Source organism: Pseudoalteromonas sp. DY56-GL79, from assembly GCF_041414765.1.
GTDB lineage: Bacteria > Pseudomonadota > Gammaproteobacteria > Enterobacterales > Alteromonadaceae > Pseudoalteromonas > Pseudoalteromonas piscicida.
In genome coordinates, this window is the sequence record NZ_JANHZS010000015.1 from 57,672 (window position 1) to 115,342 (window position 57,671).

Annotated in this window: 55 protein-coding genes and 1 tRNA gene (2 of these 56 cut by a window edge); 31 read left to right on the forward strand and 25 right to left on the reverse strand. The window is 43.7% G+C overall.

Features of this window, described 5'->3' with window-relative positions; genetic code table 11:
• The 5 genes from NO992_RS12270 to NO992_RS12290 form a co-directional block, all read right to left on the reverse strand.
• A protein-coding gene (locus NO992_RS12270) for a hypothetical protein (RefSeq protein ID WP_236596530.1) crosses the window boundary here: on the reverse strand, positions 1-137 show its 5' portion. 484 nt of this gene lie to the left of the window's left edge; 137 of the gene's 621 nt are visible here — the first part of the coding sequence; the start codon lies at positions 135-137; its stop codon lies beyond the left edge, outside the window.
• 9 nt (positions 138-146) lie between these two features.
• Entirely contained in the window at positions 147-272 is a 126-nt protein-coding gene (locus NO992_RS12275; RefSeq protein WP_019647436.1) for a hypothetical protein, read from the reverse strand.
• A 246-nt stretch (positions 273-518) separates the two neighbouring features.
• Positions 519-2,177, reverse strand: a complete 1,659-nt coding sequence (locus NO992_RS12280) for a methyl-accepting chemotaxis protein (RefSeq protein ID WP_371377505.1) — start codon at positions 2,175-2,177, stop codon at positions 519-521.
• A gap of 99 nt (positions 2,178-2,276) precedes the next feature.
• Complete coding sequence (rsuA, locus tag NO992_RS12285) at positions 2,277-2,987, reverse strand: 16S rRNA pseudouridine(516) synthase RsuA (RefSeq protein ID WP_026345592.1); 711 nt, start codon at positions 2,985-2,987, stop codon at positions 2,277-2,279.
• A 23-nt stretch (positions 2,988-3,010) separates the two neighbouring features.
• Positions 3,011-3,340 (reverse strand): 5-carboxymethyl-2-hydroxymuconate Delta-isomerase, encoded by a 330-nt coding sequence (locus tag NO992_RS12290; RefSeq protein WP_010374147.1) that lies wholly within the window; start codon positions 3,338-3,340, stop codon positions 3,011-3,013.
• Positions 3,341-3,421: 81 nt separating this feature from the next.
• Here NO992_RS12290 and NO992_RS12295 point away from each other — a divergent pair, with 81 nt between their 5' ends.
• The 5 genes from NO992_RS12295 (at position 3,422) to NO992_RS12315 (ending at position 8,183) form a co-directional block, all read left to right on the forward strand.
• Positions 3,422-4,213 (forward strand): hypothetical protein, encoded by a 792-nt coding sequence (locus tag NO992_RS12295; protein WP_371377509.1) that lies wholly within the window; start codon positions 3,422-3,424, stop codon positions 4,211-4,213.
• On the forward strand, positions 4,197-4,820 hold the full coding sequence (locus NO992_RS12300) for a LysE family transporter (protein ID WP_010374142.1): 624 nt from the start codon (positions 4,197-4,199) through the stop codon (positions 4,818-4,820). The genes NO992_RS12295 and NO992_RS12300 overlap by 17 nt, the downstream gene beginning before the upstream one ends.
• The gene (locus NO992_RS12305; RefSeq protein ID WP_010374140.1) at positions 4,820-5,350 is read left to right on the forward strand and encodes a gamma-glutamylcyclotransferase family protein; all 531 of its coding nucleotides are present in this window, start codon (positions 4,820-4,822) and stop codon (positions 5,348-5,350) included. Before NO992_RS12300 ends, NO992_RS12305 begins: the two co-directional genes overlap by 1 nt.
• Before the next feature lie 45 nt (positions 5,351-5,395).
• Positions 5,396-6,958 (forward strand): serine hydrolase, encoded by a 1,563-nt coding sequence (locus tag NO992_RS12310; RefSeq protein ID WP_253106031.1) that lies wholly within the window; start codon positions 5,396-5,398, stop codon positions 6,956-6,958.
• 304 nt (positions 6,959-7,262) lie between these two features.
• On the forward strand, positions 7,263-8,183 hold the full coding sequence (locus NO992_RS12315) for a histone deacetylase family protein (protein WP_010374136.1): 921 nt from the start codon (positions 7,263-7,265) through the stop codon (positions 8,181-8,183).
• Here the strand turns inward: NO992_RS12315 and NO992_RS12320 are convergent.
• Positions 8,180-8,479 (reverse strand): DUF4144 family protein, encoded by a 300-nt coding sequence (locus NO992_RS12320; protein WP_010374135.1) that lies wholly within the window; start codon positions 8,477-8,479, stop codon positions 8,180-8,182. The genes NO992_RS12315 and NO992_RS12320 overlap by 4 nt on opposite strands.
• A 76-nt stretch (positions 8,480-8,555) precedes the next feature.
• Between NO992_RS12320 and NO992_RS12325 the strand changes: the two genes are divergently transcribed.
• Positions 8,556-11,072 carry an EAL domain-containing protein gene (locus NO992_RS12325; protein WP_371377514.1) on the forward strand — a complete coding sequence of 839 codons (2,517 nt, stop codon included), beginning with the start codon at positions 8,556-8,558 and terminating at the stop codon, positions 11,070-11,072.
• Here the strand turns inward: NO992_RS12325 and NO992_RS12330 are convergent.
• From NO992_RS12330 to rsmD, 12 genes are all read right to left on the reverse strand, one after another.
• On the reverse strand, positions 11,045-11,866 hold the full coding sequence (locus tag NO992_RS12330) for a DUF2797 domain-containing protein (RefSeq protein WP_010374130.1): 822 nt from the start codon (positions 11,864-11,866) through the stop codon (positions 11,045-11,047). The two genes, NO992_RS12325 and NO992_RS12330, sit on opposite strands and share 28 nt — an antisense overlap.
• A gap of 114 nt (positions 11,867-11,980) precedes the next feature.
• Positions 11,981-13,264, reverse strand: coding sequence for a phosphoribosylamine--glycine ligase (purD, locus tag NO992_RS12335; RefSeq protein ID WP_010374128.1), 1,284 nt, complete (start codon positions 13,262-13,264; stop codon positions 11,981-11,983).
• Between the two features lie 15 nt (positions 13,265-13,279).
• Positions 13,280-14,116 (reverse strand): class I SAM-dependent methyltransferase, encoded by an 837-nt coding sequence (locus tag NO992_RS12340; RefSeq protein ID WP_010374126.1) that lies wholly within the window; start codon positions 14,114-14,116, stop codon positions 13,280-13,282.
• A 100-nt stretch (positions 14,117-14,216) separates the two neighbouring features.
• A complete protein-coding gene (gene purH / locus NO992_RS12345; protein ID WP_010374124.1) occupies positions 14,217-15,803 on the reverse strand; it encodes a bifunctional phosphoribosylaminoimidazolecarboxamide formyltransferase/IMP cyclohydrolase in 1,587 nt (528 codons plus the stop codon).
• Between the two features lie 211 nt (positions 15,804-16,014).
• Entirely contained in the window at positions 16,015-16,305 is a 291-nt protein-coding gene (gene fis / locus NO992_RS12350; RefSeq protein WP_010374122.1) for a DNA-binding transcriptional regulator Fis, read from the reverse strand.
• Between the two features lie 45 nt (positions 16,306-16,350).
• Complete coding sequence (gene dusB, locus NO992_RS12355; RefSeq protein WP_045962649.1) at positions 16,351-17,316, reverse strand: tRNA dihydrouridine synthase DusB; 966 nt, start codon at positions 17,314-17,316, stop codon at positions 16,351-16,353.
• A gap of 303 nt (positions 17,317-17,619) precedes the next feature.
• Positions 17,620-18,492 (reverse strand): 50S ribosomal protein L11 methyltransferase, encoded by an 873-nt coding sequence (prmA, locus tag NO992_RS12360; RefSeq protein ID WP_045962651.1) that lies wholly within the window; start codon positions 18,490-18,492, stop codon positions 17,620-17,622.
• A 74-nt stretch (positions 18,493-18,566) separates the two neighbouring features.
• On the reverse strand, positions 18,567-20,417 hold the full coding sequence (gene rpoD / locus NO992_RS12365; RefSeq protein ID WP_010374116.1) for an RNA polymerase sigma factor RpoD: 1,851 nt from the start codon (positions 20,415-20,417) through the stop codon (positions 18,567-18,569).
• A gap of 121 nt (positions 20,418-20,538) precedes the next feature.
• A complete protein-coding gene (dnaG, locus tag NO992_RS12370) occupies positions 20,539-22,278 on the reverse strand; it encodes a DNA primase (RefSeq protein ID WP_017218469.1) in 1,740 nt (579 codons plus the stop codon).
• Positions 22,279-22,455: 177 nt separating this feature from the next.
• On the reverse strand, positions 22,456-22,902 hold the full coding sequence (locus NO992_RS12375) for a GatB/YqeY domain-containing protein (RefSeq protein ID WP_371377521.1): 447 nt from the start codon (positions 22,900-22,902) through the stop codon (positions 22,456-22,458).
• A 20-nt stretch (positions 22,903-22,922) separates the two neighbouring features.
• Positions 22,923-23,138, reverse strand: coding sequence for a 30S ribosomal protein S21 (gene rpsU / locus NO992_RS12380; RefSeq protein WP_010362466.1), 216 nt, complete (start codon positions 23,136-23,138; stop codon positions 22,923-22,925).
• A gap of 186 nt (positions 23,139-23,324) precedes the next feature.
• A complete protein-coding gene (gene rsmD / locus NO992_RS12385; protein WP_010374109.1) occupies positions 23,325-23,909 on the reverse strand; it encodes a 16S rRNA (guanine(966)-N(2))-methyltransferase RsmD in 585 nt (194 codons plus the stop codon).
• A gap of 262 nt (positions 23,910-24,171) precedes the next feature.
• On the opposite strand from rsmD, the gene ftsY reads away from it, so the two are divergent.
• From ftsY to NO992_RS12420, 7 genes are all read left to right on the forward strand, one after another.
• Entirely contained in the window at positions 24,172-26,355 is a 2,184-nt protein-coding gene (gene ftsY / locus NO992_RS12390) for a signal recognition particle-docking protein FtsY (RefSeq protein WP_371377525.1), read from the forward strand.
• A gap of 113 nt (positions 26,356-26,468) precedes the next feature.
• Positions 26,469-27,146: a cell division ATP-binding protein FtsE gene (gene ftsE, locus NO992_RS12395; RefSeq protein ID WP_371377528.1), complete on the forward strand. Its 678-nt coding sequence runs from the start codon at positions 26,469-26,471 to the stop codon at positions 27,144-27,146.
• Positions 27,143-28,129: a permease-like cell division protein FtsX gene (gene ftsX / locus NO992_RS12400; RefSeq protein WP_010374104.1), complete on the forward strand. Its 987-nt coding sequence runs from the start codon at positions 27,143-27,145 to the stop codon at positions 28,127-28,129. The genes ftsE and ftsX overlap by 4 nt, the downstream gene beginning before the upstream one ends.
• A gap of 298 nt (positions 28,130-28,427) precedes the next feature.
• A complete protein-coding gene (gene rpoH, locus NO992_RS12405; RefSeq protein WP_010374102.1) occupies positions 28,428-29,285 on the forward strand; it encodes an RNA polymerase sigma factor RpoH in 858 nt (285 codons plus the stop codon).
• A 194-nt stretch (positions 29,286-29,479) separates the two neighbouring features.
• Complete coding sequence (locus tag NO992_RS12410) at positions 29,480-30,193, forward strand: 1-acylglycerol-3-phosphate O-acyltransferase (protein WP_010374100.1); 714 nt, start codon at positions 29,480-29,482, stop codon at positions 30,191-30,193.
• Positions 30,193-30,528 (forward strand): ribonuclease E inhibitor RraB, encoded by a 336-nt coding sequence (rraB, locus tag NO992_RS12415; protein ID WP_010374098.1) that lies wholly within the window; start codon positions 30,193-30,195, stop codon positions 30,526-30,528. The genes NO992_RS12410 and rraB overlap by 1 nt, the downstream gene beginning before the upstream one ends.
• A gap of 225 nt (positions 30,529-30,753) precedes the next feature.
• The gene (locus tag NO992_RS12420; RefSeq protein ID WP_371377532.1) at positions 30,754-32,028 is read left to right on the forward strand and encodes an HD-GYP domain-containing protein; all 1,275 of its coding nucleotides are present in this window, start codon (positions 30,754-30,756) and stop codon (positions 32,026-32,028) included.
• Here NO992_RS12420 and NO992_RS12425 read toward each other — a convergent pair.
• Positions 32,025-32,342 carry a hypothetical protein gene (locus tag NO992_RS12425; RefSeq protein ID WP_010374094.1) on the reverse strand — a complete coding sequence of 106 codons (318 nt, stop codon included), beginning with the start codon at positions 32,340-32,342 and terminating at the stop codon, positions 32,025-32,027. The two genes, NO992_RS12420 and NO992_RS12425, sit on opposite strands and share 4 nt — an antisense overlap.
• Positions 32,343-32,715: 373 nt before the next feature.
• Here NO992_RS12425 and NO992_RS12430 point away from each other — a divergent pair, with 373 nt between their 5' ends.
• Positions 32,716-33,972 (forward strand): outer membrane protein transport protein, encoded by a 1,257-nt coding sequence (locus NO992_RS12430; protein WP_371377535.1) that lies wholly within the window; start codon positions 32,716-32,718, stop codon positions 33,970-33,972.
• Between the two features lie 61 nt (positions 33,973-34,033).
• On the opposite strand, the gene mutS is transcribed toward NO992_RS12430, so the two are convergent.
• Positions 34,034-36,625, reverse strand: coding sequence for a DNA mismatch repair protein MutS (mutS, locus tag NO992_RS12435; RefSeq protein ID WP_371377538.1), 2,592 nt, complete (start codon positions 36,623-36,625; stop codon positions 34,034-34,036).
• Between the two features lie 24 nt (positions 36,626-36,649).
• Between mutS and NO992_RS12440 the strand changes: the two genes are divergently transcribed.
• The 4 genes from NO992_RS12440 to NO992_RS12455 all read left to right on the forward strand — a co-directional run bounded on the left by NO992_RS12440 (position 36,650) and on the right by NO992_RS12455 (position 40,800).
• Complete coding sequence (locus NO992_RS12440) at positions 36,650-37,141, forward strand: CinA family protein (RefSeq protein WP_371377541.1); 492 nt, start codon at positions 36,650-36,652, stop codon at positions 37,139-37,141.
• A gap of 66 nt (positions 37,142-37,207) precedes the next feature.
• A complete protein-coding gene (gene recA, locus NO992_RS12445) occupies positions 37,208-38,263 on the forward strand; it encodes a recombinase RecA (RefSeq protein ID WP_017218478.1) in 1,056 nt (351 codons plus the stop codon).
• A 339-nt stretch (positions 38,264-38,602) separates the two neighbouring features.
• A complete protein-coding gene (locus tag NO992_RS12450; protein ID WP_010378944.1) occupies positions 38,603-39,919 on the forward strand; it encodes an adenylosuccinate synthase in 1,317 nt (438 codons plus the stop codon).
• A 242-nt stretch (positions 39,920-40,161) separates the two neighbouring features.
• Positions 40,162-40,800: a tetratricopeptide repeat protein gene (locus NO992_RS12455; RefSeq protein ID WP_010378945.1), complete on the forward strand. Its 639-nt coding sequence runs from the start codon at positions 40,162-40,164 to the stop codon at positions 40,798-40,800.
• Positions 40,801-41,149: 349 nt separating this feature from the next.
• Here the strand turns inward: NO992_RS12455 and NO992_RS12460 are convergent, their stop codons facing one another.
• Complete coding sequence (locus NO992_RS12460) at positions 41,150-43,021, reverse strand: sodium:proton antiporter (protein WP_017218480.1); 1,872 nt, start codon at positions 43,019-43,021, stop codon at positions 41,150-41,152.
• Positions 43,022-43,586: 565 nt separating this feature from the next.
• Here NO992_RS12460 and proB point away from each other — a divergent pair.
• Positions 43,587-44,693, forward strand: coding sequence for a glutamate 5-kinase (gene proB, locus NO992_RS12465; RefSeq protein WP_026345645.1), 1,107 nt, complete (start codon positions 43,587-43,589; stop codon positions 44,691-44,693).
• 3 nt (positions 44,694-44,696) lie between these two features.
• Positions 44,697-45,944, forward strand: a complete 1,248-nt coding sequence (locus NO992_RS12470; protein WP_371377547.1) for a glutamate-5-semialdehyde dehydrogenase — start codon at positions 44,697-44,699, stop codon at positions 45,942-45,944.
• Positions 45,945-46,130: 186 nt separating this feature from the next.
• Here the strand turns inward: NO992_RS12470 and NO992_RS12475 are convergent.
• A tRNA-Ala gene (locus tag NO992_RS12475) sits at positions 46,131-46,206 on the reverse strand.
• Between the two features lie 129 nt (positions 46,207-46,335).
• Between NO992_RS12475 and NO992_RS12480 the strand changes: the two genes are divergently transcribed.
• On the forward strand, positions 46,336-46,731 hold the full coding sequence (locus tag NO992_RS12480; RefSeq protein ID WP_371377550.1) for a hypothetical protein: 396 nt from the start codon (positions 46,336-46,338) through the stop codon (positions 46,729-46,731).
• Positions 46,728-47,240 carry a prolyl-tRNA synthetase associated domain-containing protein gene (locus NO992_RS12485; protein WP_017218484.1) on the forward strand — a complete coding sequence of 171 codons (513 nt, stop codon included), beginning with the start codon at positions 46,728-46,730 and terminating at the stop codon, positions 47,238-47,240. The genes NO992_RS12480 and NO992_RS12485 overlap by 4 nt, the downstream gene beginning before the upstream one ends.
• On the opposite strand, the gene NO992_RS12490 is transcribed toward NO992_RS12485, so the two are convergent.
• Positions 47,199-48,332, reverse strand: a complete 1,134-nt coding sequence (locus tag NO992_RS12490) for an MFS transporter (RefSeq protein ID WP_017218485.1) — start codon at positions 48,330-48,332, stop codon at positions 47,199-47,201. The two genes, NO992_RS12485 and NO992_RS12490, sit on opposite strands and share 42 nt — an antisense overlap.
• A 188-nt stretch (positions 48,333-48,520) precedes the next feature.
• Between NO992_RS12490 and NO992_RS12495 the strand changes: the two genes are divergently transcribed.
• From NO992_RS12495 to NO992_RS12510, 4 genes are all read left to right on the forward strand, one after another.
• Positions 48,521-49,057, forward strand: a complete 537-nt coding sequence (locus tag NO992_RS12495) for a DUF2058 domain-containing protein (RefSeq protein ID WP_010378951.1) — start codon at positions 48,521-48,523, stop codon at positions 49,055-49,057.
• A gap of 72 nt (positions 49,058-49,129) precedes the next feature.
• The gene (locus tag NO992_RS12500) at positions 49,130-49,453 is read left to right on the forward strand and encodes a c-type cytochrome (protein WP_017218486.1); all 324 of its coding nucleotides are present in this window, start codon (positions 49,130-49,132) and stop codon (positions 49,451-49,453) included.
• Between the two features lie 120 nt (positions 49,454-49,573).
• The gene (locus NO992_RS12505; RefSeq protein ID WP_010607214.1) at positions 49,574-50,341 is read left to right on the forward strand and encodes a class II aldolase/adducin family protein; all 768 of its coding nucleotides are present in this window, start codon (positions 49,574-49,576) and stop codon (positions 50,339-50,341) included.
• 8 nt (positions 50,342-50,349) lie between these two features.
• The gene (locus NO992_RS12510; RefSeq protein WP_039493039.1) at positions 50,350-51,525 is read left to right on the forward strand and encodes a mandelate racemase/muconate lactonizing enzyme family protein; all 1,176 of its coding nucleotides are present in this window, start codon (positions 50,350-50,352) and stop codon (positions 51,523-51,525) included.
• 83 nt (positions 51,526-51,608) lie between these two features.
• On the opposite strand, the gene NO992_RS12515 is transcribed toward NO992_RS12510, so the two are convergent.
• Both NO992_RS12515 and suhB read right to left on the reverse strand, forming a co-directional pair.
• Entirely contained in the window at positions 51,609-53,156 is a 1,548-nt protein-coding gene (locus tag NO992_RS12515; protein WP_371377557.1) for a hypothetical protein, read from the reverse strand.
• 239 nt (positions 53,157-53,395) lie between these two features.
• Entirely contained in the window at positions 53,396-54,199 is an 804-nt protein-coding gene (suhB, locus tag NO992_RS12520) for an inositol-1-monophosphatase (RefSeq protein WP_045988903.1), read from the reverse strand.
• Between the two features lie 215 nt (positions 54,200-54,414).
• On the opposite strand from suhB, the gene trmJ reads away from it, so the two are divergent.
• The 5 genes from trmJ to iscA form a co-directional block, all read left to right on the forward strand.
• Positions 54,415-55,143, forward strand: coding sequence for a tRNA (cytosine(32)/uridine(32)-2'-O)-methyltransferase TrmJ (gene trmJ, locus NO992_RS12525; protein ID WP_017218490.1), 729 nt, complete (start codon positions 54,415-54,417; stop codon positions 55,141-55,143).
• Positions 55,144-55,434: 291 nt separating this feature from the next.
• Positions 55,435-55,926 (forward strand): Fe-S cluster assembly transcriptional regulator IscR, encoded by a 492-nt coding sequence (gene iscR, locus NO992_RS12530; protein WP_010378960.1) that lies wholly within the window; start codon positions 55,435-55,437, stop codon positions 55,924-55,926.
• Positions 55,927-55,949: 23 nt separating this feature from the next.
• Complete coding sequence (locus NO992_RS12535; protein WP_010378962.1) at positions 55,950-57,164, forward strand: IscS subfamily cysteine desulfurase; 1,215 nt, start codon at positions 55,950-55,952, stop codon at positions 57,162-57,164.
• A gap of 60 nt (positions 57,165-57,224) precedes the next feature.
• On the forward strand, positions 57,225-57,608 hold the full coding sequence (gene iscU / locus NO992_RS12540) for a Fe-S cluster assembly scaffold IscU (protein ID WP_010378965.1): 384 nt from the start codon (positions 57,225-57,227) through the stop codon (positions 57,606-57,608).
• Between the two features lie 9 nt (positions 57,609-57,617).
• A protein-coding gene (gene iscA, locus NO992_RS12545; RefSeq protein ID WP_010378967.1) for an iron-sulfur cluster assembly protein IscA crosses the window boundary here: on the forward strand, positions 57,618-57,671 show its start. The gene runs 270 nt beyond the window's last position; the window shows 54 of its 324 coding nt (coding positions 1-54); its start codon is at positions 57,618-57,620; its stop codon lies beyond the right edge, outside the window.

The window sequence follows — 57,671 nt, forward strand, 5'->3', positions numbered from 1 at the left end:
CCCAAAATAAAGACCGTTAAAACGATTAACAGGTAAATGAGATAGAAATGAAACCTAATATCGTACAGAACTAGGAGACCTACTGCCACAATGGCGTATGGAATGAGTAAGTCTCCTAATGAAAAGTTTTTCTTCATAGGTGAGTGCTAATCTTTTTTGCTAGCTTCATTTTTTGCTGTTGGTGTTTCGCTCTTTGCGGCTTTGGGATCGTTTGGCTCGTAAATATTACCACCAGAAACCTTTTTGCATTCTTTCAAATTTAGCTTTTGCATTATCATAGTCCTTATTGAACTCACTTGAATTCCAAGTGATCAAATAGTATTGGGTTTATCTTTTATTGTGATTATCACAACTTCAGGAGGGCCGTGCCAGACTACTCAACCGACACTCCCGACAGGTACAAACTTAACACCAAATAAACACAAGGTGAATGAAAAATTAAAGAAAATTTTCAAATAATAGTTTAGATATATTTACACTATTCTAATGGTATGAAAAGTAAAGATAAAATTAGTTTTTTACACCTTAAATTTAGCCATCTCAAGCTCCAGATTTCCGGATAATGATTTAATCGTATCTGTCGCTTTATGCGCTTTTTCTGAGACGCTAGCCGTTTGCGATGCGGTATCAGAAATAATAACAACACGTTTGGCTGTATCTTCACCTGCATCCAATTGCTCTTTGGCTGCTTGAGCTATTTGATGACTCATCTGTGATATAGATTTTAAAGAGTCGGCGACTTGCACAAGCGCTTGGGAAGCTTTAGATGACATACTCACCGTCTTTTCACTTGTTGCAATACTCAAACTTACCGAAGCCTTCGCATCTTGAGTCGCACTTTGCAGCTTAGTGATCATGGTACGGATCTCTTCTGTACTGGTTTGAGTGCGCTGAGCAAGCTGTCTGACCTCGTCCGCTACGACAGCAAAGCCTCGTCCTTGCTCTCCAGCTCGTGCTGCTTCTATCGCAGCATTGAGTGCCAGTAAGTTGGTTTGCTCGGCGATAGATTGGATAACGGTAAGTACATTGGCTATGTTAGATACTTCTTCATCTAGCACTTGAATGTTATTACCAGCGCTGTCAATTTGTTGCTCTAATAATGCAATTTCAGTCGCTGCCTGGGCGGTCAGTTTGTCGGCTGCATTACCTTGCTTTTCAGCCTCTTGAACTGAATCTGCAGCTTGCTCGGCATGTTCGACGACGGTTTGTGCTGATGCTGTGAGTTCGGTAATTGCTGAAGCCACCATCTGAGTTTCTGCATTTAAACTACGAGTTAGATTCTCAAGTTCTACTGAGCGTACCTCGCTGTCTGATGTTTGGTTTTGTAGCGCCTTGGTTGCTTCCTTAAGTCCTTCAACTACACCTCTTAGTCCGCCTTGCATATAGGCCATGGCTGCGAGAATACTATAATCTTGGCATTCATCAGTATTGATTGGTGTAGTCAGGTTTCCTCTTGAAACATGTTTTACGATTTCGAGTACATCATTGATTTCAGCACCAAGTTTGTTATTCAAAGACAGTCCAAACCGCGCAAGTGCGGTGGTTAATGCAACGGCAACCACTAAAGAAAGTGCAACTAACCAGATTGCGGTGTCCCAATAGCGCTCATTCACTTCTTTATAACTAATACCTGTGCCGACGTACCAGCCAAATCCTGGGGTTTTTTGAACCACTGAGGTCAGGTCGACAACTTCTCCATCTCGTAGTGAGGTCCAATTGTAGGTAATGATCTGATCAAATTGGTTACCGACTAAGCGCTTCACCATGCTGCCTATGCTTTTGCCGTCAGCATCTTCAAAGTCATTAAAGCTGGTGTTATGTAGTTGGGGGTCATGAGGTGTTGCTACGAAGTCCATTTTATCATTAACAACATACACATACTCAGAGTCATGGTATTTATTTTCTCTTAAAACCTGAATTGCCATCTCTTTTGCTTGTTGCTCAGTCAGTTTTCCTTGCTCTGCAAAGTGCTCAAACTGTTTAACAATATTAATGGTGCTTTTCATTAATTGGTTGATACGTGCAATATTATCGCTTTCACTGGCATGGCGCAGAGCTTGAAGACCTACAAAGGCAACGGCAAGTAATGAAACAAATATTGCGGCGGCAAAGGTAATTATTTTTGCTTTTAATGTGAAACTAGAAAACACAGGATCGCCCCCTAAAAATACTCTCATTACATGATTTAGCATGTTTAGGGGGAGTTTGTAAGTAGGTTAATGCCCTATGCGGGTTATTTTGAGATGATATTTACTCATACTACTTAAGGGTGAAGACTAATTTGCATTAATTATGCTTATTTCTTCATCAGTTAACGGGCGATATTCTCCCTCAGCAAGGGTTGGATCAAGTTCGATCCCTGCAATGTTTTCTCTATGAAGTTCAACTACTTGGTTGCCAACTGCGGCAAGCATGCGCTTTACTTGATGATATTTTCCTTCGCAAATAGATAAGCGTAGTGCAAATTTATCAATAAGCTCGGCTTTTGCTGGTAAGGTTGCTTGTCTTTCACCATGTAACTCAACGCCTTGCTCAAGCTGTGTTAGCGCTTCTTCAGTGAGTTCATCGCGACTTTCTAGTACATAAGTTTTAAACTTTTGTTTCTTTGGCGAGGTGATTTGATGAGACCAATCACCATCGTTCGTGAGCAGAACCAAGCCCGTCGTATCGATGTCCAGTCTACCTGCAACATGAAAATCTTTTAAGTTAGGTTCTTCGATTAAATCGAATACTGTAGGGTGTAATTCATCACTATTTGCACATACATAACCTTGTGGTTTGTTTAGCATATAGTAGCGTAAACCCAAATACTCTAGGCGTTTGCCATCGAAAGTAATATGGTCTGCTTGGGTGACTTGAATATCGCCTTTTTTGACGACATTGCCATTGACGGTAACTAGACCTTTTTTAATATTAATTTTGACCTTGCTGCGCGGCATCTCTGCAACGTGGCTCAAAAATTTCTCCAATCTACATGGAAATTTCATAGCTAAATAACTCGAATAATAAATTAGTTTTTGCGGTAAATATCGGATAATAAATCATAACAATGGACACTGAGAGCAAAATGCTCCCCGACCTTTGCGAGCAAAAGCTTTAGAGCACCTTCCGTGAGCATTTGTTTTTGCTCTAATGTTCTACCAGCCATCATATGGATTTGTAGGTGAATAAATCCTTGTTTGCCATCACCTAACTGAAAATGCTCAAAAGCAACAGCACGGGTTTTGACGGAAGTTGGATCAAACAAGCCACTTGCACAGGCAAATTGCTGCACCTGTGATACTAATGCCTCGGTGTCAATTGGCAAATTAGCTGAGTGTTCGAGAATAAAGTGTGGCATGTGAAACTCCATGTTTTTGCATTAGGCTCAGAGTTTATGCTATTTATCAGGGGTTATTCCAGAAAAGAGTGAATTATTAGCATGCTGTCCTTATTTAAAGTCTCACCTTTGCTTAGCGATGAAGAAACCCAATGGTTAATTGATACCTTTGTCTGGGCATTTGAGCATTTTGATGGCGAGTACTTTTTAAATGAAACGCAGATCATTACTCCGACTCTCAGTTGTTTTCCTGAGCCGGTATCCAGTATTGAAGAGATGGCGGCAGTGGTTTTCTCCCGAGTAAAGTCCTATGCGGGATTACAACGGTGGCCAATCACTTTGGTTGCGCCTGAACGCATGCTCGCGTCGACCAGCATGACTAAGTTAAACATTGCAGGGCGTTGGCGCGGTGAGCAAGCGGTTATCGCTGAACCGGCTGCGCCTATTTTGATTTCTTATAATCCCAATCAAATAAATCAGCCTCAAGATCTGATCGCCAGTTATGCAGGTGTTATGGCAAAAGTTTTAATTTTACAGCGTGGCGTGTTACCTCCAGGTGGGGAAGCGCAATTAGACGCGGCTTGTGATGTGCTGGCGAGCTTTTTTGGCTTTGGGGTCATGGTGTCTAATACCGTATATCACTTTAGGGGAGGATGTGGTTCTTGCTACAACCAATATGCCAACCGAAAAGCTGCACTGACGGAGCAGCAGAGTGTTTTTGTGCATGCCCTAGTATGCCATTTTAAAGGGGTGAAAGATGGTCATAAGCATCTTAAGTCACACCTTGTGAGTCAGTATAAAAAGGCGAAAAAGCAAATTAATACCTTAATGGATAACTCAGAGCGAGGTGATTTACTGGCCTTACAGGAGCATGCACATGCTCGTTTATCTTGATGAGTTTATCTTAATTGCGCTGGCACATTTTTTTGCTGTCGCAAGTCCCGGTCCTGATTTTGCGATAGTGCTTAAACAAAGTGTACAGCAGGGTAGAGCAAACGCCCTTTGGACAAGTTTTGGCGTTGGCCTTGGTATTTTAGTACATGTCAGTTATTGCTTATTGGGGGTTGCGTTACTGCTATCTCAATCTGAAACCTTGTTCACAGCAGTAAAATACTTAGCCGCGCTTTACCTCGCTTACCTTGGTGTTCAAGCGTTGCGGTATGCAAAACCCAATTCAGAGCAAGAAAATATCACTGAACACGCTGTTACTGAGTCTAATTGGACTGCGTTAAAGCGAGGCTTTTTAGTCAATGCCTTAAATCCCAAAGCAACGTTGTTTTTCTTATCGCTTTTTACCTTAGTGATTGAGCCAACCACACCAAGCAGTGTGCAGTTGTTTTACGGTGTTTATATGGCGTTGGCTACCTGGGCTTGGTTTTCGTTTTTATCTTTAGTTTTATCAAAAACAAGGGTAAGACAATTTTTTCGTCGTGCAGGACATTGGTTTGATCGCGGGATCGGTGTGATCATGTTATTGCTTGCAGTAAGATTGGTGGTCTAATGTGTGACAAAAACATTATTAACTTTAGCTTTGGTTCAAATATGTCGACTGCACGTTTGCTTGCTCGCTTACCACAAGCGAAGCTACTTGGAGTGGGGAAATTGCATGGCTATCGGCTGACTTTTGATATGTTGAGCACCGATGGTTCAGCCAAGTGCAGTATTACGCCGAGCACTGAAGTAAATAGCCATGTTTATGGCGTTTTGTATGCGTTGGATGAGCAAGAAAAGGCGCGATTGGACGACATTGAAGGGGAGCGCTACAGCTGTCATTGCTTGCCAGTTGAAAGACAAGATGGCGGTATCGTGGACGCCTGGTGCTATATTGCTAACACTTTTGTGGAACAACAATTACCTTTCGATTGGTACTTACATCATGTGTTCGCTGGGGCAAAGGAGCATCAGTTTCCAACCAGCTATTTACAGGCAATTTCGGCGCAACCACACGTTACAGATAATAATAGTGACAGACAACAACAAGAATTAGCCATCTACCACTGTGATGCTACAAAGTTAAACCTTAAGGCCTAACTCGTAACATCATGATTAGTTGTGGCAAAAATCCAAGGAAAAATAATGAAAATAAAACAATGGCTATTAACCTCCGGCCTAGTTGCAGCAAGTTTTCTTAGTGCGCAGGCAAGTGCGGCAGTAAACCAACAAGATGTTGAAACTGCGGTAAAAAGCGCAATGGCAAAATTTAATATTCCAGGTTTGGCAATCGGTATCGTAGAAGATGGCAAGGTTGTGATGACCAAGGGTTTTGGGGTGACGCACTTAAATAAGCCAGCCAAGGTCAATGCGGATACCTTGTTTGGTATTGCATCCAACACCAAAGCATTCACGGCAGCAGCGCTGGCGATGTTGATAGATCAAGGCAAACTGAATTGGGATGACAAAGTCACCAAACACATTCCAGAATTTAAGCTTTACGATAGTTATGTTACTCAAGAGATGACGATCCGAGATTTATTAAGTCATCGAAGTGGGTTGGGTCTTGGGGCGGGCGATCTTATGATCTGGCCTGATACTGATAAAACCATGCCAGAATTGCTAGCAGGTATTTCACATCTCAAACCTGATTCAAGTTTCCGTAGCCATTACGCTTATAACAATTTGATGTTTGTGGTTGCAGGAGAAGTCGTAAGCCGAGTCAGTGGTAAAGATTGGCGCGATTTTGTTGAGCAGGAAATGTTTACCAAGCTGGATATGGATGATTCAAAGGCTGGATTCTCTCGGATCCCAGCTAACAATAGTAATTGGGCGACTGGCCATATTCCGATGGATGGCAAACTTACACCGTTCTTTGTTAACTACCTAGAAGATTTCCGTGGTGCTGGCGCCATTGCGTCTAACGTGGATGACATGACCAAGTGGTTACAAACTCAGCTTGAAGGTGGTCGCTTACCTTCTGGCGAGCAGCTATTTAGCCAAGAGCAACAAGTGCAAATGTGGCATCCACACATTACACGTATTCCCGCAGCAAAAGCCGCAGAAGTATACCACCAGCAGTTTAGAGGGTACGGCCTTGGCTGGGCAGTGGAGGACTACTTTGGTTATAAAAAGGTAGGTCACGGCGGCGGGATTTTAGGTATGGTGTCGCAAGTTGCGATGATCCCAGAGAAAAAATTGGGTGTGGTGGTCTTATCAAACCAACAAAAATACCCCGCACTTTCAGCGATTATCAATGAAGTGTTTGAAGATGCACTTGGCCTAGAAGATAAAGACTGGGTGCAGATCATCGCCGATGACTACTTTAAGGCGCAACAAGAAAAATACGCTAAAGCTGGGATAATCGAAGTTGCAAAACCACAACCTGCTTTACCATTAAACCACTACACGGGGACACTAACTAGCGCTTGGTATGGCGATGTGGTAGTGGAAAAGCTCGGTAAGGAACTGCGCATTGATTTTACGCATACTAAGCGCTTAAAAGGGAAACTTGAGCACCTAACCGGTAACACCTTTGTGGTACGGTGGGATGAGCCATTACTTGAAGCAGATGCTTACATCAATTTTGTGATGGATAAATCTCAACGGGTTGAGTCTGCTGCGATGGAATTTGTTAATCCGGAAATAACCGACTTTAGTTTCGATTTCCATAACTTGGATTTAAAGGCGAAAGAAATCCAGCATTAGGATATACCAAAGTATCAAAGCCACAATTATGTGGCTTTGATATAGTGAAAGGATAGCTATTTAACCTGAGGTTTGGATAAGGAATGTTCCAACTCATTGTTGCTAAAGCACAACTTAGTTTTTTCCTTGTCTAGCCAGCAAGTTTTAGGGAAAACAAGGCGAATTTACGCACCAATAGCTGGCTATTGGAAGTGAATTCAACGCAGTTAGCGCTAAAACTGGCTGCTAGAAAGGCATTAATTATCCGCAGCTCAGGTTATTTAAATCAACCACGTCGCAAACTAACATAGGATGTATATTCGTTATGCGTACTGCAATTATTACTCATCCATATTGCCGCAAGCATAAAATGACCGAGGAACATCCTGAGTGTCCTGCGAGGTTAGATGCGATATCAGACAGGTTGCTAGCGTCTGGACTTGATATCGCCATTGAGCACAAAACGGCGCTGAAAGCCGATACCTCACACTATGCATTGGTTCATGATCAAGCCATGATCAAAGAAGTAATGGATAAAATCCCTAATGAAGGGTTAACCGAGTTAGACGGCGACACTTGGCTTTGTCCTGATTCTATGAAAGCGATTGAACGCGCTGTCGGCGCAGGAATACTTGCGGTGGACGAAGTGGTTGCAGGTAAACTTGATGCTGCATTTTGTTCTGTTAGACCTCCTGGGCACCACGCCAATCAAAGTACTTCATCGGGGTTTTGTGTCTTTAATAATGTTGCCATTGCTGCCGCTTATGCCAAGACAAAGGGCGTAGAGCGGGTGGCTATATTAGACATCGATGTACATCATGGTAATGGCACACAAGATATTTTCAAAGACGATCATAGCGTGTTACTTTGCTCTTTGTTTCAACACCCTTTTTATCCAAATACCGCGATTGAGAATCATCAAACACTTATCAATTCCCCGTTGAGTGCGGGAGCGGATGGCACAGACTTAAAAGCCTTGGTGGAGCAGCAATGGTTACCTAAGCTGCAATCATTTAAACCTCAGCTCATTTTTATCAGTGCAGGGTTTGATGGTCATTTAGAAGATGATATGGGTGGGCTCAAGTTTGTTGAACAAGATTACCAGTGGTTTACTGAGCAAGTGGTTGAGTTTGCAAACTCATCGGACTGTTTGGGGATTATTTCCTACTTAGAAGGGGGCTATGATCTTTCTTCTTTAGGCCGCAGCGCCGTGACACATATCAAAGCGCTGGTTGAAGCCGGTTAGCTTAGACTTAATAAATCAAAAGCCTGCTGAGTATTTCTCAGTTGGATTTTGCTCACACAACACTGGCCTTCGTCAACGAGATATTGTTGCACTAATTCGGTTAAATATTTCAACTCAATACATTGCACAGGTGCACCTTGTACGTTGCTACAGCAATCGTTTGTGTATACTAGAATTACACGTTTGAGTGACGCATCATCGAGCAGATGCGTTGCATCTCTTAGTGCTTTTTCATCTTCGATAAACTCTATACTTTGGTCCAATACCAGCAATAAAGGATAGGTTTTTATCGCCATAATTTGTTCTTGGTCAAGTTATCAAAAGTGTCGCCCAGTATACTTCAAATTGGAATAATATTGCGAGAGTGTGCTTATGGTTGGTGATTCACGTCAGTTACAGATCAAAGAAGTATTTACCAATAGCTTGTTATGTTGCGATGAGCAAACCAGTCTATATGATGCGGTTGCGCAAATGCGAGCGAGCAGAGTGAGCTCGATCTTTATTACCCGTGCCGATGACATTATTGGTATCTGGACTGAGTCGGATTGCGTTAAGCTCAACTTTAACGATCCTGATTTTTCCCAGGTGCCGATCCGGGAAGTGATGACTACACCGGTGCAAAAAATTCAAATAGATAAAACCTTGAGTGAGGCGACGGTCAAGTTCCACCAACTAGGGATCCGTCACTTACTTGTGGTGGACCAGGATAATCTGCCTTGTGGTGTGGTCTCTTTATCCGATATTGTGCGCAGCCAAGGGCTCGACCATTATTTGCATTTTAGACCAATTGAGCAACACTTTGACTCGAGCATTGTGATTTTAGACAGTGAAGACTGCGTCTCTGATGTTATCAATAATATGCGTGAGCTTAAGCTTACCGCTGTGCTGGTGTATAACCGTGAATTAAATGAGTATGGCATTATTACTCAGCGTGATATTGCGTACATTATTCTCAACCCTGATTGGCGTCAGCCTTGCTGGCAATTAGCTAGCTATCCAATGCTTTCCATGACGCCAAAAGACAGCCTATTCGATGCTTACCGGCTGATGACGGTAAACTCCATTCGTCATTTGGTGGTGACTTCTCCAGACTCGCAACAAGTGATAGGGCTATTAGCGCTCAAAAATGTCCTGACTGAAATCGAAACTGCGTATTGTAGCGAGCTGGAAAAAGTCCTAGTACAACGTGATATTGCACTGCAAAAATCGGAGAAGAATCTTTATCTAGCAAACCGCATCATTGATGCTTCTCTCGATGGTATCATGATCACCAAAAGTTCAGGTGAAATAATCCAGATCAACCCCGCGTTTAGTGCGCTTACTGGCTACAAAGATTATGAAGTACTAGGGAAAAACCCCAGCATATTGAGCTCTGGGCTACATGATGAATGCTATTATCAGAGCATGTGGAAAACGCTCAGAGAAACTGGTGTGTGGCAGGGTGAGATCTGCAACCGCAAAAAGAGCGGTGAGATTTATGTTGAATGGCTCACGATTATTGAGATCAGAGAGCCGTACAGTGACGACATGCTCTACGCGGCCATTTTTAGTGACATTACGGAGCGCAAAAATGCTGAAGAAAAAATTGCTCGCTTAGCTTATTTTGATGAATTGACTGGGCTGCCTAATCGCCGCTTATTTTACGACAGACTCTCTATGGCATTGGCATCAGCGCACCGCTATAAACAAAAACTCAGTGTGATGTTTATAGATTTAGACCGCTTTAAGGAAGTGAATGACTCTCTTGGTCACAGCGCCGGAGATGAGTTATTGGTACAGGTTAGTGAGCGGATAAAGTCTATTCTGAACGAAGGTGACACGCTAGCGCGACTTGGGGGCGACGAATTTGTTGTGCTTCTGAGCGAAGTGAATGGTATGTCGGAGGTCATTGAGTTTGCTGACCAAATGTTGATGGCACTATCGAGCCCCTTTCAACTTGGTGATATGCAGGTGGCAGCGACGGCCTCGATGGGGGCTGCTATTTATCCCGAAGATGGTCATGACACGGAAACATTGCTTAAACACGCCGATGTTGCGATGTATCGCTCCAAAGAAGTAGGGCGCAACTCCTTCCAATTATTCGAAGCTTCGATGAATGCACGCTCATTTGAGCGCTTATCCATGCTAAGCCGTTTTCAGAATGCCTTAGAAAATGATGAATTTGAACTGCATTTTCAACCCTTGCAGTGCTTAACCAGCAGTCGTATTTCCAGTGTTGAGTGTTTGCTGCGATGGCGCGACCCAAATCTTGGGATGATCTCGCCGGCTCAATTTATTCCATTAGCAGAGGAGCTTGGGCTTATTATTCGTTTAGATCAGTGGGTAATAGATAAAGCCTGTCAGCACTTGGCTAAATGGCAACGCGCCGGTGTTGATATTAGGCGCTTGGCGATTAATATCTCGGCGTCTCATGTCACTCAAGGCGACCTTTATCAATGTGTTGCGCAGGCATTAAAGAAGCACAACGTCGACGGCAAATATCTTGAGCTTGAGCTTACCGAAAATAGCTTTATCGGTAATCTGCTTGAGGCTAAGTACACCTTGAAAAAACTCAAGGAGCTGGGTGTAAAACTGGCGATTGATGACTTTGGTACAGGGTATTCTGCGCTCAGTTACTTGGCTAAACTGCCCATCGATATCCTAAAAATAGATGCTAGTTTTATTGCTAAAGTGCCCGATGAATATGGCAACAGCGAAATTGTTTCGGCAATTGTGGCGATGGCTAAGGCATTAAACCTGCAAGTTGTAGCTGAGGGCGTTGAAAAGCCTGTACAGAAACGTTACCTGCGCAAGCTAGGTTGTCATACAATCCAAGGTTACGTCTTCTGTAAGCCACTTACAGAAGACGATTGGCATGCATTTTATTCGTCAGAGAAGGTAATTTCGTAAGAAGTAAACTTACGAATATTGATCACGCCATTATCAAAAATAAGATATTGGCCTTTGATCCCTTCAAGCACGCCTGATACTACAGGGTCTTTATCAAAGTTAAACGAGCTGATTTTACTCGGGTGCTGCTCTACAGGGAAAGTGAGATCAACTACTTCCTCGTCCAGCACTTCAATGGCGGTTGCACCAAAGAGTTCAGCAAGTTCGTCGAGCTTTGTTTGGATCTCGGGAATAAGCTTAGCGGCTTCTGCTTTGAGGTCAATTTCAGGATTGATGCCTTTGAGCATATTGCGCCAGTTAGTCTTATCGGCAATAAACTGAGCCAGTGCCACTTCCACTAATCCTGACTGGTGACGGGTCTGCACCTTAAAAATCGGCAGTGCTTGCGTTGCGCCTTGATCTACCCAACGCGTTGGGATCTGCGTGTGACGAGTGATCCCAACTTTAAGACCTGAGGTATTGGCCAAATACACATAGTGCGGGATCATACAGTTCTCTTCGCCCCATTGGGGTTCACGACAGGTGCCTTGATCATAGTGGCAGGTCTCTGGCTTCATAATGCACATGTCGCAGCTAGCGAGTTTTCTCATACACACGAAACAGTGGCCTTGCGAATAGCTCTTTTTGGTTTTTTTACCACAGCTACTGCAAAATATATTGCCGGTGAAGGTAAGGGTAACTGGTTTTCCAAAGTAATCGTTGAGCGATACTAAGTTATCACCCACGGGTAATTGATATTGAATAGGTTCAACAAGCGCTGACTTTAACTTGCTGAGTGTACCTTGTACTTGCATCTTTGCCCCTAAAAATGCTCATAAAAGGGTAGGATACCATTACAAACTTAGAAACGCAGTGTGTAAAAATGAAAAAGGCCAGCGTCGGGCTGGCCTTGCAAAGCTTAACGTGAATTAGCTTTCGCGTGCGATTGCACGATATGCGATATCTGTGCGGTATTCTACGCCATCCCAGTGAATGTCTTTCACTAGAGAGTAGGCGCGTTTTTGCGCTTCCGTTACTGTGTGGCCAAGGGCCGTCGCACACAATACTCGACCACCAGCAGTGACTACATGCTCGCCATCTTGCTTAGTACCAGCATGGAACACTTTTTCACCTTCAGGATAGTTCACTTGAAGACCTGAAATAGCGTCACCCTTAGGGTAGTTCCCTGGGTAGCCACTAGCTGCAAGCACAACACCAACAGCCGCTCGCGGATCAAATTCAATCGATGTTTGATCAAGCTCTTCACGGTTTGCCGCTTCAATCAGCTCAACTAAATCAGATTGGAGACGTAACATGATAGGTTGTGTTTCTGGGTCACCAAAGCGGCAGTTATACTCGATAACTTTTGGTGTGCCGTCTGCTGTGATCATCAAACCAGCGTATAGGAAACCTGTATAAGGGTGACCTTCTTTCGCCATACCGTCAACCGTTGGATTGATCACTTCGGCCATGATGCGATCATGAATGTCTGGCGTGACTACAGGAGCTGGAGAGTATGCACCCATACCACCTGTATTTGGGCCTTTATCACCATCGTATGCACGTTTGTGATCTTGGCTGGTGGCAAAAGGAAGTACATTTTTGCCGTCAACCATGACGATGAAAGAGGCTTCTTCACCCTCTAAAAACTCTTCGATAACCACACGGCTGCCCGCTTCGCCAAAAGCATTACCTGCAAGCATATCGCGGATAGCTTCTTCCGCTTCCGCTTCGGTCATTGCCACGATGACCCCTTTACCAGCAGCAAGACCATCAGCCTTAACGACGATAGGTGCACCTTGCGCTTTCAAGTAGGCAAGCGCAGGCTCAATTTCTTCAAACGTTTGATAAGCCGCTGTTGGAATATCGTGACGTGCTAAAAAGTCTTTAGTAAACGACTTTGAACCTTCCAACTGTGCTGCCGCTTGAGTAGGTCCAAAAATAGCTAAGCCTTCGTCACGGAAACGGTCAACTACACCGATAACTAGTGGCGCTTCAGGGCCAACAATGGTTAATTGCACATTGTTTTCTTTAGCGAAGACGACTAAGGCATCGATATCTTCAACGCCGATAGCCACGTTTTCGAGTTTAGGCTCAAGCGCAGTACCAGCGTTACCAGGTGCTACAAAAACTGTTTTTACAGATGGGTTTTGTGCGGCTTTGAACGCAAGCGCATGCTCACGTCCACCGCTGCCAATGACTAGTACATTCATGGCGAAATTTTCCTATTAAAGCTTTTTGAATTTTAAGGTCATGCGGTCGCTTTCCCCAATCGCTTTATATTGCGCTGCTTTTTCATCACCCAGCGCTAAGCGAGGTGGCAGAGTCCAGACGCCTTTTGGATGATTGGCGCTGTCTAGCGGGTTGGCGTTAATGTCGCTGCTTGCAACTAATTCAAACCCAGCTTGCTTGGCGATATCAACAACATAACTTTGCTTCATATAACCTGACGACTTTTGATCTTCAAGTTGGCGGTGCTCAGGCAGACGGTGTTCAACCACACCTAAAATGCCACCAGGTTTCAGTGCCTTATTAAACGCGTTGAACGCGCTAAGTACACCTTCATCCCCTTTACCCATGTACCAGTTATGCACGTTACGGAAGGTAAGTACCACGTCTGCACTGCCTTGTGGCGCAATATTACTGTGTGTCACTGGTGCAAATTCGGTGATCTTTACTTCACTATAGTCTGGGTTGGTTGCTACTTTGTCTTTGTAGCCTTTTAATGAGCGTTGATAGTAGCCAACATCTGAATCAGCAGGGAAGTGCGCTGCATAATAGGTGCCTTGACCTTTAACCAGCGGCGCTAAAATCTCGCTATACCAACCACCACCAGGTGCAATTTCTACCACGGTCATTGATGGCTCAATGCCAAAAAAAGCAAGCGTTTCACTTGGGTGGCGATATTGGTCTCGGGCTCTGTTTTTCTCAGCTCGATTGTCGCTAGCAACGGCTTTTGCAATCGCGCTTGGTACAGCTTGGCTGGAGTTGGATTCTGTCGCGTTACAGCCCACTAAAGTGGTAAATACTGCCGCAGCGATAAGAGATTTCATACCTAGATTCATCGTTAGCTTCCTTCATTCTGTTATGATTATGCTGTAGCCAGAATACTGGAAATTAGCTGAAACAAAAAGCGCGAAACTCATAAGTTTCGCGCTTTATTGATTAATGGCGGAAGTGGCGCATGCCGGTAAACACCATTGCCATTCCTGCTTCATCAGCGGCGGCAATCACCTCTTCATCACGCATTGAACCACCCGGCTGGATAACTGCGGTAATACCCGCAGCTGCAGCTGCGTCAATGCCATCACGGAATGGGAAGAACGCATCAGATGCCATCACAGAACCTGGTACTTCTAGGTTTTCATCGGCGGCTTTGATCCCCGCGATTTTTGCAGAGTATACGCGGCTCATTTGGCCTGCGCCTACACCAATAGTCATCCCATCACGGGCGTAAACAATCGCGTTAGACTTAACAAATTTAGCGACTTTCCAGCAGAACAGTAGATCTTTTAGTTCTTGTTCTGTAGGTTGACGTTTCGAAACCACCTTAAGGTCGTCCAAACCAACCATACCTTGGTCACGATCTTGTACTAAGATACCGCCATTAACACGCTTAATATCAGTACCAGTGGTTTTGTTTGACCACTGGCCACATTCTAGTAAACGTACATTTTGCTTCGCAGCAACGATTTGTGCGGCTTCTTCTGATACGCTCGGTGCGATGATAACTTCAACAAACTGACGTGCTACAATGGCTTCCGCCGTGTCGCCGTCTAGCTCTCGGTTAAAGGCGATGATACCACCGAAGGCAGAAGTTGGGTCGGTCTTAAATGCGCGGTCATAGGCGGCAAGAATATTGTCATCAACAGCAACACCACAAGGGTTTGCGTGTTTTACGATAACACAAGCCGGCTTATCAAATTCTTTAACACACTCAAGTGCTGCATCGGTATCAGCGATATTGTTATAAGACAGCGCTTTACCTTGAAGTTGTTTAGCCGTCGCGACGGATGCTTCTTCAATGTTGTTTTCAACATAGAAAGCAGCGTCTTGATGCGAGTTTTCACCGTAGCGCATATCTTGCTTCTTAGTGAATTGCATATTGATAGTGCGAGGAAATTTGGTTTCCTCTGCTGCTTCTTCCGTATAATCCGGAACCATTTTACCGAAGTAGTTGGCAATCATGCCGTCATACTGTGCGGTATGCTCGTAGGCCGCAATAGCTAGGTCGAAACGTGTCTTGTATGTTGTAGAGCCAGAGTTCGCCTTCATTTCTTCAATAACACGGCTGTAGTCACTCGCATTTACAATAATGGTCACGTCTTTGTGGTTCTTAGCCGCAGCACGAACCATTGTTGGACCACCAATATCGATATTTTCGATTGCATCTTCTAGGCTACAGTCAGCTTTCGCAACAGTTTGTGCGAAGGGGTATAAGTTGACTACTACCATATCGATTGCTGAAATATTGTTTTCAGTCATGACGTCTTCGTCTTGACCGCGACGTCCTAAGATACCGCCGTGCACTTTTGGGTGAAGCGTTTTAACGCGACCATCCATGATTTCTGGGTGGCCAGTGTAATCAGATACTTCTGTTACTTTAATGCCGTTGTCTGCAAGTAGTTTGCAAGTACCGCCAGTTGATAAAATTTCTACGCCTTGAGCTGCAAGTGCTGTGGCGAATTCAACGATACCGGTTTTATCTGACACGCTTAGTAGGGCGCGACGAATTGGACGATGTATATCCATGATGGTTCAGGTTTCCTCAATGATTAGTTAAGGGCTAGCTTAGAAAGCCGGTATTTTAGCGCATTATTGTTAAGATGACGATGTTAAAAGGCGAGATAAACATGAGAAAAGTGCGATATGAAAAGGATAAATGTCCGCTAGCTGCTGAATTTTAAACAATAAAAAAGCACCCGGAGGTGCTTTTTTATCAACTAAATTTTACCAGCAGTGCTTAGTTCATGCCGTATTTTTTTAGCTTCTTGCGAAGTGTGCCACGGTTGATACCTAAAAGGATCGCTGCACGAGTCTGGTTACCACGAGTATAAGTCATAACCTCTTCTAGTAGAGGCGCTTCAAGCTCAGAAAGAACTAACTCATAAACGTCTTGTACGTCTTGACCATTAAGCTGCTTTAGGTAGTGATGTACAGCTTTTTTAACTGCATCGCGCAAAGGTTGCGGTTTCTCTTGTGACTGAACATGAGCGTTAGTAATAAATGGAGAAGTCACATTTTGTTCGAACATCGTTATGTCTCTTTCTTAGTTAGCCTGAAGGATGAATAAATTCATTCACCCTAATGTTTCAAAATAGTCTTCTAATGCCTCGATTTGCGCTTCTGGCGTCTCCAAGGCATTGAATACTCGCCTAAATTGACCTTCTTGGTCATGGGCCTGCAAATACCAAGATACATGCTTGCGTGCGATGCGCGCTCCCATTGGCTCACCATAGAATTGATGAAGGTTTACTAAGTGCTCCATCAATATTGCTCGAACCTCTGCTATTTCAGGTTCTGGCAAATGTTCACCGGTTCGCAAATAGTGGTCTATTTCTCGGAAAATCCAAGGACGACCTTGGGCGGCTCGACCAATCATAATGGCATCTGCGCCCGTGTATTCCAGCACCTGCTTCGCTTTTTCAGGAGACGTAATGTCACCGTTTGCTACCACAGGAATAGATACTGAACGTTTAATTTCTCTGATCGTGGCATATTCAGCTTCGCCTTTATACATACATGCTCTTGTACGGCCATGCACGGCTAGCGAAGCAATGCCTCGACGTTCAGCTATGCGAGCAATCTCAACACCGTTACGATTGTCTGTGTCCCATCCTGTACGGATTTTTAACGACACAGGTACGTCAACGGCAGCAACCACAGCGGTTACGATTTCGTCAACCAACTCTGGATATTGCAACAATGCTGAGCCTGCAAGCTTCTTGTTCACTTTCTTAGCGGGGCAGCCCATATTGATATCTATGATCTGCGCACCGTTTGCGACATTAAATTGTGCTGCTTGCGCCATCAACTCAGGATCTGCTCCTGCGATTTGTACCGAGCGAATGCCCGATTCACCGCTGTGATCCATGCGATTTTGCGACTTATCGGTTTTCCACACTTTTGGATTTGAAGACAACATTTCTGATACCGCAAGCCCAGCACCTAGACGTCGACACAGTTGTCGAAACGGTCTGTCGGTGATCCCAGCCATTGGTGCTACGATAAGATTGTTTTCAAGTTGGTATGGACCAATACGCACTACAGTTTAATCCGCCTTACCTCAAGGGGCGCTAAGTTTACGGTTTTTTTCGCAAAAATCAAAGGTTATAAATTGAACATAATTGCTTTTTTTTTGAACTTTATGGGTTGACATTTGATAACAACCTGAGAGCCCAGATAATTTGCACGAAATTTATGCAAAAACAATTTTAAAGGTACAATTTGAGCCGAAAATTTAAGCTGTGAAAAATGCGTAAAGCCTGTTAATTACAGGCTTTACCAGTTAAAACTTACTAACTTTCATTGACTCGCTGATACTTTTGTCAGCGTTACGTTAGCAGCCTTATTTTTTCACACCGCTGACGCGCGTCCATTCACCCTGTTGGGCAATGTTGTCTAGCTTTAAAAATGGTGCGTAAACATCCGCAACGGATTGCGCTTGCTCTTCTAAAATACCAGACATAGCGATGGCGCCTTTGTCGCCCAAGAAGCCGAGAATGATTTCGTGTAGCTCTCTCAGCGGCTGTGCAAGAATATTAGCAACAACGATATCAGCACTGAATTGCGGCTGGTTTTCAGGTAAATACACTTCTAGTTTATCTGCGACGCCATTACGCTCGGCATTATCGCGGCTTGCGATCAGCGCTTGTGGATCGATATCAATACCAATCACACGCTCAGCGCCTAATTTGATTGCTGCAATGCCTAAAATCCCAGAGCCACAGCCAAAATCAACGACCGTTTTGCCACTGAGGTCTTGTTGTTCTAGCCATTGCAGGCAAAGTGCGGTTGTCGCATGAGTACCAGTACCAAATGCAAGGCCTGGATCTAGTAACACATTGACGGCATTGGGATCTGGCACATCACGCCAGCTTGGGCAGATCCATAATCTCTCGCCAAACTTAATTGGGTGGAAATTATCCATCCACTCGCGTTCCCAGTCTTTGTCTTCTAGCTGTTCAAGCTTGTAGTTTAACGGCTTGTCATAATGTGACTGGACAAAGTCAACGACTGCTTGCATATCATGGTTTGCTTCAAATAAACCGATCACGGTTGTCTCAGGCCATAAGATGACTTCGCCAGGTTTTGGTTCGTAAACGGGATTGTTTTTACTATCCATGAATGTGACAGACGGACAACCGACATCCATAAGCATATCGCTTAAAGTATCGGCATCGGCTTTATCTGAATAAATTCGGATTTGGATCCAAGCCATGTGTGTATACCTATTTAATCCAATTAATATAAAAAAGGCCGCTGAATAGCGGCCTTAATCTTATTTGCTACTTTTTAGCCCTTAACGTCTAAAAAGCTCTTTAATAGATCTGAGCGAGAAGGGTGGCGCAGCTTACGTAGCGCTTTAGCTTCAATCTGACGAATACGCTCACGTGTTACATCAAACTGTTTACCCACTTCCTCTAATGTGTGGTCTGTATTCATATCGATACCGAAACGCATACGTAGTACTTTAGCCTCACGAGCGGTAAGACCTGCCAGCACTTCGTTGGTCGCGCCACGAAGACTTTCCATCGTTGCTGAATCAATCGGCGACTCGATAGTAGTGTCTTCGATAAAGTCACCAAGATGTGAATCTTCATCATCACCAATAGGCGTCTCCATTGAGATCGGCTCTTTGGCGATTTTTAACACTTTGCGGATCTTGTCTTCAGGCATCATCATACGTTCTGCCAATTCTTCAGGACTTGGCTCACGGCCCATTTCCTGCAGCATTTGACGAGAAATACGATTCAGCTTGTTGATTGTTTCAATCATATGTACTGGAATACGGATAGTTCTTGCCTGATCCGCAATTGAGCGAGTAATCGCCTGACGGATCCACCAAGTTGCGTATGTTGAAAACTTATAACCACGACGGTATTCAAATTTATCAACCGCTTTCATCAGACCGATGTTACCTTCTTGGATCAGATCCAAGAACTGCAGACCGCGGTTGGTATACTTTTTAGCGATTGAAATTACAAGACGTAAGTTCGCTTCAACCATTTCTTTCTTCGCACGGCGAGCTTTTGCTTCACCAATACTCATGCGACGGTTGATGTCTTTAATACGCTCAATGCTAAGACCTGTGCTATCTTCAAACGCTTTAAGCTTGTTAACACAACGCTCTATTTCAGGTTTTACTTCAGCAAGTTTTGCTGAGTGTTTTTCACCTGATGCAATTTCAGCATCGATCCATGCGGTATCGGTTTCATTGTTAGCAAAGTGCTTAACGAAAACCTTTTTCGGTACCTTAGCAATCTGAACTGCTTGTTTCATGATGATACGTTCTTGAACACGCACTTTATCCATCATGTCGCGCATGTTGTTTACCATGCGGTCGAATTGCTTAGGAACTAACTTGAAAGTACGGAAGTGATCGCCGATTTCCTGAATTGCAGCTTTCGCATCTGGGTGCGAGCGACCTTTACTTTCAAAAATTTCTCGCGCTTTATTGTACAGCGTACGAAGTTGTTCAAAATGCTCACGAGCTTCTTCAGGATCTGGACCTGAATCGCCTTCTTCTGAGTCATCATCGTCATCATCTTCATCATCATCTTCGTCATCTAAGTCTTCATCACTTAGCTCAGAACCGATGTGTGTTGCTGAAATTGGCGCTTCGTCTTCCTCGATAGCATTAGGATCAAAGAAACCAGAAACAATGTCGCTTAGGCGCATTTCTTCTGCTTCGTACTTGTCCCATTGCTCTAGCAGGTAAGTAATAGCTTCAGGGTATTCTGCAACAGAAATCTGTACTTGGTTGATCCCTTCTTCAATACGCTTAGCGATTTGGATTTCGCCTTCACGAGTTAGAAGTTCAACCGTACCCATTTCACGCATATACATACGAACAGGGTCAGTTGTGCGGCCAATTTCTTTTTCTACTGTTGCTAATGCCGCAGCCGCTGCTTCCGCAGCATCCTCATCTGTTGTTGTTTCTTGCATCATCAACTCATCAGCATCAGGCGCATTTTCAGAGACCTGAATACCCATGTCGTTGATCATGCTGATGATATCTTCTACCTGATCTGAGTCTATGATGTCTTGTGGAAGATGATCGTTAACTTCTGCAAAAGTTAAATAACCTTGCTCTTTACCTTTCTGAATCAGAAGTTTGAGTTGTGACTGAGGAGATTGATCCATAGAGAAATTTGCTTCCACTCTGAAAAGTTGATACAACAGGCGCCAGCTATTTAACAGCTAAATTTTGATGACGCAGTGAATAGAACATTATAGCACCGAAAATTGCTATTGACTAGAACTTCTACTGTTTAAGCGCTTGGGTAAGGAGTGCGCATTCTAGCCGCTCATCATTTGTTAGGCCTTCGGTTTTCTCCTTTATTAATAGGGTCTCTAGGCGATAATTTAAACACTGATCTTCAATAAATTGAAAAGTATTTTTAAATTCGTCTTCTAGCCTATCTTCAGCAACGCCATGTTGCCACACCGCAAGCTTTTTCAAGGCATCGAATTCAGCTTGGTCGCGATAATGTTCAAGTAACTGCGCTGTATTTATTTGCGGGTTATCGTGACATAACATTTGTAAGCTCAGCAGCAGTTGAATACCAGGGATCGCCATTTCACCGAGTTCAGGCATATACTCAACCGTTTGCGCAAGCTGTGGATGTTGGAGCAGTAAGCCAATCGCTCGACGCATCGGCGTGACTTTAAATTGGCGCTCAATTTTATTTTGCTGTTTGTTACTTGCTAATTTAGCACTAAGCTGCTCACGAGTACGACCAATTAACCTGGCTAAGGTGGTTAACAAACTCTCTTGGTAGTAGTCACTGGGTATTTTGCTGATCAGTGGAATGGCATCGGTAAGCAGCTTGGATTTGCCTGCATCATTTGTAAGATCGCATTGCTCACGTAATTTGGTAAACAATACTTGCGTGTAATCGCTTGCTGTTTCCAGCCGTGCTTCAAAGGCATCTTTGCCTTCTTGCTGTACCAATGAGTCTGGATCTTCACCATCAGGTAAAAAGACAAACTGTAGAGACTTACCGTCTTTTAAGTTAGGTAAAGCATGGTCAAGTGCACGCCAAGCTGCATCGCGGCCAGCTCTATCACCGTCGTAGCAGCAGATCACTCTGTCGGTATTACGAAACAAAGTTTGCATGTGTTCAGCTGTGGTTGCAGTGCCTAATGCGGCAACGGCGTAATCAATGCCTTTTTCTGCTAAGGCAACGACGTCCATATAACCTTCCACAATCAAGACTTTATCTAATTGCTTATGGGCCTGTTTAGCTTCATAAAAACCATAAAGCTCGAAACTTTTATGGAAAATGCGTGTTTCAGGCGAGTTTAGATATTTTGGGCCTTGATCTGCACCCATTATCCTTCCGCCAAATGCGATGACACGACCGCGTTTATCACGAATAGGGAACATCAAGCGATCGCGGAAGAAGTCAAATTGACGGCCAGCTGACTTTTCTGATGCTAATTTCAAATCGAGCAGCTGTTGTTTGTGCTCAGGCTTGCGGGCTATTTGATTACACAATGACTCCCACTCAGGTGGTGCATAACCAATCATAAACTTTTGGACAGTTTCGCCACTCAGTCCGCGCCCTTTTACGTAGTCAATTACTTGAGTGGCATTGCTATGGTGTTTTAACTGGTGCTGATAAAACTTAGCGGCTTGGAGCATTAAGTCATAGTCAGACTTTTTTTCTTCCATTGAACGCTGTGGCCCTTGCGGGGCATTTTCGCGTGGTACTTCTAAGTTTAATAGGGCGGCTAATTCTTCAATAGCATCGACAAACTCAAGCTTATCGTATTCCATTAAGAAGGATATCGCGTTGCCATTAGCACCACAGCCGAAGCAATGGTAAAACTGTTTATCACGTGACACGGTAAATGAAGGTGTTTTCTCATTGTGAAATGGACAGCAGGCTTGATAGTCTTTTCCTGCCTTTTTCAATCCCACACGACCGTCTATGAGCTCGACAATGTCCGCTCTTGCGAGCAAGTCATCAATAAACTGTCTAGGGATTTTGCCTTTCATTTATGTTCCGAAGTTGTACTAGTGAGTGAGCGCATTATATCAAGTAGCAACGAGAAAAAATCAACTTAATTCAAGTGAGATATTTTATCAGTACTGCATTGGTACACATGACGCCTAAAACGAAGAAACCGAGCACTAGGCTCGGTTCACTTATCAATCATACAATTGTATGTGGGCTTAAGCGGTAAGTCTTTGCTTAATTAAACCAGAGACTTTACCCATATCAGCGCGACCTTCAGCTTCTGCTTTAATCGCACCCATTACTTTGCCCATGTCTTGCATGCCTGACGCACCAGTTTGTGCAATCACGGCATCAATTAGCTCGACAATTTCATCTTCGCTAAGTGGCTTAGGAAGGAATGTCTCAAGTACGCTAATTTCGTTAGCTTCGATATCAGCTAAGTCTTCACGCCCTGCATCTTTATACTGGGTATAAGAATCGCGACGCTGCTTAACCAACTTAACTAAAACCGCAGTAATGCCTACGTCGTCTAGTGTAGTTTGGTTGTCGATTTCTCGCTGTTTAATTTCAGCAAGTACCGCACGAATCGCGCCAAGACGAAGTTTCTCTTTGGCTTTCATCGCTTCTTTTTGCGCGTCTTTTAGCGTAACTAATAAGCTCATTGATACAAGACCAATACTGATTAGTATAATTTAACGCGACGTGCGTTTTCGCGAGAAAGCTTCTTCATGTGACGCTTAACCGCTGCAGCTTTTTTGCGCTTACGCTCAGCAGTTGGCTTCTCGTAGTGCTCGCGACGACGAACTTCAGAAAGGATACCTGCTTTTTCACATGAACGTTTGAAACGACGTAGTGCAACGTCAAACGGCTCGTTTTCTCTTACTTTAATTACTGGCATTAAAAATTCACCTACCTAATTAATGAGCTTAGCTCTATCTGGCTAAAAACTAGCCAATTGGTTCAAAAATGGTGCGGTATTGTAATCTGAAGCAAGACCGCATGTAAAGCCTAAATTATAGCTAAAAACACCAGCCCTGTCATGTCATACGCTAACGGCTGTTTTTTCATTCTTTATGAGGGAATTTCAGCGTTGATAAAGGCGGCAGATCACTTGTCCTGCATGCTTTTCTTTAATCACTTGCCAATTTTCTGGTGTGTCAGGTTGTGCCTCTTGTTCAAATTCAACATAGATGAGTGCGTCTTCGCTGAGCCAAGATTGTGACTCAAGTAAGTCACAACAAGGAGTCACAAGCCCTTTGCGAAAGGGTGGGTCAATAAAAACCAAGTCATATTGTTGTTGCTTTAGGTTATTTGCTAGCATGGTTAACGCGTCGGTATTAATGATTTCAACGTTATCCAGTTTGAGTAAAGTTGCATTGTTGCTAAGCTGTGTCGCCGCGGTTTTATCCAGTTCGATAAAGGTTCCGCTTGCTGCAAAGCGTGAAATCGCCTCAAATCCTAGACTGCCAGCACCGGCAAAGCAATCGAGTACTTTTGCGTCTCTTACGTCCTGCATGAGCCAATTAAAAACGGTTTCTTTCATTCTATCTGTTGTTGGTCTTAATCCCACAACATCATGAACTGGTAACTTGCGACCTTTATGCTTACCACTGATCAGGCGGATGAAACCAGACTGTTTGGTATTTGACTTAGGCTTAGATTTTCTCATAGCGACGTAATTTGCTTCTTTATTAAAGGTTCTTGGTGTCAGGATTTTTCATCCTTACGGAACATGGTACACTTGCACGCAATTTTGTCTAAGCACTAAGGTTGCCATCCTCGGCTTGCCTTTCGAGCCCAAAATTAAGTGTGATATCAATCCAAGTAAAAGCAATAAGCTGATGCGGATTGGCGTTTTCGAGTATGGTAGCAAGATCATCAACATTTTGCTTTGGGTTTATGCAATTTATCTAACACGGTCATAAGTGAATATGGGAAAGAAAAACAAATTTTTATCTTGGTTGGGCTTTGGTAAATCCGATAAAGAGCAACAAGAAGCTGAGCGCCAAGAACAGTTGGCAAAAGAACAAGCTGAGCGTGAAGAAGCAGAACGTCAGGCACAATTAGCAAAAGAGCAAGCTGAGCGTGAAGAGGCAGAACGTCAGGAACAATTAGCAAAAGAACAAGCTGAGCGTGAAGAAGCAGAACGTCAGGCACAGTTAGCGAAAGAACAGGCTGAGCGTGAGGAAGCAGAACGTCAGGCACAACTTGCGAAAGAACAAGCTGAGCGTGAGGAAGCAGCACGCCAAGAACAGTTAGCGAAAGAGCAAGCCGAGCGTGAAGAGGCAGAACGTCAGGCACAATTAGCGAAAGAGCAAGCCGAGCGTGAGGAAGCAGAACACCAAGAACAGTTAGCCAAAGAGCAAGCCGAGCGTGAAGAGGCAGAACACCAAGAACAGTTAGCCAAAGAGCAAGCCGAGCGTGAAGAAGCGGAACGTCAGGCGCAGTTGGCTAAAGAACAAGTTGAGCGTGAAGAGGCAGAACGTCAGGCGCAATTAGCAAAAGAACAAGATGAGCGTGAAGAGGCAGAACGCCAGGCGCAATTAGCGAAAGAACAAGCTGAGCGTGAAGAAGCAGAACGTCAGGCGCAATTAGCCAAAGAACAAGCTGAGCGTGAAGAGGCAGAGCGTCAGGCACAATTAGCGAAAGAACAAGCTGAGCGTGAGGAAGCGGAACGTCTGGCACAGTTAGCAAAAGAGCAAGCCGAGCGTGAGGAAGCAGAACGCCAAGCACAATTAGCAAAAGAGCAAGCTGAGCGTGAAGAGGCGGAGCGTCAGGCACAATTAGCCAAAGAGCAAGCTGAGCGTGAGGAAGCAGAACGTCAGGCGCAATTAGCGAAAGAACAAGCCGAGCGTGAAGAAGCGGAACGTCAGGCACAATTAGCAAAAGAGCAAGCCGAGCGTGAAGAAGCGGAACGTCAGACACAATTAGCGAAAGAACAAGCTGAGCGTGAAGAAGCAGAACGTCAGGCTCAATTAGCAAAAGAGGAAGCCGAGCGTGAGGAAGCAGAACGTCAGGCGCAATTAGCGAAAGAACAAGCTGAGCGTGAGGAAGCAGAACGTCAAGCAAAATTAGCTCAAGAACAAGCCGAGCGTGAAGAGGCAGAACGTCAGGCACAATTAGCAAAAGAGCAAGCCGAGCATGAAGAAGCTGAACGTCAGGATCAATTAGCTCAAGAACAAGAAAAGCCGAAAAAAGAAGGTTTCTTCTCCCGTCTTAAAAAAGGCTTGTTGAAAACCAAAGCCAATATCGGCTCAGGCTTTGCGTCGGTATTCAAAGGCAAGAAAATCGATGATGAGTTGTTCGAAGATCTAGAAACGCAATTGCTAACGGCTGATATTGGTGTTGAAACCACAATGAAGCTGATAGATAACCTGACTGATGCTGCTGATAGAAAGCAGTTAAAAGACGGTGAAGCTTTATATGACCTAATGAAAAAAGAAATGTCAGAGATCTTAAATACGGCAGAGCAACCGCTTGAGATCCCTGCCGATAAGAAACCTTTTGTTATCTTAATGGTTGGCGTAAATGGCGTTGGTAAAACGACAACAATCGGTAAGCTTGCCAAACAGTTTCAAAGCGAAGGTAAATCCGTCATGTTGGCGGCTGGCGATACTTTCCGCGCGGCTGCGGTAGAGCAGTTGCAGGTATGGGGTGAAAGAAATAGTATCCCTGTTGTTGCCCAGCACACAGGTGCTGATTCTGCGTCGGTGGTATTTGATGCCTTCCAAGCCGCTAAAGCGAGAAATATCGATGTATTAATAGCGGATACAGCGGGTCGATTACAAAATAAAGATAACCTAATGCAAGAGCTTGAGAAGATTGCTCGAGTAATGAAAAAGTTAGACCCAGACGCGCCACATGAAGTGATGTTGACGATTGATGCCGGAACTGGTCAGAATGCGATTAGTCAGGTAAAACTGTTTAATCAAGCGGTTGGCTTAACTGGTATCACGTTAACTAAGCTTGATGGTACAGCCAAAGGTGGGGTTATCTTTGCTGTGGCGGATCAGTTTAAGGTGCCAATTCGATATATAGGTGTAGGTGAAGGCATTGATGACTTACGCACCTTTAAGAGTGATGATTTTATCGAGGCATTGTTCAGTCAAGAATAAATAGAGACATCAGTTGCAATAAAGCGGGCAAATTTGCCCGCTTTATTCGATTGCCGAATTGCTACAATGCCACGGACTGAGTGTCATGGTTAAAATAAGTATAAGAGGCCAACATGATTAAATTTGAGCAAGTGAGCAAAACTTATCCTGGTGGGCACAAAGCGCTGGAAAAAGTGAGCTTTGAACTTGCAAATGGAGAACTCGCATTTTTAACCGGCCACAGTGGCGCTGGTAAAAGTACATTATTAAAGTTGGTTAGCGTGATGGAAAGGCCATCAGCAGGCCGTGTCTACATTAATGGTGTCGATCTCAATACGGTATCTAACCGGCAAGTTCCTTTTGTTCGCCGAGATATTGGGATTATTTTTCAAAACCACCGCCTACTTGAACGTTACAGCGTATTTGATAACGTCGCACTACCTCTAGTTATTGAAGGTACTCACCATAAACAGATCACCAAAAGAGTACATGCCGCTTTGGACAAGGTGGGTTTGCTTGATAAAGCAAAGTGCCATCCGAGTGTGTTATCTGGAGGTGAACAGCAACGTGTTGGCATAGCAAGAGCGATTGTTAACTCGCCGCCTTTGCTGCTTGCAGACGAACCTACAGGAAACTTAGACCCAGAACTATCGATGGAAATTCTGAACCTATTTGAAGAATTTAATCGCCGTGGTACATCCGTTCTTATCGCGACTCATGATTTGGGGTTAATAGCACGCATGAAATACCGTAGCTTCACGCTTAATCAAGGACGGATGCTACAAGATCCGCTAGCGGAGGACATGTTATGAGTTTGCTGTTTAAAGGACGAGGAAATCAGGCTGAACAGAGTAAAAAGTCGGTATTTCATCATTTTTACTTTTTTTGTTTGATGATTATTCGTCAAGGTGTACAGAGTCTTGGGGAAATGTGGCGTACGCCAATGGCCTCTTTAATGACTATTCTAGTTTTGGGACTCAGCCTGACATTGCCCGCGACGCTTTATGTGGTAGTGAAAAATGTACAGCAGGTAAGTAGCGGGTTTAAAGAGGCATCTGAAATATCATTGTTCGTTAAAGATGAAATGACAGAAGCACAGACACAAACCTTGGTGAAGCGGCTTGCACTCTATCCAGAAATAGAAAAAGTAGTACTGATAAGTAAAAGCCAAGCTTTGGATGAATTTAAGTCAATGTCAGGCTTTGGTCAGGCGCTTAACTATTTAGAAGAAAACCCGCTGCCTAATGTTGTGCTGGTAACGCCTGTTAGTCGTTTTAGAAAACCACAAGCTGCAACAGAGCTTCTCACTAAACTTGAAAAAGAGCGCGAGGTCGAGTTTGGTAAGCTGGATATTGAATGGCTAGAGCGCCTAAATGCACTACTGGGGTTACTAAAAGAAAGTGTGATCACCGTGGGGTTTCTATTGCTTAGCGCCGTTATCTTGATTATTGGAAATACCATACGCTTATCCATCATGGACAAGAAAGAAGAAATCCAAGTGCTAAAACTGGTGGGAGCGACCAATACCTTTATTCAGGCTCCGTTTCTTTGGACTGGTGTATGGTATGGCATAGTCGGTGGTTTGGTTGCCTTTATCTGTGTAGCTCTTATGTTGTGGTGGCTGGAGTCAGCCGTATCTACGGTTGTTGGGGTATATCAAAGCAACTTTGTGCTTCAGGGAATGGCAGGGAATGAACTTTTAGTGCTACTTGGCACTGCGATTACCTTAGGGTTTGTAGGCTCTTTTCTTTCTGTACACCGTTATATCAAAGAGATTGAACCTGAAAAGGTATGATTTAACGCTACAAACACCAATCGACTGCTAAAGTGTAGCAGTCGATTGCCAATTACTATCAGATTTTAGCACTCAAACAATCAGAACTAATTAAATTTAGCACTGTCATAAAAAAATAATATCGTAAAAAGAAGCCTAGTTAATTCAATATTTTCATTATTATTCAGTAGGTTACATTTTGTTTTTGAAGTTCTTCTAAAAAGGTTGATTTTAAAAATCAGATAAAGTAGATTGCATTTAGCACTCTAGATGTTAGAGTGCTAAATATACACGAAACGGTTTATCACTGAGGTGAAACATGACTAAAGATTTATACGCATTAGCACTAACTGGGCAGCAAAGCGCAAGTGTTGAAGGTTACCTTCAATCTGTAAGCACAATACCTATGCTTGGCGCTGAGGAAGAGAAAAAACTTGCGACACGTCTTCAGGAAGAAGGGGATCTTAACGCGGCTAAGCAACTCATTATGTCTCATTTGAGATTCGTTGCTCACATCGCAAAAAGTTATTCGGGCTATGGCCTACCTCAGGCTGACTTGATCCAAGAAGGTAATATTGGATTGATGAAAGCAGTAAAGCGTTTTGACCCAAGCGTGGGTGTGCGCCTTGTTTCTTTTGCGGTACATTGGATCAAAGCAGAAATCCATGAATATGTATTAAAAAACTGGCGTATTGTTAAAGTTGCGACGACAAAAGCGCAGCGTAAATTATTCTTCAATCTGCGCAAAAATAAAAAGCGTTTAGGTTGGTTTAACCAAGACGAAGTGACAACGGTTGCAAACGAGCTTGGTGTAAGTGAGAAAGAAGTTCGCGAGATGGAGTCTCGTATGGCAGGCCAAGATATGGGCTTTGACCTATCTGCTGATGATGACGAAAGCCAAGCGGGTAACTTCTCTCCAGTACAGTATTTAACAGACACAAGTAGTGACCTTGCCGAAGAAGTTGAGCAAGAGCAGTGGCAAGAGCAGTCACATAATCGCCTATTTGCAGCACTGAAAACGCTTGATGAGCGTTCTCAAGATATCGTAAGTGCACGTTGGCTTGCTGACGAAAAGGCAACGCTACAAGATTTAGCTGAGAAATACAGCGTGTCGGCTGAGCGTGTACGCCAGCTAGAAAAGTCAGCAATGAAAAAGCTGCAAAACGCAATGAGCTAAATTTTGCAAAAATGATAAATCGTGTGTCAAATGCCGCTACTCAGCGGCATTTTTATTTTCTATAAACAGATCAGCACCTTAACTCTCATACCTAGAGACTCATCTGGCAATCTCAAAACTATCATCATTTTGAGCTTACAAGTGTTCGCTTATTTTACTATAATGCGCGAGATTTTAATTCTGGAGTGGTTAAATTGATTGCCATTATACGAATTCTCTTATTAGCAGTGTTTATCATTGTTAGTGGTATTTGCGGATTGTTATTGTGTATTGTGCGCCCTTTTCATGCTAACAATGTGCACACGATAGCCAAATGGTATGGCTATATGTCAAAGTTGATAGGCGTTGAGTTGGTTATTACACAGCATGAAAATGCCAAGCATGTTGTCCCCGCGATGTATGTTGCAAATCACCAAAATAATTATGATCTCTTTACGCTGCCGGCCGTGGTGCCAAAAAACACCGTCAGCATGGGGAAAAAAAGCTTAAAGTGGATCCCGTTCTTTGGGCAAATGTATTGGCTATCTGGCAACATTTTGATTGATAGAGCTAATCGTTCTAAAGCCTTAGGTACACTGACCAAATCAGCAAAAAAAATCACCGAGTCAAAACTATCGGTTTGGATGTTCCCTGAAGGAACCAGAAGCTATGGCCGCGGTTTGTTACCATTTAAAACCGGGGCATTTCACACTGCGATGAGTGCCAATGTGCCTATCATCCCAGTATGTATGAGTTCAACGCATGAGCAGATAAAGCTCAATCGTTGGAATAATGGTAAGGTCTATATCGACATACTAGAGCCAGAATATTTAGACCCAGAAGTGCCAGCAAGGGATCACGCTGCTCAGATCCATGCTAAAATGGCTCAAAGAATAGCTGAACTAGATGCAAAAGCGAGATTAAAATAATGGAAAACTGGCGTGAGATAAGTGAAGATATCGTTTCTTCATTGCTAGAAGACGGTTCAAACCCTGAAACCCTTTATGAAGTAGAACATCACTTTGTAAGTGAGGATTTTGACAAGCTGGAAGCAGCAGCATTAGCGGCATTTAAATTGGGCTATGATGTTGAAGAGCCAGCAGAGCTTGAACTCGAAGACGGCGGCAAAATTTGGGGCTTCGATGTTGTTGTAGAAGCCGAACTGGATACCGACGTTATCATGGAAGACGTAGACAAGTTAGAAAAGGTTGCATTAGACGCTGGCGTTGAATACGACGGCTGGGGAACTTATTTCCAAGAATAGCAATCGTATAAAACCCAGCATGTATACGGTGTTGGGTTTCCCCTCCTGGAACATTTCACAAATACCTAAAAATAGATCACTTAATTCAGCAAATTGGTATAACAAACGTTTTTTAGTGGTTGTAATTTCACCATACCTTTGTGTGAATTTAATCTGAATAGATGGTGTTTCACCTCATTCAATGGTATTAATATTCATTGGCTAACTACGTAGTGTAAGCGATTCATGCAGATTGTCCTCCCCATCGAAGATCTTAGACCAGGAATGTTTGTAGATAATGTTCACAAGCATAAGTCTGACGCGGGCATTAAGATCAAATCTAGGGGAATGGTCAGAGATGAAGCCATCATTCAAAAGCTGATTGATAAAGGGGTACTGGAGCTCACCATCGACTTTACGCAGAGCGATATTCCTGTACCACAGAAATACCAGCAGCCAGCAGAACCGGTCACTGAAGCGCCACAAGCCCCTGAAGAACCTGTCGCCAAAAATGGCATGGATGGCAGTCTTTCCACCACTCGCAGCAAGCCAAAACCCAAAACCAAAACGGTGAGTAAAGAACAAACTTTGCAGCAAGAATTTGCGGTTGCGATGCAAAAGTTTGAAAAAAATAACCGTCAGATCCAAAGCCTCTATGGAGATGTTACATCGGGTTTGAAGGTCGATATGAGCCTCATTAATGAGGTAAGTAAAGACATCGTAGATTCGGTATTGCGTAATTCAAATGCGATGGCGATTTTAACTCGGATCAAAGACAAAGATGCCTACAATTGGCGTCATATGACCAACTGCGCAATTCTGATCACCGTATTTGCCAAGCACCTCGGTTTGCAACATCACATTATTGAACAGTTAGCCATGGGGGCGATGTTGCATGACATTGGTCACGCTAAGTTACCGCAGGGGCTGATCAATAAGCCGGGCAATTTTACCGATCTTGAGTATCGTGCAGTCAAAAAGCATGTGGCACAGTCGTTGGGGTTGAGTAAAGGAGAGTCAGGGATCACGCCTATCATGCTGGACATGATCATCAACCATCATGAGCGCTTAGATGGTACAGGCTATCCCAGAGGGATTAAAGACGATGCACTCAGCACCGCGGCTAGAATGATGGCGATTGTGGATGTATACGACGCCATAACCTCAGATCAGCACCACAAAGAGGCTGATGAGCCTATTAATGCATTACGCTTTTTATTGTCGAGTAAAAAGCAATTTGATCCTATTTTAGTGCAGCGTTTTATTAAGTGTATGGGGGTTCACCCCGTAGGGACTATTGTTAAACTGACCAACGAGCGATTAGGATTGGTACTCGAAGGCAATAAACATGCGCCCACCGCGCCTCTTGTACGTGTGTTTTACAATACCAAACATCTCCACCATGTTACGGCAAAAGATTTGGATTTAAGCGAGTCAGACATCAAAGTGATCGCAAGTGTTAGGCCGCTTGATTATCAAATTAACCTCTCACGACTGCTAAGAGATCAATTATTGATTTAAGGTTTGGATTGCGCGACTGGAAAGAAAGCGTTTTTACAGCGTCTTTTGAGATTTTGCCATCTAGCAGAGAGCATTGCGCCAGTCATACAGCTCGCCATCATTAGTATCCACAGTAATGTTCCCTTTTCAGAATGTAACGCCGCACAGCTTAGCAGCAGTGATAGCAACGCTGCGACAATAGCTCCTAGCCAGTACTGACTGACCGGGTTATCACACTCTCCCGCGTGACGACAGGCACAGTAGTTTGCTTTACACAGGCAATATACGCTGAGACCGCAAAATACCAATGCGCAAACGATTAATGCTATCGACATGTTGTTCTCCTTGGCACGATTAGCACACAGAATGACTCATACTCAGATTGAAGAGTGTATATAAGGGATGAAGGCACGTCAATGATATTGGTAATTATTATCATTTGATAGTTCATCTCATCCGATGAGTTTATAAAGTGCGTAATTTGTTCGTTATATGTTCACTTAATCAACGAAAAGTCGCAAAAAAGGAGATTTCTACTCCACTTTTAGGTAGGGTGTCATGAATTTATTATTCTGCCAATTTGGTGGGTGTGTGGCATAGCTGGATATTGGCTAGGTGAGCAAGGTCAAAGTGAGGCTACGCAGTGTTACTCGAATTGGTTTTTTTAACCATTACTCAGGAAATGGTTAGTTCACAGGGGATTAGAGTATGAACAAAGTATTATTAGGTCTTATCGCATCAGGTGCGATTTTATCGTCATCACAAGCACTAGCTGCCGCCTTCCAACTTGCGGAACAAAACGTATCTGGCCTTGGTCGTGCTTATGCGGGTGAAGCATCTGCAGCCGACGATGCGTCAGTGGTTGCACGTAACCCAGCATTGATGGGTAAGCTATCAGGCACGCAATTATCAGTAGCAGCTATGTATGTTCAACCGGACGTAAGCCTGACGGGAACAGGTACTAGCAATGGTATCCCTGCATCAGCGTTAAATGACAACAGCATCGCGCCAAGTGCTATTATTCCTGCTATTTATGCAACACACAAATATAATGACCAATGGTCGATTGGTGCAGGTATCTATTCACAGTTTGGCCTATCTACAGAATTCGATAAGGATTATGTTGCTGGCCAAATCGCGGGTGAAACTGAAATTAAGACCGTTAACTTAGGTATTTCTGCTGCTTACCAAATTGATGAGCAATGGAGCGTAGCGTTTGGTATTAATGAAGTTTATGCCGATGCTAAAATCGTCCGTAACCTTGGCGCGACAACGACAGGTTTGCCTGCAAGTACTCAAGCGGTACATTTAGAAGGTGACGATTATGGCTTTGGTTGGAACTTGGGTGTTGCTTATCAAATCGATGAAAACAACCTAATCGGCTTCCATTACCGTAGTGAAACAGATATCACATTTGATGGCCACTTTAGCAACGACTTACCAGCAGCGATTGGCGGCTTGAATGGCGCGTCACTACCAGGTTCAGTAGATGTAACGTTACCTGCGATTGCTGAGATCTCAGGTTCTCATAAACTAAACCAAGAAACCTCACTACACTACAGCGTACTTTGGACCGGCTGGAATAGTTTTGATGAACTGGAAGCTGTAGTTGGTAACTCAGGTTCAGTATTCACTAAAGAAGAGAATTTCTCTAATTCATTACGTTTTGCAGTTGGTGCTGACTATCAGCTTAGTAATGCGGTGAAACTACGTGCAGGTATGGCGTATGATGAATCACCAGCGGATGAAAACCATCTGTCTATCTCAATTCCTGATACAGACCGTACTTGGTACTCATTTGGTGCGGAGTATACACTTGCTAACCAAGCAACTGTAGATTTCGGGATCAGTGTTTTAAGAGGTAAAACACAAACTTTCACTGAAGCTGACAGATTCAGTGAGTGGGGCTATCGCTCTAAAGGCCATGCGATGATCTTTGGTCTTCAGTATAACCACAAATTCTAATTGTGAGAGAACATTAAAAAAGCGGCATTTAGCCGCTTTTTACTTTCTATAGCATAACTTTCTATAGCATAGACTTAAGTTGATATAGCAATGCATGAGCTTGCTTTGGTGTCGTATCATCGGGATCCATATCAGCAAGTAGCGCTTCAACTTCTGAAGGCTCATTGGCAAGCATTAAGCTCTGCTGTACAGGTGCAGCTACATGAGTAGGCTTATCGCCAACGACACTCTGATGCTGCTCTAACAAAGCGAGTTTCTGTTTCGCCAACTTAATCACCGCTTTTGGCACGCCGGCAAGACTTGCTACCTGTAAACCAAAACTCTTACTTGCAGCTCCTTCCATTACTGTGTGTTTGAAGGCAATGGTATCGTTATGTTCAACGGCATCCAAATGCACATTAACAAGGCCTGCTTGTTGCTCAGCCAATTCGGTTAACTCAAAATAATGAGTAGCAAACAGTGTTTTTGCTGCAATTTTGCTGGCGAGATAATCCGCTGTCGCATAAGCGAGTGATAAACCGTCATAGGTGCTAGTACCACGACCAATTTCGTCCATTAGCACCAATGATTGTGCGGTTGCATTGTTTAAAATGGTTGCAGTTTCGGTCATTTCAACCATAAAGGTTGAGCGCCCAGAGGCAAGGTCATCACTGGCGCCAATGCGAGTAAAAATACGATCGACAATTCCGATGGTGGCTGCGCTTGCCGGTACATAGCTGCCAATATGCGCCATCAACACAATTAACGCGGTTTGACGCATATAGGTCGATTTACCACCCATATTTGGCCCAGTGATAATGAGCATTTTACGTTCATCGTTGAGTTTTACCGGGTTGGCAATGAATGGTTCTTTACTTACTTGTTCTACGACTGGATGGCGACCATCCACTAAATCAATTTCAGTGCCCTCGGTAAGCGTGGGCTTGCAATAGTCTAGTGTCTGAGCACGTTCGGCTAAAGTGTTTAACACGTCCAAATCGGCAAGCGCTGCTGCCATGACTTGCAATTGTTCAATATAAGGAGCGATGAGTTCAAAGAGCTCTTCATATAGGCGCTTTTCAAGTGCTAGTGCTTTCGATTGGCTTCCAAGCACTTTGTCTTCATGCTCTTTTAGCTCAGGAATAATATAGCGTTCGTTATTTTTCAGTGTTTGTCTGCGAATGTATTCCGCAGGCACTAAGTGCGAATTGGCGCGGCTGATCTCAATATAAAATCCGTGAACGCGGTTATAGCCAATTTTTAATGTCGAGATCCCCGTGCGTTCGCGCTCTCTTTCTTCAAGTTTTTCTAAAACATCCGTGGCACCTGCGCTTAATGCGCGTAGCTCGTCAAGCTCTGCATTGTAGCCCTTTGCTATTACTCCACCATCACGAATGAGAACAGGGGGATTGTCGATAACTGCTCGTTCTAACAAATCTTGTAACTTAGGTAATGCCGGTGAGTGGCTAATGATAGACTGAAGTCTCGCATCCGTCGCATCTTGTAAAATATCATGCAATGGCGGTAACGCTTGTAATGCACTTCTTAAACGCGTTAGATCACGCGGACGAGCGGTAAACAACGCTAACCGTGCTACAACTCGTTCAATATCGCCAATGTGTTTTAGTGCATCGTAAACTTCCATGCATAGTTGTTGTTCGATAAGGCTCGCAATCGCATTGAGTCGAGCATTGAGCTCTTTGCGTTCGCGCACGGGCGTATGAATACGGCGTTTTAGTAAGCGCGAACCCATAGCCGTTGAAGACTTATCTAAAATCTGCGCTAAGGTGTTTTCAACACCGCCAGAGAGGTTCAGTGTTAGCTCTAAGTTTTTGCGCGTCGCGGCATCTAAGATCACCGCGTGCTCATTCTTTTCGAGCGTGATCGCACGAATATGAGGTAATGCCGTGCGCTGCGTGTCTTTCACGTATTGCATGACACAACCCGCAGCGATTAAACCCATATTGGCATTGTCGACACCAAAACCGACTAAATCGCGGGTTTCAAACTGCTGACAAAGTAAATGCTTTGCTGTGTCTAAATCGAACTCCCAATCCGGGCGGCGACGACTGCCTTTAATACTTTCTAGCACTAAAAGGTTCTGAAATGATTCTGGATATAACAATTCTGCGGGCTGCAAGCGCTGTAGCGTAGAGTTAAGTGCTTCGTCAGTCTGTAGCTCTACGATATTAAATCGGCCCGAGTTAATATCAAGATAGGCAACGCCATAACCTAAGTTTTTTGGATGTTGGTAGACCGCTGCAAGTAAATTATCTTGGCGTTCTTGTAATAGTGCTTCGTCGGTGACGGTACCTGGAGTAACAATGCGCACAACTTTACGTTCTACAGGACCTTTACTGGTCGCAGGGTCGCCAACTTGCTCACATATAGCAACAGATTCACCCAGTTGTACTAAGCGAGCTAGGTAGTTTTCAACTGCATGATAGGGAACACCCGCCATTGGGATCGGATTGCCACCGGCTTTGCCGCGATAGGTTTGAGAAATATCGAGAAGCTGCGCCGCTCTGATGGCATCGTCAAAGAAGAGTTCATAAAAGTCGCCCATGCGATAGAACAGCAAGATTTCTTGATGCTGAGCTTTAATTCGCAGGTATTGCTGCATCATTGGGGTTTGTTGGTTTATAGTGTGTTCTGAATATAGATCTGACGACATTGTTGATACCTAAAAGGTTTTCCTATGGAGCACTACAAAGAGATAGCCGAATATGCGGCACAATTGGGCGCTATTCTAACGAATAACGGCGTAACAATCACTACCGCAGAGTCATGTACAGGCGGTGGGGTGAGTTATGCGCTAACAGATACGCCGGGGAGCTCTGCATATATAGAACGTTGTTTTGTGACATACAGTAATCAAGCTAAGCATGAATTATTGGGAGTATCACAACAAACCCTAACACAATTTGGTGCAGTGAGTGAGCAAACGGTTTTGGAGATGGCCAAAGGCGCTCAGCGGGCAGCCCATGCTGAAGTTGCCATTGCTGTGTCTGGTATCGCAGGACCGACTGGGGGCAGTGCTGATAAGCCAGTAGGTACTGTATGGTTTGCTATTGCAAATAGTGACAAAGTTCAGGCATTTCACCAAGTATTTACTGGAAATAGGGCTAAAATAAGAGTTCAAGCTATTGAATTTGCATTAAAAAATACTATAGCGATGGTAAAATCATAAAATTCTACTTGATACTGTAATTTCATACAGTATACTAGGTGTCATTACGCTGAATTGGAGAAGCAAATGAACGATAACAAGCAAAAGGCATTAGACGCAGCACTATCACAAATTGAGCGTCAGTTTGGTAAAGGCTCAATCATGAAACTGGGTGAGAACAAGGCGCTAGATATTGAAGCCATCTCAACTGGTTCACTAGGCCTGGATATTGCACTTGGTATCGGCGGCTTACCAACTGGTCGTATTGTTGAAATCTATGGTCCAGAATCATCAGGTAAAACAACGCTAACATTACAAGCGATTGCAGAAGCGCAGAAGCTTGGTAAAACATGTGCGTTCGTTGATGCTGAACACGCACTCGATCCAATCTATGCTGAAAAGCTAGGCGTTAATGTTGATGAGCTATTAGTATCACAGCCCGACACCGGTGAACAAGCGCTTGAAATTTGTGACATGTTAGTTCGTTCTGGTGCGGTTGATTTGGTTGTTATTGACTCGGTAGCAGCACTTACCCCTAAAGCTGAAATCGAAGGCGATATGGGTGACTCACACGTTGGTTTGCAGGCTCGACTCATGTCACAAGCATTGCGTAAGCTTACTGCTAATATCAAACGCTCGAACACATTATGTATTTTCATCAACCAAATTCGTATGAAGATTGGTGTGATGTTTGGTAACCCTGAAACCACAACTGGTGGTAACGCACTTAAATTCTATGCATCTGTACGTCTTGATATTCGTCGTATCGGTTCAGTGAAAGAAGGTGATGAGGTTGTTGGTAACGAAACTCGTGTTAAGGTTGTGAAAAACAAAGTAGCACCACCATTTAAGCAAGCTGAGTTCATCATCATGTACGGTGAAGGTACGTCGAAACAAGGTGAGTTGATAGACTTAGGTGTGAAACACAAACTGGTTGATAAAGCGGGTGCTTGGTTTAGCTACAACGGCAATAAAATTGGCCAGGGTAAAGCAAACTCAATTAAGTTCTTGAAAGAAAATGTTGAGATTGCCAACGAAATTGAAGGCAAGTTGAGAGAAATGCTCCTAGCGCAAGCGGTTATTATGCCTGAAGAGGGAGAAGATAAGGGCCTTGCTGAAGTTGAAGACGATTTAGAGCTATAGGCTAGTCACTCAAGCTTAACTGCTCGCGAGCAAGCTTGAGCTATATTTTAAAAAGCCCAAAGGTTAACCTTTGGGCTTTTTACGTTTTATAAAAGTTTACTTTTGATAACAAAGAGATAGTTATCGATTAATCTGAACAATACAGCTATTTTGATATAAAAATAAAATACGTTGTTTGATTTTCAGCTATTAATCCACCTTTTCAACGAGTTATGTAACTTGCCTTGATGCTTTACATCATCAATCTTATTGAAAGCAGAAAAATTAGGCAAATTGGGGTGATTTCGACTATGGTTTTCTGGTAAAATCTGCGCCTAATTTTTTCTAAGTGAATTTGCAATGGGTAAAAACGTCGTTGTATTAGGCACCCAATGGGGTGACGAAGGTAAAGGTAAAGTAGTTGACCTACTTACAGATAAGGCTTCTTTAGTGGTTCGCTACCAAGGCGGACACAATGCTGGCCATACACTAGTAATTAACGGTGAGAAAACGGTACTACACTTGATCCCATCAGGTGTACTACGCGAAGACGTTAAATGTGTAATTGGTAATGGTGTAGTACTTGCACCAGATGCACTAATGAAAGAAATCCACATGCTTGAAGCGCGTGGCGTTCCTGTACGTGAGCGTCTATTGATCAGCGAAGCATGTCCTTTGATCTTGCCTTACCACGTTGCACTAGACCAAGCGCGTGAACTAGCGCGTGGTGAAAAAGCCATTGGTACAACTGGCCGTGGTATCGGTCCTGCGTACGAAGATAAGGTTGCACGTCGTGGTTTACGTGTTGGCGATCTTTTCAACCCAGAGCAATTTGCTGCGAAGCTTAAAGAAGTACTAGAGTTCCACAACTTCGCCTTGGTTAACTACTACAAAGTAGACCCAGTAGACTTCCAGAAGACATACGATGATGCAATGGAAGTAGCAAAAGTACTTAAGTCAATGATTGTTGACGTTACTGAACTACTTGATCAAGCGCGTAATGCTGGCGACCATATTCTATTTGAAGGTGCGCAAGGTACACTACTTGATATCGACCATGGTACTTATCCGTACGTAACCTCATCAAACACGACGGCTGGTGGTGTTGCGACAGGTGCAGGTTTTGGTCCGCTACACTTAGATTACGTTTTAGGTATTGTTAAAGCTTACACAACTCGTGTTGGTTCAGGTCCTTTCCCTACAGAGCTTTACGATGGTCAAGACAAGCAAGACCCAGTTGGCAGACACTTAGGCGAGAAAGGCAACGAGTTTGGCGCAACAACTGGTCGTTTACGTCGTACCGGTTGGTTTGATGCAGTGGCAATGCGCCGTGCAGTTCAAATCAACAGCATCAGTGGTTTCTGCTTAACTAAACTAGACGTACTTGATGGTTTAGAAAAAGTGAAAATCTGTACTGGTTACCAATTAGAAGACGGCACTGTGACTAATGTGACTCCTCTTGCTGCTGAAGGCTATGAGAAAGTGACTCCAGTATATGAAGAAATGCCTGGTTGGAGCGAAAATACCTTTGGTGCAACTTCTGTTGAGCAGCTTCCAGAAGCCGCTATCAACTATATCAAGCGCCTAGAAGAAATCACTGGCGTGCCAATTGATATCATCTCAACAGGCCCAGACCGCGTTGAGACAATGATTGTTCGCAACCCTTTTGCTGAATAATCCTGCTGTCGATTGATAAAGAAAAAAGCTGCTACGGCAGCTTTTTTTGTGTCTATTACCCTACAAGTTTTTGTCTTTCTGCCGATAAGTAAGTGAATTTTTGCTCAGATGATAAAATTAGACTTCGCTTTGGCGTAAATAATGCTTAATCAAATTTGAGTGTCGATGTTGCTGCAGAGCAAGTAATTTGCCTTTGCAGCCTGCTATAGTTAAACAATCAGCTTTACTTTGATGGGTCTTCGATGAATTACTTACTTCGTTATTTTGCAGCTTCAGCATTGAGTGTTTCCTTAAGTCTCAGTATACAGAGCAAAGTATCTGCCGAAGAGGCTATCGAAGCTGTGCCTTTGTATACGCAACAAGAGCTACTAGCGCTCATTGAAAAAAATCAACACCTTGCTCGGGTTAAAGCGGATGAGTGCCAGCTGGTTAAAGATATTGAAGCGCGTGCTGAAATTATGGCGCTGCCTTCGTATCAGTTTCTTTATGGTGACATGTTAGCTTATGCCGTGTGTGTAGACAGAGATGTTGAGCTCGGCCTTTATTATATGAAAAGGGCAGCAGAGCAGGGCCTTGCGGCGGCGCTTGAACAATTAGGTCGCTACTATGATGTTGGTCAGTTGGTGCAAGAAGATAAAGCGATGGCGGTAACCTATCTGAGAGAAGCCGCAGCACTTGGCAACTTAAACGCTCAGTTAAGACTCGTAGATGTATTTAATCAAGGTCATGGTAGTCCAAGAGATTATGAAGATGCCTATCGATGGTTGTTTCATTCCGCAGTTGCAGATAAAAAGCTACATAAGCGGATCCAGGTAGCACTAGGGCAATTGGCAAACAAAATGCCTGATAGCGTGGTCAAGCGCGCGAGATTGCCTATATAACCTGAACTCGGGATAACAACTTGTTCTCTAGCAGCTGCTATCCCTTACTACTGAGTTAAATTTGCTTGCAATAGGCCAGCTATTGACGCACAAATTTGCCTTGTATTAAGAAATAACTTCTGGCTAGAGTGATACTACGCTTTTGAGCTTAGTGATTTTAGTGGATCAACTTACTTCTTATCTCGAGTTCAGGTTATATAACCTGAAGCTCAGAGTAACTCCGTTGGATCAATAGGTATTACTTTCAGCAGGTTATGAGTGGAAAGTAAAAGCGGCGTAAGTTAAGCCGCTTTTACTTGTTTCTAAATAAAGCCCGTAAAGCTAGCTTATTTCTTATCCAAATCTCAGGTTAAGTAATTTGTTGGCTGCTAAGCTTTGCACCAATTTGGCCTTCTTTATTCGTATTTGGATCTTTAAGCACCGTTAATTTAGGCGGTTGCAACGCCAATACGCGGTCGCCTTCTTCTGGAAGCTTTTTCATGTCAGAGGTAAACGGGCGGATCAAGATGGGTTCCTCATCTTTGTTCTGCTCTGTGAGTACAAACAGTGGGATTGCTTCACTGTTAACCTCTTTATACTGCTCCCATTTAAACTCTTCTGAGATCCGAGTTACGCTCACTTTGCCGCCCTTAGCCATCATGCTACTTAGCTTGGCGTAATTACCTTCGTCGCCAAATAAGATTTGGCGAGAAAGGAAAGTGGCGCTATCTTTGTTCGCCTTAGCGTGGTTAGTGGATGATTTGAGCGAATAAACACATTGATCGCCAAGTAAATGAGAAAAGTACTGTACGCCTAATGCGTTGTGGTGACGGTTAGGTGAAAGCGCTAGCACTGACTTTAAGCTGGTCAACGGGAGGTAACGCTCGGCATGTTCCGACTGTGGGTTACCATAGTAACAAGGCAGTCCGTCCATTCTTGCCATTTTGCAGTTTTCCCATGCGGGATCGGAGAGATAAACATCAATATTTTGGTCTTTTAAGCCCTTAGCCACCGCTCTAGCTACATGGTTTGCACCAATGATAAGTAAGGTATTGGGCTTTGGTTGACGCACTCCTAAAAGACGTGCGAAAGGCGTTGCCGTTAGGCTTTGTAGTACCACGGTGACAATGATGACGGTGAAAATAAGCGGCACCATTTTATCCGCATCTGCTATCTGTGATTTGGTCATACTCAACGCAAAAACTGAGCCTACAGCTGCAGCAACAATGCCTCGAGGAGCTATCCAGCTTAACAGAATACGAGACTTTATCGGTAAGTCAGTATTGAACGTCGATAAGAATATCGACAGTGGTCGAGCAATAAATAATACTACAGCTAGAAAGATAAAGACGTCGGTGTCTAACAGCATTAAATCTTCTAACTTGAGTCGTGCCGCGAGTAATATAAATAAGCTCGAAATCAGGATCATTGAGAGATCTTCTTTAAACTCTAATACTGAGTCTATTTCCAAGTCATCTTGGTTAGCGAGCCAAATACCAAAGATGGTCACGGCAAGTAGGCCTGACTCATGACTCAGATGATTCGATAGCGTAAAGCTAAACAACACGAGCGCTAAAATGGCGAATTTGTGAAGCTCGAAAGGAAGCCACTCTTTTCTTATTAGGTAAGTGGTGAGGTAACCTGATGCGACGCCAATACTTATCCCCACACCAAGTGTTGATACAAGCGCCCACAGGGTGTGACTGAAGATACCTTCGCCACCAACTAAAGAGACGGCTTCAAATACGAGTACCGCAAAGAGCGCACCAATAGGGTCTATGACTATACCTTCCCAACGTAAAATACGGTCTATGTCTTTGTCTGGGCGCATCGCGTTCAGCATCGGGGCAATAACCGTTGGACCGGTCACGACAAGTACTGCGCCCAATACGGCGGCAACTTGCCAGTTAAGCTCCAGCACGAAAATTGCGGTTGTTGCTATCACCGCAAAGGTTGCTAACATCCCGATAGAACAAAGGTTCCGTACGACCTTACCAATTCCTTTGAGTTCTTTAAAGTGCAGGGTTAGTGAACCTTCAAAGAGGATAACGGCAACGGAAAGTGAGACGACGGGAAAGAGTAAATCCCCGAGTAAGGCATCTGGATCCAGCGTGCCACTAAATGGCCCCAAAGCAAGACCAATAAGAAGTAAAAACAAAATTGCAGGAACCTTAAAGGCCCAAGCAAGCCATTGTGCTATTACAGAACATACTGCAATACCTGCAATGTAGATTGCTGACATAGATTCTCCCCGGTTGGATTATCCCAACATTTTTATCAGTATAGCTAGCATCCAGTTATAACACAGCGCGAATGAGGGTAAAGTGAATAAATTACTGAAAATAAGGTATTATAAAATTGATTTATGGTGGTCATAAATAATTAACATGGGATAGGGTTGCAATCTTACCCGAGCTTACGTTAAGGTAATAGTCGTTCAAGGCGTGGAGTAAATCGCGCCGTCATTCACAATCTACTCATTACGCAATTATTCATTGCGGTACAGCCTTTCCGGCCGCACCAAACCATGGTGGCCCTGTTGGAAACGGCTCGACGTCAAGGGTTAAGTACTTGATGTCACAATCAATCTTCTATTAGTGAAATGTCAGCCAGTTAACGATTGTTGCTGTGTCTGGGTTTAGCATGTGTGGCGACATGATGGGACTAAGGTCTTCGCCGTCGCACGTCTGTTTGTTTTATCTATTTGCCGACTTTTAGGTCGATGCATTGCGCTTTCTGTTGTCTTCTAATAGGAGATATTTGGAGTACCAACTCGTGAGTGGGTGGTTAATTTAATGCAGGAATTTATGTCGATGAAACAGTCAAAACGTATAGTAATCAAGATCGGGAGTGCGTTGATCGCGCCAGAGCAAGATGGGTGTCGATCCCGCTATTTACTCAGCATCGCGCAATTCATCGTGCGCTGTCGAGCCAGAGGTATCGAAGTAATCCTCGTCTCTTCAGGTTCAGTCGCAGCAGGGTCACACTTATTTCCAAACTCAGAGCAGCCTAGCATTGCGGTGAAAAAAGCGATGGCGGCAGCTGGCCAAACCGAGATGATGGCTACGTGGGACCGTTTCTTCGACTTCCCGTCGGCGCAGATATTACTGACTCACGGCGACCTGCGTGACAGGGAGCGATATACCAGTATTCGTGAAACAATATTCACTTTACTCGATCATGGAATACTGCCTATTATCAATGAAAATGACACCGTGACCACAGACGATTTGAAGGTGGGTGATAACGATAATTTATCAGCCATGGTAGCGGGGGCTGCAGATGCCGATGGGTTAATTATTTGCTCCGACGTCAGTGGTTTATATAACAAAAACCCTAATTTACATGCTGACGCAGTGCTGATTTCAGAGGTGACAGAGATCACTGAAGAAATCTACGATATGGCAGGTTGTCCAACGAGCAAGGTTGGCACCGGTGGTATGAAGACCAAAATTGAAGCTGCTGAAAAGGCGACGTCTCACGGAATAGATACCTATATTGTTAACGGCTTCGAAGAAACAACCTTTGAATTATTGTTGGCGGGAAAAAATCCTGGCACGGTATTTACAGCCTATGATAAACCGATGCAAGAAGCGGTGCATTGGATGACTCACACGGCATCGGAGCAAGGTGAGCTGGTCGTAGATAGCGATTATGGCTCAGGCGAAAATCAAGTGGTGGGTCAGTTAAGTGGTGATGAAATCACTGAAGTAAAAGGTGAGTTTTCTGTTGGAGATACCGTACTCGTGAGGAGTAAAGATGGTAAGCGCTTAGCCAAAGCGACCACCAATTACAGTAGCTGCCTGCTGAACTTTTTAACTGAACATGAAGAGAATCCGATCAGCGAAAGAATTCAAGATAGTATCGGCCCCGTTATTTCAGAACAAGATATTGCATTATTGGAGAAGTCATAAGACATGAGTTTAATCACAGATATTTCATCACAGGCTGCAAAAGCAGCGAAACAGTTAGCACTATTATCTACAGAGCAAAAAAATGCAGTGTTAGCAGATATGGCAAAAGGGATCCGTGAAAACAGCGATGCCATTATTAAAGCCAATGAAGCTGATTTAGCTGCTGCTCGTGATAACCAGCTTAGCGACGCCATGATCGATAGATTAACGCTTAACCAAGCGCGGATTGAAAGCATGGCTGAAGGTATCGAAACCATCATTCGACTGGACGATCCAGTGGGTGCACGTAGAGACATGGGTGTAAGACCAAATGGCATTAAAATCAGCAAAATGCGAGTGCCACTTGGTGTTGTCTGCATGATTTATGAGGCGCGCCCCAATGTCACCGCTGACGCAGGTGCGCTGTGTTTTAAATCAGGTAATGGTGTTATTTTACGTGGTGGTAAAGAGGCGTTAGCGAGTTCTTTAGAGATCGCAAAAGCGATGCATAAGGCGCTTGAAAAACATAACCTACCTGCCGCGTTGGTTTCTGTTATTCCGGATCCAGACCGCGCGTTGTTAATGGAGCTGATGCAGCAAAAAGAGTATATCGACCTTATCATCCCACGTGGCGGTGAGGGTCTAATCAATTTCGTTACTGAGAATAGTACGGTGCCAGTGATCCAGCATTTTAAAGGCGTGTGTCACTTGTATATAGATAAAACAGCCAATCTCGATAAAGCAATGGCGCTTCTGTTAAACGGTAAAACGCAGCGTACTGGTGTATGTAATGCGCTTGAAGGGTTAATCGTTCATCAAGATATCGCTCCGACTTTTTTACCGAAAGTTGCTGCAGCACTAGCAGAAAGAGGTGTGAAAATTAATGCGTGTAAGCAAACCGTAGCTTATTTTGATAATGCAGTTGAGTTAAGCGATGACGAATTTGGCGAAGAATACTTGAGCCTTGAAATAGCGGTTTGTCAGGTTGCTGATTTTAATGCAGCGCTTGCACATATTGATCGCTTTGGCAGTCACCATACTGAAGTTATCTGTACGGAAGACAAAGCAGCTGCTGATTTGTTCCAACGCGGTGTAGATGCTTCCGTGGTGATGGTTAACGCCTCTTCACGTTTTAGTGATGGTTCAGCGTTAGGTTTAGGTGCCGAGATTGGTATTGCTACCACCAAATTGCACGCTTACGGACCTATGGGCTTGGAGTCGCTAACAACCGAAAAGTTTTTAGTGAATGGTGAAGGCCAAATCAGAGAATAATGAACTGATGCTGCTTGAGTAGGTGGAAGAATTATACTCAGTGGTATACACAGAATGACATAAGTAACTGCAAAGCTCGGGTCGAGAGACTTGGGCTTTTTTCTTTTCGATTTAGGGTGTTAATTTTGTAAGAAGTAAGAAGTAAGAAGTAAGAAGTAAGAAGTAAGAAGTAAGAAGAGCGGAAAGTGGTGGAGCTAAGCAGGATCGAACTGCTGACCTCCTGCGTGCAAGGCAGGCGCTCTCCCAGCTGAGCTATAGCCCCACATTCCGTCAGTAGACGAAGCGAAATTTAATCATTTTTTATATTGCCGTCAACCCCAGACAAAAAATTTCGCTATTTTTTTATAGTCTTTGTTACACTGAACTGAAAATAAAACGAATTAAGCGAATTATGGTTCTGCGTCATATCTTTTCTATTCTCATTATTGGGCTTCTAGCGAGTTGTGCATCACAGCCTGATGAGCCTGAACTTATTATCGAAAAACAATCTCTTCATAAGCGTCTTTCGCCAACTGGTGATAAAGAATTTGCTTTCATTGTAACGGTACAAGCAACACCTCGAATGGAGCTGGATGCAAGTAAGCCAATATCAAGAAGAGAGCTAAAACGTTTTGCCGAGTTTGAGCGTATTGAAGATTCCCCCTCTCTAAAACTCAAGCTAGAAGAGCAAGCCGTCGCCTTATTAAAACCAGCTTTGATTGAGGCGAACTACTGTAATGCAGGTCATAAAATTACCGATGTATACTGGCGACAGCGTAGCGTTCAGCTACGAGGTAAGTGTTTGTGATCAGAAACAATCCGAGTGCACTTGCAGAGCGGCTCGCTCAGTTAGATATCAATTATCTCAATTATGAGCATCCACCGTTACATACTTGTCTAGATGCTGACAACTTGAAGTTAGAGAGAAAAGGGACGCGACTGAAAAACCTCTTTCTTCGAGATAATTATGGAAAGCGACACTTTCTTTTTATTATTCCTGCAGATAAGCAAGTTGATCTAAAAGCGCTGTCTAAATCTCAAGGGGTGTCGCGTTTAGGTTTTGCATCGACGGACAGACTAGCAAAGTATTTAGGAGTGGAACAAGGCTGTGTGTCAGCACTCTCACTGCATAACGACAGTGAGCAACGAGTCGAATTATGGCTTGATAGTGAACTGCAATCTGCGCACTTATGGCAGTGTCATCCCCTAGTGAATACTAAAACTTGGGTGTTAACGCTCGAAGATTTAAAGCGCTTTTGGCAAGTCACTGGACACTCACCTCACTGGGTTGACTGTGTTTCTCAAGCTCAGAACTAAGCCGACCGTACAAACGATAAAAAGTGACGCACAAAACCAAGCGATACCAGCTTGCTCATAAATCAAACCCGGAAGATAAGATCCCAGCACGCCTCCGGAATAATAAAACGAAACATAAGCGCCATTGGTGACGGTTGCTGGAGCCTGACTAATACTGTTGGCTAATGGTGCAGCGGTTGAATGGATCACAAACATACAGGCGCAGAATAGCGTAAATAAGACCACAAAAAAGAATACAGACGTCACAGGTAATAGCGCAATGGTTGTAGCATAGATGAAGAACATCGCAGCTAAAAATCGCCAGGTAGAATGAAATTTACTTTGTAGCCAAGGTGTAACGATAGATCCTAAAGCACCAACCAAATAGCCTGTATAGACCCAGCCCACTTTACTGGGATCGGTTAAATTAAAGTCGTACTTGAGTATAAAAGGTAAAAAGTTGAGTAGCCCCGCGAAGCAAAAAAACATACAAAATACAGAGCTATATAATCTCACTAGGCGCGATTGCTTGAGTGGTGCCAGGTAGTCCCTGATCCTTGTCGCGTGAATTATTGGTGGTTTGTTCTCGCTGGCTCGAATGCTAAATGACAGCACAATCAATAACAATGCGTTTAGGTAATAGAAACTTTGCCACTCAAACCAGACTGCAAAGTTGGCCGCAAGTGTACGGCCAAAATAACCTCCGGCTATGGTACTTCCGATGTACAAGCTCATGTTTCTTTTCAACTGCGAGCCGCTAAACTGTTGGCCGATATAACCGGTCATCGCAGTGAGTGCAGCAGGTAATAATAGTCCTTGAATTAACCGGGTAAACAAGAGCCCTGAAAATGAAGTCATTGAAGCAAATGCTACACTGCTGAGTGCCAATAGCAGCATGGTCCATTTTAAAATGCGCAGCGGATTAGACTTTGCCAGCAATAATCCGTAGCAGATTGGCGCGATAGCCAGAGGTAGCATAGTTGCTGACATCAGCATACCTGCATCTGACGCTGACACACTAAATTGCTCCGCAAACTCAGCCAGCAGCGGCTGCGGTGCGTAAAGCACAAAAAAAATGGTAACAGAGCAAAGCAATAGGTGTATGACGGGCATTAAGCGATAAGGCTTTTTATTTCGATGAGTTAGCTTAAATTAAAGCAAACTAGATGACAATTTTTTGCGCTAAATCACGGTGTGCAACAATAATTTTGGTAGTTTTACATTAGATTGAACGATTCCTCTCTGGTCAATCGAAATTGCTGAGTTAAAATAGTGAAAAGTCTATTTTACGGAGTTGCATGATGGGTTCACTGCAAGATCAGTTGCTAAAAGCAGGTCTAACAACTGAGCACAAAGCGAAAGTTGCAAAAACACAAAAGCGTAAACAGCAGAAGAAAAAGAAAAAAGGCGCAACGAGCGACCAAACAGACCTCCAAAAACATATTGAGCAAACAAAGCTTGAGCAGCAAAAGCGTGCCGAAGAGCTAAATAAAGCGAAGCAAGAAACGCTAAAAGATAAAGAGCAAATTGCTCGCGTGAAGCAGATCTTAGAACATCATAACCAAGATGAGATCCGCGGCAATGTGACCTTTAACTTCACATACCAAAATAAGGTGAAGGAGTTAGAAGTTAATTCCGAAACACAAAAAGCGCTATCAAAGGGGCGTTTAGCGATTTGTGTGTTAGAAGAGCAGTTCTACGTACTACAAGATGAACCTGCTAGAAAGATTGCAGAGGTAGACGAGAAGTATATCGTTTTCCATGTTGAGGACAATCAGCAAGGTGATGAGGATGACCCTTACGCTGACTTTGAGGTCCCAGATGATTTGATGTGGTAGTGATTAGGCTTTAGGTCAAACTTTAGTCTACACTGACTTACAACGTTAACCGTCAATAAAAAGAGTAATGATATGAGCAAGATGAAAAAACTACTAGTAGGGACTACGGTGGCAATTTGCGCACTAGGTTCAGCAAGTTCAATGGCTGCAGATGGTAAAGCATTGTATACAGCGAAGATGTGTCAAACCTGTCATGGTGCAGAAGGTAAAGCACCAATCATGCCTCTGTACCCAAAGCTAAATGGTCAAAATAAAGAGTACTTGGCCGCGCAGATGAAAGATATCAAATCAGGTAAACGTAATAACGGTATGTCAGCAGCGATGAAAGCGATGGTCGCTAATGTCACTGACGCTGAAATCGATGCGATTGCAGAGTATCTATCTAAAGTTGAATAACATCAAAGTTAGATATCAAAGATATAAAAAACCACCGTTCGCGGTGGTTTTTAGTTGAAGATATAATTAAGCTAATTTAGACTTCTATACATCCAAATGTGGAGTCAATAAGGGATCCCCATGTTCGAATTACCTCAGTTAAATTTAAAAGACAAAGTAAGCGCAGAAGAATGGCAGCTGCGTGTTGACCTTGCCGCTTGCTATCGACTGGTTGAGCACTTTCGTTGGGGAGATCTAATTTATACGCATATGTCGGCGCGTTTGCCGGGGACGGATCATTATTTAGTAAACGCCTTTGGCCTGACCTTTGATGAAGTCACCGCTTCTAATTTAGTGAAAGTCGATCTTGAAGGAAATATTCTTGATGATACGCCATTTAAGATTAATCCGGCGGGTTTTACCATTCACAGTGCAATCCACGAAGTGCGAGAAGATGCGCATTGCGTTATCCACCTTCATACTAAAGAGACGATCGCAGTCGCGAGTGTAGAATGTGGTTTATTGCCTTTGAGTCAGCATAGCATGTTCTCTTTACCATCACTGTCATATCATGGCTATGAAGGCTTAGCAGTGAATATGGATGAGAAAAAGCGCTTGCAAGATGACTTAGGTACAACTAATCACATGCTGCTGGTGAACCATGGTGGTTTAACTGTTGGACCAACGGTAGGCGATGCCTTTATGCGTTTTTATGATTTACAGCGTGCATGCGAAATCCAAGTTGCAATTCAAGCAACGGGACAACAAGCGGTACCTGTACCACAACCCATTATTGATAACATTTATAACCAAGCGAATGTCGTGCATAGCGGTAGCACCGGTGGTCAATTAGCATGGCCTGCAATGCTTCGTAAAGCTTACCGCCTAGACCCAAGCTTTGCTCAATAGGAGTCAACATGAAAGTTAATCGCGTCGAAGTTTTCGATATTCATTGTCCAGATAGACCTGCTTGGACCCCCGTTTTTGTTCGTATTCACACCGATGAAGGTATTTCAGGGGTTGGTGAAGCAGGGCTTGCATACGACCTTGGTCACAGCGCTGCGGCCAGTATGATTAAAGAAATGGCTGAAGCTTTTTTAATTGGTCATGACCCTTTTCAAACTGAGCTGCTTTGGTCTCGTATGCTGAGAGAAAGCTTTTGGGGTTTAGGTGGTGGACCTGTGGTATATGCGGCGATGTCAGCAATAGATACCGCGCTTTGGGATATTAAAGGTAAAGCCTTAAACCTACCTGTTTATCAGTTGCTTGGTGGTAAAGTGAACCCTGAGCTTCGCACCTATGCCTCGCAATTACAGTTTGATTGGGATAGCGAGTTTAAAGCACTAGTTCAACCACACGAGTATGCTGAAGCGGCTCACAAAGCCATTGCTGAAGGATACGATGCGGTTAAAGTTGACCCAATTCAGTACGATAAAGATGGCAACACCTACTACGATAGAACTAAGCTTATCTCGCGTGCGGAAATGAAATTATACCGTGCAAGAATGAAAGCAATACGTGAAGCGGTAGGTGATGAAGTCGACATTATTTTTGAATGCCACAGCTTACCGGGCGCGACATCTGCCATTCAAATTGCAGATATCGCTGAAGAATTTGATTGTATGTATTATGAAGAGCCAGTGAATTATCTTAACCACTCTTTACATGCGAAGGTAGCAAACAAGACCTCTGTACCAATCGCAGGTGGTGAGCGTTTGTATAATCGCTGGGGTGTTCGCCCTTATTTTGAAGATCAAAGTATTGATGTACTGCAGCCAGATATTGGCCTATGTGGTGGCTTTACGGAAACCAAGAAAGTATGTGATTACGCCGATATCTTTGATATCCGTATTCAGGCGCACGTCTGTGGTGGCCCGGTTGCAACCGCAGCTTCATTACACTTGGAAACCGCGATCCCAAACTTCCTGATCCATGAGCACCATACTTACGCAATCAAAAAGTGGAACAGAGAGCTATGCTTGCAAGATCCACAGCCTAAGAATGGTATCTTTAGAGTGTCAGAAGAGCCTGGGCTTGGTATTGAGCTAAACGATGAAATCGTGATGCGCTCAGCCCGTGTAGAAATTAAGTAGGTCTGAATGCTCTTAAACCAATGAAGCCGCTATCTTGGATATAGCGGCTTCATTGTATTTCTTGCTCTAGCTAATCGGATGCTTTAATCACGCAAGGCATTTACCAAGTTATCTAATTCCAAATTAACATAGTTCAGTTTGCTGACAGGCAATAAGTTGTCAAGTACGCTAGCATTTCCTTCCAACATTTCTCCGTCAAAGCTCACTGTTTTAGAAATAGGGAGCTGATAAGTCAGTAATAAAGTTCCATTATCACCAGTAGGGTGCTCACCTTCACCAGTGATAATATTAATTATCTTCCCTGTTTTAGCGATAAATAAGTAACCAGTTAATCTGGCATAGGCGCCGTCGGTAGCCGGCAATTGTCCAAAGGTTTTCGCATTTGCATACTGGCGTGTTCGCCAAATGAAATCATCACAGGAGCTAACGCATCCAGCATTGACTACGAGTTTTAGGGACTCGTACTTAATTGGCGTAGAAGACGAGTCAATCATGCGAATGTCGCACTGGGCAGAGCCGCGGCAAAAATCAGGCCGAGGAGGCAGAAAGTCATCACGACTGGTGATGTCAGCGACAATATTTTGATACCAACGTTCGGCTCTTTTACTTTGGTAAAAAGCACTATCCCGTATCTCTTTATTCGCCAAAAGCGGTGTATTTCGGTACTGGACCAAATTGTCTCTGAATCCATTTCGGGTCAAAGCGGCGATCCAAGGCGTATTTTCTGAACCACCTTTATTATTCTGGATATCTACGATTAGGGGCTTAGCCGGCGAGCTATGTGTAATTTGCTTTATTTCGTTAATATCGAAGCACATACCTGGTTCTTTAGCTTCGTCACAATAGATATCATTGCTGTGAGAACCCCATTTACCAAAGTAGAATATTTTAAGCACAAAGGCACCGTTGCTTTCATATAGGCATGACTGACTGCCATCGTAGAGCAAATTTAAGCCAAGCGGTAAATACATTTCTGAACATTCAGAAGAAGCTTGTTGCTTGTTTTTTTGTTGCCCCTGTTTTACAAAAACATCTGAACTGTTATCTGTGTAACTAACGACGAGTTTATCGAGGCCACCAGCGAAGAAGTAGCCCGATTTCATGTAGCTGGAGAACAGCCGCAGGCAACCTGATTTATGTACGTCATTACAATAAAAGTTGAAAAACTCTTCAAATAAATCTTCTATACTACGCCCGTTTATAAATCTGATTGACTTTTGGTTTTTTGTAGAGAAAAAGCTAATTTGAGGCCATGTATAGCCTATTTCGAGCTTAGGCCATTTAGGGAAGTTCGTGACTTTCTTGCGTGCCTTTTCATCAACTATCAAATAGGAGTGACGATTTAAAATTCCATAGTGTAGGTTGTCTAGGGCACGGTATAAGGTATCCCAATTATTTGAGTTTATGATACGTTTACTTGCTGTGGCTTTGTAGGTTTTCCAGTCTATACGTCTGGTTTTATTGCGCAGTGTTATTGTTATGGCATCGATGCTTTCTATTCCAGAAAATAGCTGTGTGGTAATCTCTGTTCGTTGTTTTTTATCAGGAAAGGGTAGCGCATTATTAATTGTTGGTTGCGAAAGTGCGATTGGGGCGAATACCGTAAATACAAAAATAATGAGTTTTACCATCACTTTTCCTTGCTTAAATGGAGAAGCTCTAGCATATGGTGCTTATGTACTGCTGGCAACAGCATTTAGCGATTTGGATATAAGAAGAAAGAGTCGTTTTTGTGGTAGTGACAGGCTGGCTTGTCGTGAGTTGTACGAAAGAGGGTGGAAACAAAAAGAGCCACCATAATAAAATAGTAGCTCTTTATCTATTTACTAGCCTAAGGTAATACTTGGCTCTTTCATCTAAGCCAGAGTTATTATTTTAACAATGACTCAGTTAATACAGGGCGAATTTCTTTTACAATCGCTTGGCAAAGCTTAGGTGCGCCACAGATGATGTTGCCGCTACGGTTAAAGTTAGCACCGCCAGCAAAATCAGTGACCATACCGCCTGCTTCTTTTACTAGCAGCTCACCGGCTGCTGTATCCCAAGGCTTAAGGCCAATTTCAAAGAAACCATCCATACGACCTGCTGCAACATATGCCATGTCTAAAGCTGCAGAGCCCGCACGGCGGATATCAGCTGTATGAATGAATAATGCTTTGAATGCTTCTAGGTAGGCATCCATGTGGTGCTTTTGCTTGAAAGGGAAACCCGTGGCAAGCACAGTGCCTTGTAATTCAATAGACTTAGATACACGAATACGTTTGTTGTTTAGCTGTGCGCCTTGGCCACGAGAAGCGGTAAATAACTCGTCGCGGATTGGATCGTATACAACAGCTTGCTCTACGCGGCCTTTAACTCTTAACGCGATAGAAACAGCATAGTGAGGAATACCTTTAACGAAGTTAGTTGTACCGTCTAGAGGATCTATAACCCAAAGGTAGTCTGCATCTTTGCCTTCGTGATGACCAAATTCTTCACCAACAATAGAGTGATCAGGGTAAGATTTTAAAATTGTGTCACGAACGATTGATTCCGCATCTTTATCGATGTTAGTTACTAAATCATTAGTGCCTTTTTGAGTGGCTTCAACGCGCGATAAATCTTCACTTGCACGTAGGATAATCTTACCTGCGTTACGCGCAGCGCGTACCGCAATGTTCAACATTGGATGCATAGCATTACCTTTAGGTTGTAAAAGAACAGGATCATTTTGAGCCGGCATATTCTAGCGGTTTTTTCTCTAAAGTAAATAACCAATTGTGAATTTTTCTGGTTGTTTTTTGTACTCCGTTGCTGCGTAAAGATTTTTAATTTCTGGTTGTGGAGCTTGGAAAAACGCAAATTAGATATGCTACACTGCGCCATTATTTTTGTTTGAGACTCGTGTAAATGGCTTTAGAAGATATTCGAATTGTATTAGTGAACACCTCACACTCTGGCAATATTGGCTCTGTTGCGAGAGCGATGAAGACGATGGGGTTATCTAAGCTTTATTTAGTTGACCCTGCATGTGAAGTGGACAGCCATGCAAGTGCATTGGCGGCTGGCGCAACCGACGTGTTGGGTGCAGCGACTAAAGTCGATACACTTCAAGAGGCGATTGCTGATTGCGCTTTAACTATTGGCACGAGTGCGCGCTCACGCACTTTGTCGTGGCCAATGGTAGACCCGCGTGAGTGTGCACAAAAATTGGTTGCTGAGTCGGTGAATGGTCCTGTCGCCCTTGTATTCGGTCGTGAGAATAGCGGCCTAACAAATGAAGAGTTGCAATTGTGCAACTATCATGTGTGTATTCCAGCTAATCCTGAGTATAGCTCGCTTAATCTTGCCATGGCAGTGCAAACTTTGGCCTACGAAACGCGTATGACATATCTAGACACGCAAGAAAAGCAGCCAGAAGAAGTAGATGAAACGATTTACCCATCATCAAAGCAGATGGAGTTATTCTACGAGCATCTTGAAAATACCTTGAATGACACCGGCTTTATCATCAAGCAGCATCCAGGCATGGTAATGACTAAGCTAAAGCGTTTGTTCAACCGTGCTAGACCGGAAGATCAAGAACTTAATATTCTACGTGGGATCCTAAGTTCGATAGATAAATCTACGAGCAAGTAAACCAAACACGATGACAGTATTGGCCAAGTCAGCGCGCCAATACTGTTACATTTCTATTGTCTAAATATCAACCATTCCCTTTGTGAAATATTGCATAAATCTTCATCACAAATACTTGACTAAAATACTCAGGTAATTACAATATCCATAATACCTGATTAAATTACTCGGGTATTTCGGGTAGGCATACGAGGGTTGCAGATTTAAAGCCGTTATTATGCTTGGTTAATACTTGACTATCTTAGTCAAGTAATTAAAATTTGCGGCTTGGTAAATTAGCGGGGGTTATGCATGAAACTGACATCAAAAGGCAGATACGCTGTGACAGCAATGTTAGATGTTGCGTTACACGCAAGTATTGGCCCTGTTCCACTAGCCGATATCTCTGAACGACAAGAGATTTCGCTATCTTACCTTGAACAATTATTTGCCCGTCTACGTAAACATGGCTTAGTTAGCTCTGTACGTGGTCCAGGCGGCGGCTACTTATTAGGCCGTGATGCACACACAATTTCCGTTGGTGATGTGATTAATGCTGTTGACGAGTCTGTTGACGCAACACGTTGTCACGGCGAAGGCGGCGGTTGCCAAAGCGGTATGCGCTGTCTGACTCATTCACTGTGGTCTGATTTAAGTGTGCGAATTGAAGAGTTTTTGAACAGTATTTCCCTAGCCGAGTTAGTCGCCGATGCGGATGTTCAATCCGTAGCAACGCGGCAAGATAAGCACGTTAAACGTGTTATCGAGCAATTAGACAATATTCAAGTGAGCTGTCAACTCTAGGTTGACGTCAAGCGGAGAGATAAATGAAATTACCGATATATCTAGATTATGCAGCAACCGCTCCGGTTGATCAGCGTGTTGCAGACGAGATGATGCAGTGCCTGACAATGGATGGTAACTTTGGTAATCCAGCTTCTCGTTCACACCGTTTCGGTTGGCAAGCAGAAGAACTGGTTGATCAGGCGCGTAATGATATCGCTGATTTAATCAACGCTGATCCGCGTGAAATCGTTTTCACATCTGGTGCAACTGAATCAAACAACCTTGCAATCAAAGGTGCTGCACAGTTCTACAAAAAGAAAGGCAAGCACATCATCACCGTTCGTACTGAACATAAAGCAGTACTAGACACCTGCCGTGAGCTTGAGCGTCAAGGCTTTGAAGTGACGTATATGGATGTTGAAGACAACGGCTTACTTGACTTGAAAAAGCTTGAAGCAACGATGCGCGAAGACACTGTTTTAGTGAGCGTAATGCACGTTAATAACGAGCTAGGTGTTATTCAAGATATCGCGACTATCGGTGAGATGTGTCGTGAGCGCAAGATCATGTTCCATGTTGATGCGGCGCAAAGTGCTGGCAAGGTACTAATCGACCTACAAACATTGAAAGTAGACTTTATGTCATTTTCGGGCCACAAAGTTTATGGTCCGAAGGGTATCGGTGCGTTGTACGTACGCCGTAAGCCACGTGCGCGTTTAGAAGCACAAATGCACGGTGGTGGTCATGAGCGCGGTATGCGTTCAGGTACGCTTGCTACTCATCAAATCGTGGGTATGGGCACAGCATTTAGAATTGCTAAGCAAGACTTTGAAAAAGACCATGCACACATCAGTGCGCTTCGTCAGCGTCTATTGGACGGCCTAATGGATATGGACGAAGTTTATTTTAATGGTGCTATCGACCAATCAGTACCTGGCATTGTAAACATTAGCTTCAACTTTGTTGAAGGTGAAAGTCTACTAATGGCAGTTAAAGACATTGCGGTTTCTTCAGGTTCTGCATGTACATCGGCGAGCTTAGAGCCATCTTATGTACTGCGTGCTCTAGGTCGTAATGACGAATTAGCACATAGCTCTATCCGTTTCAGTATTGGTCGTTTTACGACAGAAGAAGAGATCGATTACACCGTCAATCTTCTTAAGAATTCTATTGGTCGCTTACGTGAGATGTCACCGCTTTGGGAAATGCACCAAGATGGCATCGACTTAGATAGCGTTGAATGGGCACACCATTAAGCAAGTTTTAGCCGCTGGCTGGATACCATCCGGCCGCAAGCAGGTAGTGAGGAAATAGTTATGGCTTACAGTGATAAAGTTATCGACCACGTTGAGAATCCACGTAACGTAGGTTCTTTAGACAAGAACGATCCAAGCGTAGCAACGGGCATGGTGGGGGCACCTGCATGTGGCGACGTAATGAAGCTACAAATTAAAGTGTCAAAAGAAGGCATCATCGAAGATGCGAAATTCAAGACATATGGTTGTGGTAGCGCGATTGCATCATCATCCCTTGTGACTGAGTGGGTGAAAGGTAAATCGTTAGAAGAAGCTGCGACTATCAAAAACACTGATATCAGTGCTGAGCTTGAGTTGCCACCAGTGAAAATCCACTGCTCAATTTTGGCAGAAGATGCGATTCAAGCTGCGATTGCAGATTATAAGAGTAAACAAGCGAAGTAAGAGACTATTATGGCAGTGACGTTAACAGATGCAGCCGCTAATCGCGTATTAGCCTTTTTGAGT

Coding starts and splice junctions, on each gene's coding strand:
- NO992_RS12275 (WP_019647436.1), bottom strand. CDS start 272: ATGCAAAAGCTAAATTTGAAAGAATGCAAAAAGGTTTCTGGTGGTAAT.
- rraB (WP_010374098.1), top strand. CDS start 30,193: ATGGAAAACTGGCGTGAGATAAGTGAAGATATCGTTTCTTCATTGCTA.
- NO992_RS12470 (WP_371377547.1), top strand. CDS start 44,697: ATGAGTTTAATCACAGATATTTCATCACAGGCTGCAAAAGCAGCGAAA.
- prmA (WP_045962651.1), bottom strand. CDS start 18,492: ATGGCTTGGATCCAAATCCGAATTTATTCAGATAAAGCCGATGCCGAT.
- trmJ (WP_017218490.1), top strand. CDS start 54,415: ATGGCTTTAGAAGATATTCGAATTGTATTAGTGAACACCTCACACTCT.
- rpsU (WP_010362466.1), bottom strand. CDS start 23,138: ATGCCAGTAATTAAAGTAAGAGAAAACGAGCCGTTTGACGTTGCACTA.
- NO992_RS12535 (WP_010378962.1), top strand. CDS start 55,950: ATGAAATTACCGATATATCTAGATTATGCAGCAACCGCTCCGGTTGAT.
- iscU (WP_010378965.1), top strand. CDS start 57,225: ATGGCTTACAGTGATAAAGTTATCGACCACGTTGAGAATCCACGTAAC.
- NO992_RS12325 (WP_371377514.1), top strand. CDS start 8,556: ATGGTTGGTGATTCACGTCAGTTACAGATCAAAGAAGTATTTACCAAT.
- NO992_RS12425 (WP_010374094.1), bottom strand. CDS start 32,342: ATGTCGATAGCATTAATCGTTTGCGCATTGGTATTTTGCGGTCTCAGC.
- NO992_RS12505 (WP_010607214.1), top strand. CDS start 49,574: ATGTTCGAATTACCTCAGTTAAATTTAAAAGACAAAGTAAGCGCAGAA.
- ftsE (WP_371377528.1), top strand. CDS start 26,469: ATGATTAAATTTGAGCAAGTGAGCAAAACTTATCCTGGTGGGCACAAA.
- ftsY (WP_371377525.1), top strand. CDS start 24,172: ATGGGAAAGAAAAACAAATTTTTATCTTGGTTGGGCTTTGGTAAATCC.
- purH (WP_010374124.1), bottom strand. CDS start 15,803: ATGGATATACATCGTCCAATTCGTCGCGCCCTACTAAGCGTGTCAGAT.
- NO992_RS12460 (WP_017218480.1), bottom strand. CDS start 43,021: ATGTCAGCAATCTACATTGCAGGTATTGCAGTATGTTCTGTAATAGCA.
- NO992_RS12280 (WP_371377505.1), bottom strand. CDS start 2,177: ATGAGAGTATTTTTAGGGGGCGATCCTGTGTTTTCTAGTTTCACATTA.
- NO992_RS12305 (WP_010374140.1), top strand. CDS start 4,820: ATGTGTGACAAAAACATTATTAACTTTAGCTTTGGTTCAAATATGTCG.
- suhB (WP_045988903.1), bottom strand. CDS start 54,199: ATGCATCCAATGTTGAACATTGCGGTACGCGCTGCGCGTAACGCAGGT.
- NO992_RS12330 (WP_010374130.1), bottom strand. CDS start 11,866: ATGCAAGTACAAGGTACACTCAGCAAGTTAAAGTCAGCGCTTGTTGAA.
- NO992_RS12515 (WP_371377557.1), bottom strand. CDS start 53,156: ATGGTAAAACTCATTATTTTTGTATTTACGGTATTCGCCCCAATCGCA.
- fis (WP_010374122.1), bottom strand. CDS start 16,305: ATGTTCGAACAAAATGTGACTTCTCCATTTATTACTAACGCTCATGTT.
- iscR (WP_010378960.1), top strand. CDS start 55,435: ATGAAACTGACATCAAAAGGCAGATACGCTGTGACAGCAATGTTAGAT.
- purD (WP_010374128.1), bottom strand. CDS start 13,264: ATGAATGTACTAGTCATTGGCAGCGGTGGACGTGAGCATGCGCTTGCG.
- rsuA (WP_026345592.1), bottom strand. CDS start 2,987: ATGAAATTTCCATGTAGATTGGAGAAATTTTTGAGCCACGTTGCAGAG.
- proB (WP_026345645.1), top strand. CDS start 43,587: ATGTCGATGAAACAGTCAAAACGTATAGTAATCAAGATCGGGAGTGCG.
- NO992_RS12480 (WP_371377550.1), top strand. CDS start 46,336: ATGGTTCTGCGTCATATCTTTTCTATTCTCATTATTGGGCTTCTAGCG.
- NO992_RS12300 (WP_010374142.1), top strand. CDS start 4,197: ATGCTCGTTTATCTTGATGAGTTTATCTTAATTGCGCTGGCACATTTT.
- NO992_RS12510 (WP_039493039.1), top strand. CDS start 50,350: ATGAAAGTTAATCGCGTCGAAGTTTTCGATATTCATTGTCCAGATAGA.
- NO992_RS12450 (WP_010378944.1), top strand. CDS start 38,603: ATGGGTAAAAACGTCGTTGTATTAGGCACCCAATGGGGTGACGAAGGT.
- NO992_RS12430 (WP_371377535.1), top strand. CDS start 32,716: ATGAACAAAGTATTATTAGGTCTTATCGCATCAGGTGCGATTTTATCG.
- NO992_RS12290 (WP_010374147.1), bottom strand. CDS start 3,340: ATGCCACACTTTATTCTCGAACACTCAGCTAATTTGCCAATTGACACC.
- NO992_RS12440 (WP_371377541.1), top strand. CDS start 36,650: ATGGAGCACTACAAAGAGATAGCCGAATATGCGGCACAATTGGGCGCT.
- rpoH (WP_010374102.1), top strand. CDS start 28,428: ATGACTAAAGATTTATACGCATTAGCACTAACTGGGCAGCAAAGCGCA.
- NO992_RS12420 (WP_371377532.1), top strand. CDS start 30,754: ATGCAGATTGTCCTCCCCATCGAAGATCTTAGACCAGGAATGTTTGTA.
- ftsX (WP_010374104.1), top strand. CDS start 27,143: ATGAGTTTGCTGTTTAAAGGACGAGGAAATCAGGCTGAACAGAGTAAA.
- NO992_RS12500 (WP_017218486.1), top strand. CDS start 49,130: ATGAGCAAGATGAAAAAACTACTAGTAGGGACTACGGTGGCAATTTGC.
- rpoD (WP_010374116.1), bottom strand. CDS start 20,417: ATGGATCAATCTCCTCAGTCACAACTCAAACTTCTGATTCAGAAAGGT.
- NO992_RS12320 (WP_010374135.1), bottom strand. CDS start 8,479: ATGGCGATAAAAACCTATCCTTTATTGCTGGTATTGGACCAAAGTATA.
- NO992_RS12295 (WP_371377509.1), top strand. CDS start 3,422: ATGCTGTCCTTATTTAAAGTCTCACCTTTGCTTAGCGATGAAGAAACC.
- NO992_RS12340 (WP_010374126.1), bottom strand. CDS start 14,116: ATGAATCTAGGTATGAAATCTCTTATCGCTGCGGCAGTATTTACCACT.
- NO992_RS12310 (WP_253106031.1), top strand. CDS start 5,396: ATGAAAATAAAACAATGGCTATTAACCTCCGGCCTAGTTGCAGCAAGT.
- NO992_RS12455 (WP_010378945.1), top strand. CDS start 40,162: ATGAATTACTTACTTCGTTATTTTGCAGCTTCAGCATTGAGTGTTTCC.
- rsmD (WP_010374109.1), bottom strand. CDS start 23,909: ATGAGAAAATCTAAGCCTAAGTCAAATACCAAACAGTCTGGTTTCATC.
- NO992_RS12495 (WP_010378951.1), top strand. CDS start 48,521: ATGGGTTCACTGCAAGATCAGTTGCTAAAAGCAGGTCTAACAACTGAG.
- NO992_RS12375 (WP_371377521.1), bottom strand. CDS start 22,902: ATGAGCTTATTAGTTACGCTAAAAGACGCGCAAAAAGAAGCGATGAAA.
- NO992_RS12315 (WP_010374136.1), top strand. CDS start 7,263: ATGCGTACTGCAATTATTACTCATCCATATTGCCGCAAGCATAAAATG.
- mutS (WP_371377538.1), bottom strand. CDS start 36,625: ATGTCGTCAGATCTATATTCAGAACACACTATAAACCAACAAACCCCA.
- recA (WP_017218478.1), top strand. CDS start 37,208: ATGAACGATAACAAGCAAAAGGCATTAGACGCAGCACTATCACAAATT.
- dnaG (WP_017218469.1), bottom strand. CDS start 22,278: ATGAAAGGCAAAATCCCTAGACAGTTTATTGATGACTTGCTCGCAAGA.
- NO992_RS12490 (WP_017218485.1), bottom strand. CDS start 48,332: ATGCCCGTCATACACCTATTGCTTTGCTCTGTTACCATTTTTTTTGTG.